Source organism: Stutzerimonas stutzeri (assembly GCF_013522825.1).
Lineage (GTDB): Bacteria > Pseudomonadota > Gammaproteobacteria > Pseudomonadales > Pseudomonadaceae > Stutzerimonas > Stutzerimonas stutzeri_AK.
Genome location: NZ_JAAMQZ010000013.1, coordinates 56,545 through 112,709, shown reverse-complemented (window position 1 = coordinate 112,709; position 56,165 = coordinate 56,545). Strand labels below are relative to the sequence as shown.

General features: G+C 62.6%; 58 protein-coding genes (2 of these 58 only partly in view). 16 read left to right on the top strand and 42 right to left on the bottom strand.

Annotated features, from left to right (window positions below; all coding sequences use genetic code 11):
- Together G7020_RS24040 and G7020_RS10535 are read right to left on the bottom strand one after the other, a co-directional pair.
- Window positions 1-32, bottom strand: partial view of an AlbA family DNA-binding domain-containing protein gene (locus G7020_RS24040; RefSeq protein WP_258189300.1) — the start only. It extends 370 nt beyond the left edge of the window; 32 of the gene's 402 nt are visible here — the first part of the coding sequence; the start codon lies at window positions 30-32; its stop codon lies off the left edge, out of view.
- Window positions 33-135: 103 nt separating this feature from the next.
- Window positions 136-399, bottom strand: coding sequence for a hypothetical protein (locus tag G7020_RS10535; protein WP_181084142.1), 264 nt, complete (start codon window positions 397-399; stop codon window positions 136-138).
- Here G7020_RS10535 and G7020_RS10530 point away from each other — a divergent pair.
- On the top strand, window positions 392-2,830 hold the full coding sequence (locus tag G7020_RS10530; RefSeq protein WP_181084140.1) for a helicase-related protein: 2,439 nt from the start codon (window positions 392-394) through the stop codon (window positions 2,828-2,830). The two genes, G7020_RS10535 and G7020_RS10530, sit on opposite strands and share 8 nt — an antisense overlap.
- A 23-nt stretch (window positions 2,831-2,853) precedes the next feature.
- On the opposite strand, the gene G7020_RS10525 is transcribed toward G7020_RS10530, so the two are convergent.
- Window positions 2,854-3,162, bottom strand: coding sequence for a hypothetical protein (locus G7020_RS10525; protein WP_181084138.1), 309 nt, complete (start codon window positions 3,160-3,162; stop codon window positions 2,854-2,856).
- A 192-nt stretch (window positions 3,163-3,354) separates the two neighbouring features.
- Between G7020_RS10525 and G7020_RS10520 the strand changes: the two genes are divergently transcribed.
- The 6 genes from G7020_RS10520 to G7020_RS10495 all read left to right on the top strand — a co-directional run bounded on the left by G7020_RS10520 (window position 3,355) and on the right by G7020_RS10495 (window position 8,787).
- Window positions 3,355-3,780, top strand: coding sequence for a DUF1810 domain-containing protein (locus G7020_RS10520; RefSeq protein ID WP_181084136.1), 426 nt, complete (start codon window positions 3,355-3,357; stop codon window positions 3,778-3,780).
- A gap of 118 nt (window positions 3,781-3,898) precedes the next feature.
- Window positions 3,899-5,410 (top strand): glycerol kinase GlpK, encoded by a 1,512-nt coding sequence (glpK, locus tag G7020_RS10515; protein WP_181084134.1) that lies wholly within the window; start codon window positions 3,899-3,901, stop codon window positions 5,408-5,410.
- Between the two features lie 14 nt (window positions 5,411-5,424).
- Window positions 5,425-6,966, top strand: a complete 1,542-nt coding sequence (glpD, locus tag G7020_RS10510; protein WP_219852643.1) for a glycerol-3-phosphate dehydrogenase — start codon at window positions 5,425-5,427, stop codon at window positions 6,964-6,966.
- Window positions 6,967-7,185: 219 nt separating this feature from the next.
- Window positions 7,186-7,467, top strand: a complete 282-nt coding sequence (locus G7020_RS10505) for a peptidylprolyl isomerase (RefSeq protein WP_181084130.1) — start codon at window positions 7,186-7,188, stop codon at window positions 7,465-7,467.
- A 253-nt stretch (window positions 7,468-7,720) separates the two neighbouring features.
- On the top strand, window positions 7,721-8,092 hold the full coding sequence (locus G7020_RS10500; protein WP_181084128.1) for an STAS/SEC14 domain-containing protein: 372 nt from the start codon (window positions 7,721-7,723) through the stop codon (window positions 8,090-8,092).
- 239 nt (window positions 8,093-8,331) lie between these two features.
- A complete protein-coding gene (locus G7020_RS10495; RefSeq protein WP_181084126.1) occupies window positions 8,332-8,787 on the top strand; it encodes a DUF3597 domain-containing protein in 456 nt (151 codons plus the stop codon).
- Window positions 8,788-8,814: 27 nt separating this feature from the next.
- On the opposite strand, the gene G7020_RS10490 is transcribed toward G7020_RS10495, so the two are convergent.
- The 11 genes from G7020_RS10490 to ppc all read right to left on the bottom strand — a co-directional run bounded on the left by G7020_RS10490 (window position 8,815) and on the right by ppc (window position 19,221).
- Window positions 8,815-9,765, bottom strand: a complete 951-nt coding sequence (locus tag G7020_RS10490) for an IS110 family transposase (RefSeq protein WP_181084124.1) — start codon at window positions 9,763-9,765, stop codon at window positions 8,815-8,817.
- 339 nt (window positions 9,766-10,104) lie between these two features.
- Entirely contained in the window at window positions 10,105-10,920 is an 816-nt protein-coding gene (locus G7020_RS10485; RefSeq protein ID WP_181084122.1) for an inositol monophosphatase family protein, read from the bottom strand.
- A 79-nt stretch (window positions 10,921-10,999) separates the two neighbouring features.
- Window positions 11,000-11,257: a DUF2789 domain-containing protein gene (locus G7020_RS10480; RefSeq protein ID WP_181084119.1), complete on the bottom strand. Its 258-nt coding sequence runs from the start codon at window positions 11,255-11,257 to the stop codon at window positions 11,000-11,002.
- Between the two features lie 179 nt (window positions 11,258-11,436).
- Window positions 11,437-11,856 carry an HPF/RaiA family ribosome-associated protein gene (locus G7020_RS10475; protein WP_181084118.1) on the bottom strand — a complete coding sequence of 140 codons (420 nt, stop codon included), beginning with the start codon at window positions 11,854-11,856 and terminating at the stop codon, window positions 11,437-11,439.
- A 153-nt stretch (window positions 11,857-12,009) separates the two neighbouring features.
- On the bottom strand, window positions 12,010-12,792 hold the full coding sequence (locus G7020_RS10470; protein WP_181084116.1) for a class I SAM-dependent methyltransferase: 783 nt from the start codon (window positions 12,790-12,792) through the stop codon (window positions 12,010-12,012).
- A 43-nt stretch (window positions 12,793-12,835) separates the two neighbouring features.
- Window positions 12,836-13,528: an extensin family protein gene (locus G7020_RS10465; RefSeq protein WP_181084114.1), complete on the bottom strand. Its 693-nt coding sequence runs from the start codon at window positions 13,526-13,528 to the stop codon at window positions 12,836-12,838.
- Window positions 13,529-13,583: 55 nt separating this feature from the next.
- Window positions 13,584-14,381, bottom strand: coding sequence for a DUF72 domain-containing protein (locus tag G7020_RS10460; protein ID WP_423835651.1), 798 nt, complete (start codon window positions 14,379-14,381; stop codon window positions 13,584-13,586).
- Window positions 14,382-14,455: 74 nt separating this feature from the next.
- The gene (locus G7020_RS10455; RefSeq protein ID WP_181084110.1) at window positions 14,456-14,806 is read right to left on the bottom strand and encodes a hypothetical protein; all 351 of its coding nucleotides are present in this window, start codon (window positions 14,804-14,806) and stop codon (window positions 14,456-14,458) included.
- A gap of 63 nt (window positions 14,807-14,869) precedes the next feature.
- Entirely contained in the window at window positions 14,870-15,541 is a 672-nt protein-coding gene (gene tsaB, locus G7020_RS10450) for a tRNA (adenosine(37)-N6)-threonylcarbamoyltransferase complex dimerization subunit type 1 TsaB (protein WP_181084108.1), read from the bottom strand.
- Between the two features lie 129 nt (window positions 15,542-15,670).
- On the bottom strand, window positions 15,671-16,318 hold the full coding sequence (gene adk, locus G7020_RS10445) for an adenylate kinase (RefSeq protein ID WP_181084106.1): 648 nt from the start codon (window positions 16,316-16,318) through the stop codon (window positions 15,671-15,673).
- Between the two features lie 266 nt (window positions 16,319-16,584).
- On the bottom strand, window positions 16,585-19,221 hold the full coding sequence (gene ppc, locus G7020_RS10440; protein WP_181084104.1) for a phosphoenolpyruvate carboxylase: 2,637 nt from the start codon (window positions 19,219-19,221) through the stop codon (window positions 16,585-16,587).
- Between the two features lie 268 nt (window positions 19,222-19,489).
- Between ppc and G7020_RS10435 the strand changes: the two genes are divergently transcribed.
- Window positions 19,490-19,876, top strand: a complete 387-nt coding sequence (locus G7020_RS10435; protein WP_181084103.1) for a DUF4398 domain-containing protein — start codon at window positions 19,490-19,492, stop codon at window positions 19,874-19,876.
- A 42-nt stretch (window positions 19,877-19,918) separates the two neighbouring features.
- Window positions 19,919-20,722: an OmpA family protein gene (locus G7020_RS10430; protein ID WP_181084101.1), complete on the top strand. Its 804-nt coding sequence runs from the start codon at window positions 19,919-19,921 to the stop codon at window positions 20,720-20,722.
- A gap of 145 nt (window positions 20,723-20,867) precedes the next feature.
- Here the strand turns inward: G7020_RS10430 and G7020_RS10425 are convergent, their stop codons facing one another.
- Window positions 20,868-21,338, bottom strand: a complete 471-nt coding sequence (locus G7020_RS10425; protein ID WP_181084099.1) for an XRE family transcriptional regulator — start codon at window positions 21,336-21,338, stop codon at window positions 20,868-20,870.
- A gap of 126 nt (window positions 21,339-21,464) precedes the next feature.
- On the opposite strand from G7020_RS10425, the gene G7020_RS10420 reads away from it, so the two are divergent.
- Both G7020_RS10420 and G7020_RS10415 read left to right on the top strand, forming a co-directional pair.
- Window positions 21,465-23,069 (top strand): methyl-accepting chemotaxis protein, encoded by a 1,605-nt coding sequence (locus G7020_RS10420; protein WP_181084097.1) that lies wholly within the window; start codon window positions 21,465-21,467, stop codon window positions 23,067-23,069.
- Complete coding sequence (locus G7020_RS10415) at window positions 23,066-24,829, top strand: putative bifunctional diguanylate cyclase/phosphodiesterase (protein WP_181084095.1); 1,764 nt, start codon at window positions 23,066-23,068, stop codon at window positions 24,827-24,829. Before G7020_RS10420 ends, G7020_RS10415 begins: the two co-directional genes overlap by 4 nt.
- A gap of 226 nt (window positions 24,830-25,055) precedes the next feature.
- Here the strand turns inward: G7020_RS10415 and G7020_RS10410 are convergent, their stop codons facing one another.
- The 9 genes from G7020_RS10410 to G7020_RS10370 all read right to left on the bottom strand — a co-directional run bounded on the left by G7020_RS10410 (window position 25,056) and on the right by G7020_RS10370 (window position 35,086).
- Window positions 25,056-25,370 carry a hypothetical protein gene (locus G7020_RS10410; protein WP_181084093.1) on the bottom strand — a complete coding sequence of 105 codons (315 nt, stop codon included), beginning with the start codon at window positions 25,368-25,370 and terminating at the stop codon, window positions 25,056-25,058.
- 36 nt (window positions 25,371-25,406) lie between these two features.
- Window positions 25,407-26,702 (bottom strand): flavohemoglobin expression-modulating QEGLA motif protein, encoded by a 1,296-nt coding sequence (locus tag G7020_RS10405; RefSeq protein ID WP_181084091.1) that lies wholly within the window; start codon window positions 26,700-26,702, stop codon window positions 25,407-25,409.
- Window positions 26,703-26,770: 68 nt separating this feature from the next.
- Window positions 26,771-28,273, bottom strand: coding sequence for a lysine--tRNA ligase (lysS, locus tag G7020_RS10400; RefSeq protein WP_181084089.1), 1,503 nt, complete (start codon window positions 28,271-28,273; stop codon window positions 26,771-26,773).
- 115 nt (window positions 28,274-28,388) lie between these two features.
- Window positions 28,389-29,484, bottom strand: a protein-coding gene (prfB, locus tag G7020_RS10395; RefSeq protein ID WP_181084087.1) for a peptide chain release factor 2 whose coding sequence is annotated in 2 segments (ribosomal slippage) — window positions 28,389-29,411 and window positions 29,413-29,484 — 1,095 coding nt in all. Because the reading frame shifts where the segments join, the coding sequence is not laid out codon by codon here.
- 119 nt (window positions 29,485-29,603) lie between these two features.
- On the bottom strand, window positions 29,604-30,332 hold the full coding sequence (locus G7020_RS10390; protein ID WP_181084085.1) for a tellurite resistance TerB family protein: 729 nt from the start codon (window positions 30,330-30,332) through the stop codon (window positions 29,604-29,606).
- Between the two features lie 28 nt (window positions 30,333-30,360).
- On the bottom strand, window positions 30,361-31,470 hold the full coding sequence (locus G7020_RS10385; RefSeq protein ID WP_181084083.1) for an NADH:flavin oxidoreductase/NADH oxidase: 1,110 nt from the start codon (window positions 31,468-31,470) through the stop codon (window positions 30,361-30,363).
- 102 nt (window positions 31,471-31,572) lie between these two features.
- The gene (recJ, locus tag G7020_RS10380) at window positions 31,573-33,288 is read right to left on the bottom strand and encodes a single-stranded-DNA-specific exonuclease RecJ (RefSeq protein ID WP_181084081.1); all 1,716 of its coding nucleotides are present in this window, start codon (window positions 33,286-33,288) and stop codon (window positions 31,573-31,575) included.
- Window positions 33,289-33,347: 59 nt separating this feature from the next.
- Complete coding sequence (locus G7020_RS10375; RefSeq protein ID WP_181084079.1) at window positions 33,348-33,887, bottom strand: YaeQ family protein; 540 nt, start codon at window positions 33,885-33,887, stop codon at window positions 33,348-33,350.
- A 59-nt stretch (window positions 33,888-33,946) separates the two neighbouring features.
- The gene (locus tag G7020_RS10370; protein WP_181084077.1) at window positions 33,947-35,086 is read right to left on the bottom strand and encodes a GGDEF domain-containing protein; all 1,140 of its coding nucleotides are present in this window, start codon (window positions 35,084-35,086) and stop codon (window positions 33,947-33,949) included.
- A 215-nt stretch (window positions 35,087-35,301) separates the two neighbouring features.
- Here G7020_RS10370 and G7020_RS10365 point away from each other — a divergent pair, with 215 nt between their 5' ends.
- Window positions 35,302-35,520, top strand: a complete 219-nt coding sequence (locus G7020_RS10365) for a bacterioferritin-associated ferredoxin (RefSeq protein ID WP_181084075.1) — start codon at window positions 35,302-35,304, stop codon at window positions 35,518-35,520.
- Window positions 35,521-35,714: 194 nt separating this feature from the next.
- Window positions 35,715-36,185: a bacterioferritin gene (bfr, locus tag G7020_RS10360; protein ID WP_181084073.1), complete on the top strand. Its 471-nt coding sequence runs from the start codon at window positions 35,715-35,717 to the stop codon at window positions 36,183-36,185.
- A gap of 110 nt (window positions 36,186-36,295) precedes the next feature.
- Here the strand turns inward: bfr and grxD are convergent, their stop codons facing one another.
- Complete coding sequence (grxD, locus tag G7020_RS10355; RefSeq protein ID WP_181084071.1) at window positions 36,296-36,622, bottom strand: Grx4 family monothiol glutaredoxin; 327 nt, start codon at window positions 36,620-36,622, stop codon at window positions 36,296-36,298.
- A 274-nt stretch (window positions 36,623-36,896) separates the two neighbouring features.
- Here grxD and argF point away from each other — a divergent pair, with 274 nt between their 5' ends.
- Window positions 36,897-37,817, top strand: coding sequence for an ornithine carbamoyltransferase (gene argF, locus G7020_RS10350; protein WP_181084069.1), 921 nt, complete (start codon window positions 36,897-36,899; stop codon window positions 37,815-37,817).
- Complete coding sequence (locus tag G7020_RS10345) at window positions 37,814-38,923, top strand: ABC transporter ATP-binding protein (protein WP_181084067.1); 1,110 nt, start codon at window positions 37,814-37,816, stop codon at window positions 38,921-38,923. Before argF ends, G7020_RS10345 begins: the two co-directional genes overlap by 4 nt.
- Window positions 38,924-38,933: 10 nt before the next feature.
- Here the strand turns inward: G7020_RS10345 and tadA are convergent, their stop codons facing one another.
- From tadA to G7020_RS10310, 7 genes are all read right to left on the bottom strand, one after another.
- Window positions 38,934-39,437, bottom strand: a complete 504-nt coding sequence (tadA, locus tag G7020_RS10340) for a tRNA adenosine(34) deaminase TadA (RefSeq protein ID WP_181084065.1) — start codon at window positions 39,435-39,437, stop codon at window positions 38,934-38,936.
- A 13-nt stretch (window positions 39,438-39,450) separates the two neighbouring features.
- A complete protein-coding gene (locus G7020_RS10335) occupies window positions 39,451-40,821 on the bottom strand; it encodes a multicopper oxidase family protein (RefSeq protein ID WP_181084063.1) in 1,371 nt (456 codons plus the stop codon).
- A 129-nt stretch (window positions 40,822-40,950) separates the two neighbouring features.
- The gene (locus G7020_RS10330) at window positions 40,951-43,137 is read right to left on the bottom strand and encodes a xanthine dehydrogenase family protein molybdopterin-binding subunit (protein ID WP_181084061.1); all 2,187 of its coding nucleotides are present in this window, start codon (window positions 43,135-43,137) and stop codon (window positions 40,951-40,953) included.
- Window position 43,138: 1 nt separating this feature from the next.
- The gene (locus G7020_RS10325; RefSeq protein WP_181084059.1) at window positions 43,139-43,618 is read right to left on the bottom strand and encodes a (2Fe-2S)-binding protein; all 480 of its coding nucleotides are present in this window, start codon (window positions 43,616-43,618) and stop codon (window positions 43,139-43,141) included.
- Between the two features lie 56 nt (window positions 43,619-43,674).
- The gene (locus G7020_RS10320; protein ID WP_181084057.1) at window positions 43,675-44,694 is read right to left on the bottom strand and encodes an XdhC family protein; all 1,020 of its coding nucleotides are present in this window, start codon (window positions 44,692-44,694) and stop codon (window positions 43,675-43,677) included.
- 12 nt (window positions 44,695-44,706) lie between these two features.
- Window positions 44,707-45,282 (bottom strand): nucleotidyltransferase family protein, encoded by a 576-nt coding sequence (locus tag G7020_RS10315; protein ID WP_181084055.1) that lies wholly within the window; start codon window positions 45,280-45,282, stop codon window positions 44,707-44,709.
- A 445-nt stretch (window positions 45,283-45,727) separates the two neighbouring features.
- Window positions 45,728-46,960: an MFS transporter gene (locus G7020_RS10310; RefSeq protein ID WP_181084053.1), complete on the bottom strand. Its 1,233-nt coding sequence runs from the start codon at window positions 46,958-46,960 to the stop codon at window positions 45,728-45,730.
- A gap of 131 nt (window positions 46,961-47,091) precedes the next feature.
- On the opposite strand from G7020_RS10310, the gene G7020_RS10305 reads away from it, so the two are divergent.
- Window positions 47,092-48,006: a LysR family transcriptional regulator gene (locus G7020_RS10305; protein ID WP_181084051.1), complete on the top strand. Its 915-nt coding sequence runs from the start codon at window positions 47,092-47,094 to the stop codon at window positions 48,004-48,006.
- A gap of 275 nt (window positions 48,007-48,281) precedes the next feature.
- Here G7020_RS10305 and G7020_RS10300 read toward each other — a convergent pair whose 3' ends face one another.
- The 10 genes from G7020_RS10300 to trbE form a co-directional block, all read right to left on the bottom strand.
- Entirely contained in the window at window positions 48,282-48,584 is a 303-nt protein-coding gene (locus tag G7020_RS10300; protein WP_181084049.1) for a hypothetical protein, read from the bottom strand.
- On the bottom strand, window positions 48,581-49,243 hold the full coding sequence (locus G7020_RS10295; RefSeq protein WP_336509716.1) for an AzlC family ABC transporter permease: 663 nt from the start codon (window positions 49,241-49,243) through the stop codon (window positions 48,581-48,583). The genes G7020_RS10300 and G7020_RS10295 overlap by 4 nt, the downstream gene beginning before the upstream one ends.
- Before the next feature lie 397 nt (window positions 49,244-49,640).
- Window positions 49,641-50,432, bottom strand: a complete 792-nt coding sequence (locus G7020_RS10290) for an AraC family transcriptional regulator (protein WP_181084045.1) — start codon at window positions 50,430-50,432, stop codon at window positions 49,641-49,643.
- A gap of 504 nt (window positions 50,433-50,936) precedes the next feature.
- Window positions 50,937-51,182, bottom strand: coding sequence for a DUF2274 domain-containing protein (locus G7020_RS10285; protein ID WP_181084043.1), 246 nt, complete (start codon window positions 51,180-51,182; stop codon window positions 50,937-50,939).
- Entirely contained in the window at window positions 51,179-52,456 is a 1,278-nt protein-coding gene (locus tag G7020_RS10280; protein WP_181084041.1) for a TrbI/VirB10 family protein, read from the bottom strand. Before G7020_RS10280 ends, G7020_RS10285 begins: the two co-directional genes overlap by 4 nt.
- A gap of 2 nt (window positions 52,457-52,458) precedes the next feature.
- Window positions 52,459-53,445 carry a P-type conjugative transfer protein TrbG gene (gene trbG / locus G7020_RS10275; protein ID WP_181084039.1) on the bottom strand — a complete coding sequence of 329 codons (987 nt, stop codon included), beginning with the start codon at window positions 53,443-53,445 and terminating at the stop codon, window positions 52,459-52,461.
- Window positions 53,442-54,146 carry a conjugal transfer protein TrbF gene (gene trbF / locus G7020_RS10270; protein WP_181084037.1) on the bottom strand — a complete coding sequence of 235 codons (705 nt, stop codon included), beginning with the start codon at window positions 54,144-54,146 and terminating at the stop codon, window positions 53,442-53,444. Before trbF ends, trbG begins: the two co-directional genes overlap by 4 nt.
- Before the next feature lie 12 nt (window positions 54,147-54,158).
- A complete protein-coding gene (gene trbL, locus G7020_RS10265) occupies window positions 54,159-55,340 on the bottom strand; it encodes a P-type conjugative transfer protein TrbL (protein ID WP_181084035.1) in 1,182 nt (393 codons plus the stop codon).
- Between the two features lie 13 nt (window positions 55,341-55,353).
- Window positions 55,354-56,091 (bottom strand): P-type conjugative transfer protein TrbJ, encoded by a 738-nt coding sequence (trbJ, locus tag G7020_RS10260; RefSeq protein WP_181084033.1) that lies wholly within the window; start codon window positions 56,089-56,091, stop codon window positions 55,354-55,356.
- Window positions 56,088-56,165, bottom strand: partial view of a conjugal transfer protein TrbE gene (gene trbE / locus G7020_RS10255; RefSeq protein ID WP_181084031.1) — the 3' portion only. It continues 2,361 nt past the right edge of the window; 78 of the gene's 2,439 nt are visible here — the last part of the coding sequence; its start codon lies beyond the right edge, outside the window; its stop codon occupies window positions 56,088-56,090. Before trbE ends, trbJ begins: the two co-directional genes overlap by 4 nt.

Genomic DNA, 56,165 nt, shown 5'->3' with positions numbered 1-56,165 from the left:
GTCCCACCACCACTGTTGGCAAAAGCGGCCAACTCCGCCGCCAGTGCATCTGCGTTGCTGGCATCACGCTTGAACTACTGGCGGCTGTCTTCGCCACGGACGAGAGTTTGCAAGAGGTCGGCTTCGGTCATGGGCTTATTGCTCATCCGCTGAGTCGGTATTGTCGGTCAGTTCCACTCGATGATCTGTTCGATGCTCGGCAGGCTGGTCTGCAATTCCTTCTGCCGCGCCGCGCGTCGCAGGATTCCACCGGGATACATAGAGTTCGGATTTCTTGATGGCTATCGCCGCCGAGATTACCAGAAACGCCCCCCGCCCCCCTGCTCCTGTTGACTTTGCACAAACAGGCAGGCTGTATTCGCCGCACCACTGATCAGGAAAGGCGTCGATCATGCGCAAGGGTGAAGTCAGGCATCGCAACACCATCGGTCTGGAGCGGCTGCAACGCTTTCTCGGCTGGGCTGCCGAGCGCCATCCCGGGTTCGTGCCGAAGAAGAAGCATCAGGATGCATGGTTCGCCACCTATATCGGTCATCAGCCGCCGGAGATTGGTCGCGCCGCCCGGCTGTTCTGGCTGGGGCTGGATGAAACGGCGGTCGAGTCCGCCCTGCAAGCGGTCGATCCGGCCAGTCTGATCGGTCGCCTGCTCAATCGCGATCTCAACGATTTCAGTTGCAGCGTCGATATCCACGGGATCGAAAAACACTTCGACTGTGGCCCGGTGCAGAACCTGCTGGAGCCCGATATCGCCCTGCGCATCGACACCAGCAGCTCCAGCGACGAATTCGAAACCCATGTGCGCAGCGCCATTCAGGATCTGGTGCTGAGTCGGCTGCGCGTGCTGGAAAAGCCCTTCGCCAGCATGACCGATGAGCAGAAGACGCAAAGCCTGGAGCGGCTGCAGCCGAAACTCTCGCGCCTCGACGAATTCGCCAACAAGGCCGTGGATATCCTCAACGAGGTGAAGCACGAGCTGCGCTACGTGGTCGAACTCCGTCACGGCGACGTCGCGCTGGACATGCAGCGGCGCATCCCTGCTGGCCAGGGCCATGTGCTGAGTGAGCGCGAAGTGGCCGAGCGCAAGGAGGAAGATCGCCAGGCGCTGATCGCCAAGTTCGAAATGATGATCGAGGAAGCCGGCGACTTCGACCTGCAGGTGCTGGGCGAGAAGCGTCTGACCGAAGTCTTCATGATGGAGCCGAAGAAGCTGCGCCGCACCATCCGCTTCGCCCGCCAGGACCACAAGGAAAAAATGACTTTCGCGGTGCTGCTGGAAAGCGATCCGCGCTTCATGCACTACCACAAGCTCTACGCGGCGCGGCGCATCACCCGTACCTGGACCGCCCTCCTCGGCCCTACCAACAGCGGCAAGACGCACCGGGCCATCGAGGCGATGACCAGCGTCGAGCGCGCCATCTACCTCTCGCCACTGCGGCTGATGGCGCTGGAGAACCAGGAACGCATCGAGTCCATGGGCGTGCCCTGCTCGCTGGTCACCGGTGAGGAAGAGATCATTCGCGAGGGCGCCACCCATTTCTGCTGCACCGTCGAGGAGTTCGCCCGTTTTCGCCACCAGCACTGGGACGTGGTGGTGGTCGACGAAGTGCAGATGATGGCCGACTCGCAGCGCGGCTGGGCCTGGGTCGATGCGCTGGTGAGCGCCTACACGCCGGAGCTGATCATGACCGGGCCGATGCTGATCCAGCCCTCGCTGAAGACGTTGTGCGATCTCTGTGAAGACCAGTTGCTGGTCAAACGCACCAAGCGCCTGTCGCCGGTGGAAGTGGCTCGCCGCGCCACCTCGCTCAAGCAACTGGACGAAGGCTCGATGCTGGTGGCCTTCAGCCGCAAGACCGTGCTGGAACTTAAGGCGCTGCTGGAGATGACTGGCAAGAGCGTCTCGGTGGTCTACGGCGCGTTGTCGCCGGAAGTGCGCCGCGAACAGGCCCGGCGTTTTCGCGAAGGCGAAGCGGACCTGATGGTGGCCACCGATGCGGTGGGCATGGGCCTCAACCTGCCGGCGCATACCCTGTGTTTCTACACGGATGAAAAATACGACGGCATCCAGAATCGCCAGCTCAGGGTGCAGGAGGTCAAGCAGATCGGCGGGCGCGCCGGGCGCTTCGGTCATCACGACAGCGGCACCATCACCGCCCTGGACGGCCAGACGCTGCAAGCGATCCGCCAGCTGTTCTACAGCGCCGACCAGCCGGTGGACCTTACGCAGTTCCAGGTGCGGCCCTCCATCGAACACCTGCGCGCCATTGCCGAACTGATGGAAGATTCCAGCCTGCTGCGTGCCTGGCTGACCTTCAACCGCAACATCAACTACGGTGCGGAATTTATCTCCATCCTGCCGGACGAACTGGCCGAGTGGATCAAACTGATCGACGACCCGCAGATAGACCTGTCGCTGCGCTGGATCTTCGCCTGCACCCCGATTCGCGGCGGGCTGGACAGCCCCGCCGCCACCCACGCCCAGCAGTGGCTGAAAAAGGTCGCGCAGAACAAACAAGTCGAACTGCCGCGCCTGTTTATCGAAGCCGACCTGGCCACGCTGGAAAGCACCCTGCACATCATCGAAACCTACCTGCACCTGGCCCGCACCCTACCCGCCCACTTCCCCGCCCTGGAACAGGCCGAAGGCCACCGCAGCCTGCTTAACGAAGCCATCACCCGCGAACTGTCGCGACGGCGAAAACCGCGCAACTCCGATCGCCGCCGCGTCTCGGGGGAAACGAGCAAGTGCCAGCAATGCGGCAAGGCGATGCCGGTGCTTAGCCGCCAGTTTCGCCTGTGCCAGAGCTGTTTTCGTAATCAACGTCCGTAGGCTGGCAATGCTCAGTGGCGCCCTCACCGACGCCCATGGCGCTCGACCGGAACCAGGATGTATTGCTTGCCGTGATAGCCGTGCCTTACCGCGCGCGGGGCGTGTCGCGGGTAATGTCTGTAGTACTTGGGGGCTGGTGGTCGATGATGATGGCGCGCCGAGTGATGCCGGTGCCGATCATCCGGCGAATCCGCAAGCACCGCGACCAGCACCGCACCCACCGCCGCGCCGGCCAGCACCGGAACCACGACATTGCGATCGGCGGCCGAGGCGTTGCCGGCAGCGACCAGGCAACCGGTCAGCAGACCGACCTTGAGTATGCGACTGAACATGGAGCTCTCCTTTCGTGACAGGGCACATTCCCCGCCTCCATGAAACGCCGCCGCTGCGTCAGTTGCCGTCAGGCAGATGTAAACAGAGGGTAAACGAACCTTCGCATTATTCTGGAAACCGGAGCTGGTCGACGAATCATTGCTGGCAGTGCCGTTCTCATGGAAACAGTCCGTTATTTGCGCGGAGGCTCCATGCCCGACAGCTACGATCTGAGACGGTTCGTCGATGCCCAACATTCCATCTACGACCGCGCCCTGGCGGAGTTGCACGCCGGGCACAAACAGAGCCACTGGATGTGGTTCGTTTTTCCGCAGATTGTGGGCCTGGGTCGTAGCGCCATGGCCCAGCGCTATGCCATCGCCGACCTCAACGAGGCTATCGCCTACCTGCAGCACCCACTGCTGGGGCCGCGACTGGAGGAATGCGCACAAGCGCTGCTGCAGCACAGCGACCGGACGGCGCGGCAGATGCTCGGCTCGCCCGACGATCTGAAGCTGCACTCGAGCATGACGCTGTTCGCGGCAGCCGCCCCTGAGCACGTGGCCTTTCAGCAAGTGCTGAATGCCTTCTATGACGGCGAAGCCGATCGGGAAACGCTGAAAAGGCTGCGAAGCTGATGCCGACCTGAAGCGCCGTGTGCATCACTTCCTTTCGCCAGGCGCTCATGGTGCAGGTGGCAATACCGCTATCCTGCTGAAGATCAGGCAGCCAAATAGCTCGCTAAGGACTCGTCACATGAGCGACCAGAACGACAAGCCATTCATCGTCGCCCTCGACCAGGGCACCACCAGTTCTCGTGCCATCGTCCTGGACCACGATGCCCATGTGGTGAGCATCGCCCAGCGCGAGTTCGCGCAGATCTATCCGCAACCGGGCTGGGTCGAACATGACCCCATGGAAATCTGGGCCACCCAGAGCGCCGTGTTCGTCGAGGCGCTGGCACAGGTCGGCATCACCAACGAGCAAGTGGCCGCCATCGGGATCACCAACCAGCGCGAAACCACCATCGTCTGGGACAAAGCCAGCGGACGACCAATCTACAACGCCATCGTCTGGCAGAGCCGCCAGAGCATGCCGATCTGCGATCAGCTCGAGCGCGACGGCATGCAGGAGCATATCCGCAGCACCACCGGCCTGGTCATCGACCCCTATTTCTCGGGCACCAAGATCAAGTGGATTCTCGATCACGTCGAAGGCAGCCGCGAACGCGCGCGCCGGGGCGAACTGCTGTTCGGCACCGTCGATTGCTGGCTGGTCTGGAAGATGACCCAGGGCAAGGCACACGTCACCGACTACACCAACGCCTCGCGCACCCTGCTCTACGACATCCATAAACTGGACTGGGACCCGGCGCTGTTGGAGGCGCTGGATATCCCGCGCCAGATGCTGCCTGAGGTTCGCTCTTCGTCCGAGGTCTACGGCCATGCCTATCTGGGCACGGGCCAGAGCACCGGCATTCCCATCGCCGGGATCGCCGGCGACCAGCAGGCCGCGCTGTTCGGGCAGATGTGCGTCGAACCGGGCCAGGCCAAGAACACCTATGGCACGGGCTGCTTCCTGCTGATGAACACGGGCACCCAAGCCGTGCAATCCGGGCATGGCCTGCTCACCACCCTCGCCTGCGGTCCGCGCGGTGAGGTCAGCTATGCGCTGGAAGGGGCGATCTTCAATGGCGGTTCGACCGTGCAATGGCTGCGCGACGAGCTGAAGGTGATCAACGATTCGCTGGATTCCGAATACTTCGCGACCAAAGTTCAGGACAGTAACGGCGTCTATCTGGTGCCGGCATTCACCGGGCTCGGCGCGCCCTACTGGGACCCGCGTGCCCGAGGCGCGCTGTTCGGCCTGACGCGCGGGGTGAAGATGGACCACATCATTCGCGCCGCGCTGGAGTCCATCGCCTACCAGACCCGTGATGTACTCGACGCCATGCAGAAGGACGCCGGCGCGCCCCTGCGTTCGCTGCGGGTGGATGGCGGCGCAGTCGCCAACAACTTCCTCATGCAGTTCCAGGCCGACCTGCTCGGCACTCCGGTCGAGCGCCCCGGGATGAAGGAAACCACCGCCCTCGGCGCCGCTTATCTGGCGGGGCTGGCGAGCGATTTCTGGTGCAGTCTGGATGAATTGCGCAGCAAGGCCAGCGTCGAGCGCATATTCGAGCCGGCCCTTGATGAGGGGCGGCGTGAAGCGCTGTACAGCGGCTGGCGGAAGGCGGTCAGCCGCACCCGCGACTGGGATGAGGGCTGATCCAGGGTGATACGATGCGCGCCTGTTCATTCGACGAGAGCACCGTGACTGACCCTGCCCGCATCGTCTCCGAGATTTACGACATCGCCGTGATCGGCGGAGGCATCAATGGCGTGGGTATCGCCGCCGATGCGGCAGGTCGCGGGCTATCGGTGTTTCTCTGCGAGCGCGACGATCTCGCCAGCCATACGTCTTCGGCGAGCAGCAAGCTGATCCACGGTGGCCTGCGTTATCTCGAACACTACGAGTTCCGTCTGGTGCGCGAATCACTGGCGGAACGCGAAGTGCTGCTCGCCAAGGCGCCGCATATCATCAGGCCGTTGCGTTTCGTGCTGCCGCACCGCCCGCATCTGCGCCCGGCCTGGGTGATCCGTGCCGGCCTGTTTCTTTACGATCATCTCGGCAGACGCAAACGGCTCCCCGCCTCGCGCAGCCTGCATTTCGGCGCCGACAGCCCGCTCAAGCCGGACATCCGGCGTGGCTTCGAATACGCGGATTGCCAGGTGGACGATGCGCGTCTGGTCGTGCTCAATGCCATGGCGGCACGGGAAAAAGGCGCGCACATCCATACCCGCACCCGCTGCCTGAGCGCCCGGCGGGACGATGGCCTCTGGCATCTCGAGTTGCAGCAGGCGGACGGCACTCGTCTTTCCCTTTGCGCCAAGGCGCTGGTGAATGCCACCGGCCCCTGGGGGGCGCAATTTCTCGGGGAAAACCTGCAGCAGCGTTCGCCCTATCGCATCCGGCTCGTGCAGGGCAGCCACCTCATCGTACCCAGGCTATATGAGGGCGAGCAGGCGTATATCCTGCAGAGCGAGGATCAGCGCATTGTCTTCGTGATTCCCTATCTGGAGCACTACACCCTGATCGGCACCACGGATCGTGAATACCGGGGCGATCCGGCGAAGGTCGCTATCAGCGAGGACGAGATCCGCTACCTGCTGGAAGTCAGCAACGCCCATTTTCGCCGGCAACTGACGGCCCGGGACATCCTGCACAGCTTCGCTGGCGTCCGTCCGTTGCGCGATGATCAGTCCAACAACCCCGCCGTGGTCACGCGCGACTACAGCCTGTCCCTGACGACCGCGCAGCAGGCGCCCCTGCTCTCGGTATTCGGCGGCAAGCTGACCACCTATCGCCGGCTGGCCGAGGCGGTACTGACGCAACTAGGCCCCTATTTCGTGGGCATGGGCGCGCCCTGGACGGCCAGCGAAAGCCTGCCCGGCGGCGAAGACATGAGCACGCCGCAGGCCCTGGCCGAAGAGCTGAAAGCAAAGGTCCAGGGTATCGATGAGTCGCTGGCGCAGCGCTGGGCAAGCCTTTATGGCAATCGCGTCTGGCGCATGCTGGGTGAGGCTCGTGCGATTGCCGACCTGCGTGAATGCCTCGGCCAGGACCTGTATGCACAGGAAGTGGATTATCTGTGCCGAGAAGAATGGGCGACCCAGGCCGAAGACATTCTCTGGCGGCGAACCAAACTCGGCCTGACCTTCACGCCGCGGGAGCAGGAGCGTTTGCGGCGTTATCTGAAGCTGGCTGCTCCGGCTCCTTCCTGAAAGCACACGCCCGTGTATTTGAAACAGCTGGCAACTACAGGCTGTGTGAAAACGTAGCGAGCGAAGGTCAGGCAAGGCAAAAACAGGCGAAAAAGCGCAGTTTACGAGCTGTAAATGAGCATTTTGAGCCTGTTTTTAACGCAGCATGGCCGAGCGCAGTAGTTTTCACACAGTCTGAACTAGGCTAGTCTCAGCGTCTTCTCAAGACGGAGTACCCCCATGGCCCGAGCCACTGCCCGCCACATCCTGGTCCCCACTGAAGACAAGTGCAACGAACTGAAAGCAGCCATCGAAGGCGGCGCCGATTTCGCTCAGGTTGCCAAGGACAACTCCACCTGCCCGTCCAGCCGTCAGGGCGGAGACCTGGGCTCGTTCGGCCCCGGCCAGATGGTGAGGGAATTCGATACCGTGGTATTCAGCGCGCCGCTCAACGTCGTGCAAGGCCCGGTCAAGACCCAGTTCGGTTACCACCTGCTGGAAGTGACCAGCCGCCAGGACTGATCGCTCGCCCCCGCACCTGAGCGTGCGGGGATTTCTCGCGTTAGCCCCCCGCCTCTCTCCGCCAGTCGCAGGTCGAATCAGCCGAAGGCGTGATCCGACGGACGGATTCACAGACAATTATTGGTCTCTTGTGGCGTTCGATTGTCTGCTTGTCGGGTTGGTGAAGCGCAATGTCGAACAACCCCATCGCGCCATACGGGCTATCGTCAAGGGAACAGGACCACTCAACTCCAAGCATCGAGAGGGTATCCACATGTTCCATGTAACCCGCATTGGCGACACACGCATCGACGTGGACTTTTCCGGCAAGCTCGACAGCAGCGAAATGCGCTTCGCCCTCGACGAGCTGATGAGAAAATCCGAAGGCATCGAGCACGGGCAGATGCTCTACCGGGTCGGCGACTTCGACTGGCCGACACTGGGCGCGGTAGCCGTCGAACTGTCACGCATTCCCGAGGTGTTTCGCTTTATCCGCCGCTTCGACCGCTGCGCAGTGGTCTGCTCACGTGAATGGGTGCGCAAGGCCAGCACGCTGGAAGGCGCCCTGATACCGGGTCTGGCGGTCAAGGCATTCGATACGCACCAGGTGACCGAAGCGCACAACTGGCTGGAAGGCAAAGGGTAACCCAGCGGTTTTTGGGAACGATCAGGGACGGTGCCAGTCGGAAATAGTGAACCCACTGCAACAGGAGTCCTCCTCATGCTGAAGTTTCTGGGCAGCACTGTCGGCATCATTTTCCTGATCGGTCTGTTGGTGGTTATCGGCCTGTTCATGCTGATTTTCTGACGCGAACACCCTCGAACGGGATCGCAGCGCTTCGCTGTCCCCGTTCGTTATCATTCGAATCAAGCGAGGAACCTTCAATGAGCCTGTTCGACAGGATAAAGGACAAACTGGGCTTGGGCGTGAGCAACGAGGCGCACAAGTCTGCGGCTCCCGACTCGGGCATCGGCCAGCACCCCACTGATACGGTTGTCGATTCCGAACGACCGGATACAGTCAGCAACGCCACCAGCACTCCATCAACGACTACCAATGCTTCAGCGGCTCCTGTCACCGCTGTGGATGTATCGGCGAAGCTCGATGGCATGGCCACGACCCATCCTGAACAGTTGAACTGGCGCACCTCCATCGTCGATCTGCTCAAGCTGCTCGGTCTGGACAGCAGCCTGCAGGCACGCAAGGAGCTGGCCAGCGAACTGGGGTGTCCTGCGGAGATAATGGCTGATTCGGCGCAGATGAATATCTGGCTGCATCGCACCGTGATGCACAAGCTGGCCGAGCATGGTGGCAACGTACCGCCAGAGCTGCGTAACTGAAGCCTGAAAAGCCTTCTGTGGGAGATTCTATGTCAACGACGGCCTCACCTCCTGTGGTTGGTAGGCCGTCTGCGTCTGCATGAGGGCAAAGGCAATTCGGGCGAGTTTACGGGCCAGGATGGTCAAAGCTTCGGTTTTCTTCAGTCCGCGTGCTAGATAGCCCAGATAGATTTCCTTCCATCGTTTGGTCCGGGCTGCAGACATGGCGGCGTTGTGCAGTAGCCGGCGGATCTCCGGATCACCTTGCTTGGTCAGCTTCCGTCGACCGCTGTAACGACCAGACTCCTTGAGCCGCACGTCCAGTCCCAGAAATGCGATGAAGGCGTCGCTGTTGCGAAAGTACCCTCGCAGAAACGCCAGGTTCAGCGCTGCAGCAGTCAGAGGCCCAATACCCTCGATGGCTTGGCAGCGCTTGCTCTGTTCCTTCAAGCCGGCCTCGTCCAGAGTTGTCTGAATCGCCTTCTCCAAGCGCCGCTCCAGGACGGCCATACGCTTGAGGACCGGCTTCAGTGCATTGGCCAGTGTACGGTCCTGAGAGAAGCTCTGACGCAGCGATGTCGCGCTACGAACGAGCGTTGCCCGACGATGTAACAACGTCTGCAAGCGGCAGTACGCCTTGCTCGGCGGTTGCCAGGGCTCCAGTTGAGTCTGCTCATGAGACAGGTAACGGGCCAACAGTTGGGCGTCGCTACGGTCGTCCTTGTTTCGCCCACCGATGCCCTTGCGATAGTTGCTCAGGCGCAAGCCGTTAATGACGTAAATCCGGTGCCCCTTGGCATGAGCCAGGGTCGCAACATCCATGTGGTAGATGCCCGTGGCTTCGATAGCGATGGCGCAGCACCCAGGTAGGGTCTTGAGCCAGGCCTTGATCGTGCGACGGTCATTAGCCAGCTCGAACACCTCACCAGACCGCGTATCGCAGACGCTCAGCGTCTCCTCGGCCACATCGATTCCGATAACTGCAACTTGGCTTGTCATGGCGCTCTCCGACGGGGAAGATGAAGATCACCTGTCGGGGCTCACAATGGCGCAGGCTTGCCGGTATTGTCGGTATGAGCGGCCACTCAATCCGATGGATTCCTTATCGGCGCTTGTCGTGAGCGCGTGGATGGGGGAAGTCTCCCACCGTCTGGCTTGCAGAAGCGGACTTTGTCCCTCCACCCCCGACAGGTTCCTACCCTAACGCCATACAAGCGGCCTTGCCTTGGCCGCGATTGGAGCCGTACCGATGCTCGGGCATCGATTCGCGGGCATGGCCCGCTCCCACGGCGGGCAAGAGTTGCCGGAGTGCCTCGCCAATAGCTGACGCCGTGCCGGTCAGCCGTCCAGCGACGGGCCAATCATGGCGGCCAATTGCCCATAGACACCCGGACAGGCCACCAGATAGGGATTGCCACGCAACAACCCGTCGTCACGGAAAAAGTCGTTCACCTGCCCGCCCGCCTCCTTCAGCAGCACCAGCCCCGCCAGACAATCCCAGCTCTTGAGTTCGGTTTCGTAGTAGCCGAGCAAGCGTCCTGCCGCGACGTAAGCCGTCATCAGCGCGCCGGAACCATTGCGAAAGAACATTCCACCTTCGGCCAGCAGCTTTTCCAGAAACGGGATGAAGTGCTCCTTGCCGCGCGGATGAAAGGTGCCGGTGCCGGTCAGGCCCTGCGCTACATGCGTGGCTGCGCTGACCTGCAGTGGCGTGTCGTTGACAAAGGCCCCCTGCCCCAGACAGCCATGGAAGAGCTCATCGTGATTGGGATCGGCAATCGCGCCCAGGTACGGCTCACCATCGATCAGCAGACCGATGGACACACACCAGTTGTGCAGGCCGTTGACGAAGCAGGCCGTACCATCGATAGGATCAATCACCCACACGCAGCGGGCGGCGAGATCGGAGCTGCCGCTTTCTTCGCCGAGAAAGCCATCTTCCGGAAAGCGCCCGGCAAGCCGTGCGCGAATGAAGTCTTCGATCTGCCTGTCGGCGATGCTGACGACATCCTGCAGATCATTGCCCTTGTGCTCGACAAGCAGTTTGTTGCGCTGGCGGTAATGACCCATTCCCAGTTGCGCCGCCTCCAGCGCGAGATTTCTGGCACAGGTGTAACGCGCCTCGACATCGAGGGCCGGAGGTACGGAATTCATGGTTTCCCTTACGAAGCGGCGCGCTGCAGGTGCGCTGGAGTGCGGATTCTAACAGCCAGGTCCGGCGGCCTGAATGTATTCAATCCTGCGGAGCGTCGTCGACCTGCTCATGCAGGCGCACGTTGAGCTCATCGACCACAGGCGCCCATTCGGCATCATCCAGCAGTTGTTCCTTGAGAAATGAGCCCTGAGCTTCATTCCAGAACGGTGCCTCGGACACCTTTATGTGATTGGGCAGCGGTCGATGGGTGGCGATGAATTCATCGATGCTGGCTGGATCTGAGGGCAAACCGAGTTGTGCGAACAGGGTGCCAAGGTCTTTGTTGGGCAATTCCATGGTGCAGGCTCCAGAACTATCGGGACGGTTCATTCAGTAGAGGGAGCCCGCCGCGTACAGTTCAACCGCAGGCGAATCGAGACGATGACAGGGCGTTGCGAGGGGCAGGCATCGTCTGCCGATGCCTGCCTGTTTCGGGGGTTGTTCAACCAGCGCACTGGCTGGTGTTACGTATCGAGTCAGGACGAGCGCAGTTGCTCATCGGCAAGAAAATCTTCCTCCAGTAGTGCGTCCCGACCTTCGACTTCAAGGGTCTCGCCTTCCAGCGGCACCGGTGCCGCCGCGCGCTTGCTGCGCAGTTTGCCGAACTGATGTTGCAGGGCGTTGTTCAGCTTGATGATGGCGCCATCGACCGCCAATTCCAGCGATTCGGCCTTGTGTGTGACCGAGATGGGTTGCAGCCCCTTGGGTCGTGCTTCGATCTGGCAACGCTTGTCCTGTGCGCCAGCCTTGACCCCGTTCTCGTCGTTCAGATGGACCACTACCCGAGTGACTTCGTCGTCGAACCGATCCAGCTTGTCGGCAACGCTGGCACTGACCCACTCAGCAAGGCGGGCGCTTCCGTCGATGTGGTTATCGCTGTGAACTTGGATCTGCATACGCTATTCCTTCTAAACGCTCTAGGTAACCACCGCTCAGCCTCGAACGGCCTGACCTAGAAATGCCATTGTTGGCGGTATTAAGCAAGGGCATCACGGAAACAAAGACCGCCAGAGCGCTGTAACTTGCTCGCCGTCAAGAGAACGATCCGCTCAGCCGTCGGGCTGCAGCTTCTTCCTGGGATAAATGTCGTAGCGGCTGGATTTGCCCTCCAGGCTATAGCCCGGTTTGACACCCTCGATGGCCGGCGCCTTGCGCGGGCGCTTCACCACCACGCGATGACTGGCCAGCGTCAGTGCCTGGGCCAGCAGAGAGGCCGCATCCAGATCGTCACCCACGAAAGGCCGGAACAGACGCATTTCCTTTTTCACCAGCGCGCTCTTTTCCCGGTGCGGAAACATCGGGTCCAGGTAGATGACCTGTGGTGGCTCGCCCTGCCACTGGCGCATCAGTTCGATGGCATCACCCTGCCGCAGTTGCATGCGGGCAACGATGGGCGCAACTTCAGAGTCCTGCCGGGCACGCGCCAAGCCGTCTTCCAGCAGTGCAGCAATCAGCGGTTGCCGCTCGCACAACTTCATCTCGCAGCCCAGAGACGCCAGCACGAAAGCATCCCGCCCCAGGCCTGCCGTGGCGTCCAGCACGCTGGGGCGAATACCCGGCTGAATGCCCACGGCCTTGGCGATCATCTGCCCGCTACCGCCGCCAAACTGGCGCCTGTGAGCCGCACCGCCCTCGACGAAATCCACCCGCACTGGCCCCGGCGCCTGATCACCGAGCTGCTGCAGTTGCAGGCCGTTTTCGCCCAACTGCAGCACGAATTCGGCCTCGTCCGCTTGTAAGGGCAGTTCCAGGCGCAGCGCCCAGGCTTGTGCCTGCTCGGTGAATGCCGATGCCAGCGCTTCTACGCGAACCTGGGGAATGGAGGTGGACATGGGTGAACCTGCGCTGGAAAAACCGGCATTTTGCCAGAGCCTGTCAGCGGCACATACCGAAACCACCCATATCCACATGGAAGTGATCATGATGTGCGGCGTTGTATTCCGGACTCAGGGTCACCCCGAAGACATCGCAGGCCGCCGCCTTTACCTGGCGCAGAAAGCGCGCCTTGTCGTTATCGCCTGCCCAGTCACGCGCTACGGTGATGCGAGTGCCGTCCTGAAGATAAAAGCCGGCCAGGTCCAGCGCATTGGCCGAAGCATGCTGGCTGCGTCTGTTGCTGCGGGCGATGTTGCGACAGGCGAAACTGCCGAAATGGTCGATGCGTACCACTGGCTGACCGAACACCTGCTGCGCCGCCGGTTGCAGCCCATGCCGCTCGAACAGAGCATAAGCCGCCGCCAGCGGGCAGGTGGCCAGAAAGGCGCCATTGAAATGCACTGCCGAACCGTTCACCCGCACCGCGTTTTTCACCGGGCAGCCTGCTTGCGGCGTGCTGTCCGGCACCGCCACATAAGTCAGGTCGGAGGTTGCCAGCGCCTGCTCGCATAGCTCGCGGTCTTCCTGCAGGCGACGCAGCTTGAAGGCTGTCAGTACGTTGGGTGTCGCCTGGATATCCAGCGGCGCCCAGGGGTTCCATTGCGGAGGCACGTCGATATGGCCGCGCCAGACGCCATAAGCGAAGCCTGTCAGTAATAGAAGCAACAGTAGAAAAAAGCGTCCGAAAGTCATGCCTTATAGGCAACACAGCGAGACGGAAGTTGGATTCGATGTTTTACAAGGCTGGTCAGTCGCCCAGCAGGGACAACTGCGGCGCGCGGTAAAAAGATGGCAGCGGCAGCAACCCTGGCAGGCGCTCAGCCAACTGTAAATGGAAGCGCTGGGCCAGCTCTGGCGCGCGGTGATTGTCCGGTGTGTGCAGGTAGACATGGGGCTTCTTGCCGGCTTCGATCCAGCCCGCCACCTTGTCCAGCCAGGGCGCCATGAAGTTGTCGTTCGCCTCCAGCTCCGGATGGCCGATAAAGCGCAGCTGCGGGGATTCGCTGAACGCGGTCGGGCGCACCGGAAGGCGTGGTTTCTTGCTCTGCGCGTGCAGTACGGTTGGGTCCTGCGAGCGACAACTGAACAAGGCACGGGAATCCAGGCAGATGCGCTCGACACCGCGGTCGAGCAGCAGGCGGTTCAGTGCGCGCTCCTCCTCGCCACGCTCGAAGAACGCCCGATGCCGCACCTCCACTGCCAGTGGCGCGCCAAAGCTGTCGATCAGCCCGGCCAGTTCACCGAGACGGCCTGGGCCGAAGCTCGCCGGCAATTGCAACCAGAACGGCGTGACCCGCGCGCCCAAAGGTGCCAGTAGCTGCCGAAAAGCCAGCGCCAGCTCCAGCACACCATGCAGGTTGTCCGCCTGGCTGATTTCGCGCGGCAACTTGGCACAGAAGCGGAATCCTTCGGGCATCAGACTGGCCCAACGCTCGACCTTCGCTTGCGAGGGCCAGGCGTAAAGCGTGGTGTTGCCTTCGACGCTATTGAACATCGCGCAGTAGCGGGCAAGGAACTCGGAGGCAGGCGTAGCCGCCGGGTACAGTGAATCCAGCCAGGCGCTTTCGCTCCAGGACGGACAGCCAAGAAAATAAGGAAGGTTCAACGCAAGTGCCCGTCTCAGACGTAGAGATCGAGGCCCAGCACCTCATAGCCACCGAAATCGCTGTTGTTGAAGCTGGCAGTGCTGACGTAACTGGCCAACGCCTGGGCGACATGGGTTGGAAGAGTGCGATCCGCCTGAGGCGGTGCGTCGCGGAATGCCGCATAGCGTTCGATCAGCGCGCTTTCGTTGACCCGCTGCTGGGGCCGCGCAGCCTGCGGCTGATAATCCTGCCCTGCCGCTCGGCTGTCGATCTGGCGATCAGCCTCGGCGGCGCGCTGGGTTTCGCCATAACCATCCCTCGCGCTGCCGATACGGGCAGTACGATCCGTGGAATAAGGGACAGGAAAGGAACCTTCGACGCGCATCTTTCAACTCGATCGGGAGTGCGGCGACTTTAACGGCCCATCACAACTTTGGCAACGGTCGCGTCAGCTCTTGGGCGTGGCGACATTATCGCGCAGATAGACCGGCTGGGCCTGATCGGCCTCCACCGCCTCACCCCGGTGCCAGGCATGGCTGGCCAGCAGCAGCAGGTCTTCGGCGTGGGGCAGCAGTGTGGCATCGAGGGCTGCCGGCTTGACTGCAAGGCGTTCGCCATAGCCCCAGCCGGTGCCTGCACCAAACCATTGGCCGGCGCTGTCACGCGGCAGGCTTGCCTGCTCTGGTGGCAATACCGCCTCAAGACCTGCCAGGCGCATCTCGCCCTGCTGCAGGCGATAGCAGCCCCAGTAGACCTCGTCCATACGTGCATCGATGGCCGCCGCCACCTGCTCCACGCCGTGTTCGCGATGCGCACGCTGGGCGATGGTCGCCAGGGTCGAAACCGGCAGAACCGGGCGTTCGAGCGCGAAGGCCAGTCCCTGCACCACGCCAACGGCAATCCGCACGCCGGTAAAGGCGCCTGGGCCGCGACCGAAGGCCAGCGCATCGACCGCCGACAAGGCGATACCGGCCTCGGCCAGCAGCGCCTGGATCATCGGCAACAGTCGTTGCGCATGCAGCCGTGGAATCACCTCGTACTGGCTCAGCACCCGGCCTTCATGCAGCAGCGCAACGGAACAGGCTTCAGTGGCGGTATCGAGGGCCAGCAGGGTGGTCATTGCATCGTCCGGTGAAAAAAGGGGGGCCGGCATTATAAGCCCGTCCGCCGATGACCGGGCACGGGAATTACCGAACCGCAGAAATGACAACGACCCGCAAGCGGGCCGTAGTTTGCAGCCAAAAGCCAATCAGCTGAGGGCAGCGAATACCTTGGCGGTGATCTCGTCCACCGAGCCGATACCTGCAACCAGGCTGTATTTCGGCGTGCCTTCGACAGCGGACAGCTTCTGATAGAAATCCACCAGCGGCTTGGTCTGCGAATGATAGACGGACAGGCGATGACGCACGGTTTCTTCCTTGTCGTCTTCACGCTGAACCAGTTCGTCACCGGTCTCGTTGTCCTTGCCGGCCACTTTCGGCGGATTGTACTCGACGTGGTAGGTGCGACCGGAAGCCTGGTGGAAACGACGACCCGCTATGCGCTTGACGATTTCTTCGTCTTCCACTGCGATTTCCACCACATGGTCGATGGTCACGCCGGCGGCTTTCAGTGCTTCTGCCTGGGGAATGGTGCGTGGGAAACCGTCGAACAGGAAGCCGTTGGCGCAATCGGACTGGGTGATGCGCTCCTTGATCAGGTCGATGATGATTTCATCGGAGACCAGGCCACCGCTGGCCATCACGTCCTTGACCTTCAGGCCCAACGGGCTGCCAGCCCTGACTGCTGCACGCAACATGTCGCCGGTGGAAATTTGCGGGATGCCGAACTTCTCGGTAATGAAGGCTGCCTGTGTGCCTTTTCCGGCACCCGGTGCTCCCAGCAGAATCACGCGCATGGATGAGTCCTCAAGTTTTAGCAAGGGGGATACCGCCAGGAACGATTGCTGCAATCCCAACTCTGGCGATCAAAGAATCTGGTTTGCCGCCATGCGACAAAAGGTGGAACACGATACACAGCGCATGGAACCCAGACAAGCAGCATGCGCAACATCATCCCATGGGCATGATGGCCAATCGGCACGAGCGCAAAACGACGCTGAAAGACTGTGCGGTGACGGCTGCGACAGCCACCCCGGCCTGCCGCAGCCCTCCTTGAAAAGGCCTAGCCGGTATTGCGCAGACCGGCGGCGATTCCCGCGACGCTGACCAGCAGAGCCTGTTCCAGCGGGCTTTCTGCCGGGTTTTCCTGATGTCGCGAGCGGGCCAGCAACTCGACCTGCATCAGGTGCAAGGGATCAAGGTAGGTGTTGCGCAAGCTGAACGCCTCAAGCGTTTCCGGGCTGTGGGCAAGCAATTCGGACTGCCCGGTCAGCCCGAGCACAGCGTCTATCGCCTGCGACAATCGGTCACGCAAATCGCCGCCCAGTGGTTGCAGCGGTGCAGCGACCAGACGCTCGTCGTAGCGTGCGGCGATCTGCGCATCGGCCTTGGCCAGGACCATTTCCAGCATATCGATGCGCGTACTGAAGAACGGCCAGCGCTGACGCATGGTTCTCAGTCGCTCGCCTTCGCCACCCTCCAGTGCAACCTGCAACGCCCGCTCCCAGCCGAGCCAGGCGGGCAGCATCAGGCGGGTCTGGGTCCAGGCGAAGATCCAGGGAATCGCCCGCAGGCTCTCCACGCCGCCTTCGCGGCGCTTGGAAGGCCGGCTGCCCAAGGGCAGACGACCAAGCTCCTGCTCAGGCGTGGCCTGGCGAAAATACTCGACAAACCCCGGATGGTCGCGCACCACGCCCCGGTAGGCTTCGACGCCCTCCCCGGCCAGTCGCTCCATCAGCGCACGCCAGTCAGGCTCCGGCATCGGCGGCGGCAACAGGGTGGCTTCCAGCACCGCGGCCAGATAGAGGTTGAGGTTCTGCTCGGCAATGTCCGGCAGGCCGAACTTGAAGCGGATCATTTCGCCCTGCTCGGTGGTGCGGAAGCGCCCCGCGACCGATCCGGGCGGTTGCGAAAGAATGGCCGCATGGGCCGGGCCGCCACCACGACCCACGGTGCCACCGCGACCGTGAAACAACAGCAGTTCGACCTCATGCGCGCGGCAGATTTCGACCAGGCTTTCCTGGGCGCGATACTGCGCCCAGGCTGCCGCCGTGGTGCCGGCATCCTTGGCCGAATCGGAATAGCCGATCATCACTTCCTGCGGGCCGTTCAGGCGCTGGCGATAGCCGGGCAAGCCCAGCAGCCGCTCGATGCTGGGACCGGCGTTGTTCAGATCGTCGAGCGTCTCGAACAGCGGCACCACGCGCATCGAGCGTTGCAGGCCGGACTCTTTGAGCAGCAGCTGCACCGCCAGCACATCGGATGCCTGCCTGGCCATGGAGATGACATAGGAGCCCAGCGACTCCGCCGCCGCCTGGGCGGCGACACGGCAGGTAGCCAGCACCTCGGCAGTCTCGGCTGAAGGCTGGACATGCGGCGGCAGCAAGGGACGCCGGCTATCCAGCTCGCGCTGGAGGAAATCCAGGCGCTGTCCTTCGTCCCATTGTTCATACTGGCCGAGGCCCAGGTAGTCGGTGATTTCCGACAGGGCCGCGCTGTGCCTGGCCGAATCCTGGCGAATATCAAGACGCACCAGGAACAGCCCAAAGGCTGCGGCACGCCGCAACGTATCGAGCAGGGCGCCATCGGCGATCACGCCCATGCCGCAGGCGTGCAGCGAGCGGTAGCAGAGTTCCAGCGGCTGGCGCAACTCGCGGTTGTCCCGCAGCACCGCCGCAGGCTCGGGAGTGCCCCGTTCGCGCGCGCTACTCGCCCAGTCCCGCGTGGCCTGCAGACGCTCGCGCAAACCCTTGAGCAGAACGCGATAGGGTTCGGCGGATTCCCCACTGTGTTGCAGCAGTTCGTCGCTGGCGGTCTGCATGGACAGCGCCGTGATCAGGCCCTCGACATCGCGCAGAAACAGATCCGCCGCCATCCAGCGCGCCAACAGCAGCACCTCGCGGGTCACCGCCGCCGTCACATTGGGATTGCCATCGCGGTCACCGCCCATCCATGAAGCGAAGCGGATCGGTGCGGCATCGAGCGGCAGGTGCAGGCCGCTGCTGCCTGCGAGCACCTTGTCGGTATGCCGCAACACGTTCGGCAGCGCCTGCCAGAGCGAATTCTCGATGACGGCAAAGCCCCATTTGGCCTCTTCCACCGGCGTGGGCCGGATGCGCCGGATTTCTTCGGTGTGCCAGGCCTCGGCGATCAACCGCTGCAGGTTCAGCTCGATATCGGCCAGTTCCGCCGCACTGAGATCGGCATGGTCACGCGCGGCGAGCTGGGCGGCGATGGCATCGTATTTCTGGATCAGGGTACGCCGTGAAACCTCGGTCGGGTGCGCAGTCAGCACCAGTTCGATATCCAGTTGCGCCACTTGGCGGGCAATGAACGCCTGATCGAATCCTTCGACCTTCAGCCGTTCGAGCAACTCCGCCAAAACGCCAGCCTCGAAAGGCGGCGACTCCTCGGGGCGACGGCGGCGCATGCGATGATGCTGCTCGGCGATATTGGCCAGATTGAGGAAGTGATTGAAGGCACGGGTCATCGGCAAAAGCTCGTCGTCGGTCAGCCCGCCAAGGGTTTCCTCCAGTTGCCTGGCCCCCTCCACCGAACCGCGCCGCGCCCCCTTGGCCCCCTTGCGGATTCGCTCGATCTTCTCGAAGAAGACATCGCCGTGCTGCGCGCGGATGGTGTCGCCCAGCAACTCTCCGAGCAGATGAACATTCTCGCGCAATCGCGCATCGATTTTCGCCATGAACCCTTCCCCACCAGCCGCATCGTTGATCACTGGCAACCGCTCTGCAGCAGGTGCTGAGCGGTGCCTGGAAGAAACACTTCGAACAGAGTGCCCACCACACTCGCCAATGACAAGGTTACGGCCATTCCTTTAGCCATTCATCGGAACGATTACGGTTCTGCGGCCTCACAAAAACATACCCCACCCCATCCGGCCCCACAGGAGCGGGACAGGGATTGCGGGCACTTCGCGAAATCCTCAGGTAAACACGCACTGGAGACTGGCCATGAAAACAAACACCCTCGAACGATTCCAGCTGCCCAAGCTGGCGGCTGTTGCATTGGGAGGGCTATTGCTGGCTGGCTGCGCCGGCAATCCACCCACCGAACAGTTTGCCGTTACCGAATCCGCAGTACGTAGCGCGGTCAGTGCCGGCGGCACCGAATATGCGGCGGTGGAAATGCGCAACGCACAGGAAAAGTGGAAGCAGGCCGAGTTGGCCATGCAGAAGGAAAAGTACGATGAAGCCCGTCTGCTGGCCGAGCAGGCCGAGTGGGACGCACGTGTCGCCGAACGCAAGGCTCAGGCAGCCAAGGCACAGAAGGCCGTGGAAGACGCCAAGCAGGGTATCGATGAGCTGCGCGAAGAAAGCATGCGCAGCGTCGTTCAATAACCCCCTTCCGCCTCTCAAGCCTGCAACAAAGGATGATTTGCCATGAATAAACTACTGACACTGCCCACCGTTCTAGCCATGACCATCGGCCTGGCGGCATGCTCCTCGCAACCCAATCAGAACCTCGAACAGGCTCGTGGCCAGTTCGCCCTGTTGCAGAGCGATGCTCGCTCCAGCCAGCTTGCGGCTCTGGAAACCGAAGATGCGGCGCGGATGCTGGAGAAGGCCAATAAAGCCTATCTGGATGATGCGGACAAAGAGAAGGTCGACCAACTGGCCTATCTGACCCAGCGTCGAGTTGAGCTCGCCGAACAGACCATCGCCCTGCGCACCGCCGAACAGGATATCGAGAAGGCTTCGGCCAAACGTGCCGAGGCGCGCCTGGAATCACGCGAAGCGCAGTTACAGCGACAGCAGGATGAAATTCGCCGCCTGCAACAGGACCTTCAGGCCAAGCAGACCGAACGGGGAACCCTCGTGACCTTCGGTGATGTTCTGTTCGACCTGGACAAGTCCGACCTGAAACCCTCCGGCATGCGCGGCATTCAGAAGCTGGCCGATTTCCTCAACGAGAATCCGGAGCGCAAGGTAGTCGTCGAGGGCTATACCGACAGCACTGGCTCCGACGCCTATAACCAGCAGCTGTCAGAACGCCGTGCCGAATCCGTGCGCCGCGCCCTGACCCGCGCCGGTGTCGACATGCAACGGATCCAGGCCGTCGGCTACGGCGAGCAGTATCCAGTCGCGAGCAACGACTCGACCTCGGGCCGCGCAATGAACCGCCGCGTGGAAGTCACGATTTCCAACGACAACCAGCGCGTCGCGCCGCGTTCGTCGATGCGCTAGACAAGCCGGAACGAAACGAGAGGTTGAGATACAGGCTGGGACCGCTCCCAGCCTCGCTCGCCGGGCTACACTTCTGATCGACGGATGACGCCTTCAGCTAATTCTGACTTACGGAAAACGATGACACGGAGTCACGCTGGAAACATCAAGCCTGGGTGGGGTTGGAGCGTGTTTGATCGACTGCACGCTCCGTCCTTTTCTTGCGGACAGTTTCCGAAGCCTGATCCTGCTGCTCGGCGTGCGCACAGGTCATGATCACCTCGCGCACCAGACGCCGGCGAGCCGGCGAAAGTCCGAGAAATATCTCGATTGCTTCCCGCTCCTGACGGGCAGCGGATTCATACAACGTCTTTTCCTGTTCTATCTGATGGGCAGCTTCTTCCCCGAATCGCAGCGTGCGGGGGTCGACCCGCAGCCACTGCGCCAGCACCAGCATCTTGTCGTCCGTTGGCAGTACTTCACCTCTGAGCCAACGGCGAACGCCGTGCAAAGTCATGGGTTTCCCCCAATAACGCAAATTGAACTCACGCTCCAGAATGGCCGGCTTTGCCTCATAGCCAGCCTCTTGCAGAGCGTGACACAAGCGTTTGGCGAATTTTTCGCGAGTGTTTTCCATGCCCGCACACTACGGAGAGTGCGGCAGGCGCGGCGTAACACGATAGAAAATGCTAATTAAGCCAGTTACGTAACTTTTAGTTAACATAGCCAGTGCAATCCATTTCAGCGTCAAGTAATCAAGCCCATGCGCCCCCATACCCCAGCTAGCCGGCAGGAACGCCTTCTCCCGACGGGAATTCGACTGATTACCGTCACCGACCCCCAAGGCACCATTACCTACTGCAACGACGAGTTCGCCGCTATCAGTGGTTTCGACCGCGAGACACTGCTGGGCAGCCCGCATAACATCGTGCGCCACCCGGATATGCCGGGAGCGGTGTTCGCTCAAATGTGGCATTACCTCAAGGCTGGCAAACCCTGGATGGGCATCGTCAAGAACCGTTGCCAGAACGGTGACTTCTACTGGGTCGATGCCTATGTGACACCGATATTTGCCGATGGTCGCATCAGTGGTTACGAATCGGTACGCGTAAAGCCGCAGGCCGAGCAGGTGCGCCGCGCCAGCCAGCTCTATGCGCAGATGAACAAGGGGGGCGCGAAGGATGCTTCGGCGCTGTCTCCGTGGCGCATTGCTTCGCTTTGTGCCTGGCCCCTCGTAGCCGCCCTGCTGGCGCTGGCCGCCTACCACTACGCTTCGCCCCTGGCCGGAGTCGGCTGCGCGCTGGCGGCGCTGCCCGCCCTGCAGGGCTGGAACAACTGGCGTCAGACACGACTGCTGCAGCACGTGCAGAGCAGCCTGGAAGGCGCTTTCGACGATACGCTCAGCGCTCGCGCCTATACCGATGCCAGAGGCAGGCAGGCACGCTTGCAGATGAGTCTGATCAGCGAGCGAGCCCGCTTGCGCACCCTGCTCGGTCGCCTGACCGATTTCGCCAGGCAGAGCATGGCGCTGGCCCAGCGCAGCGCCCGGCTGACCAGCCAGTCGGAAACCTCCCTGCAGGAGCAGCGCAAGGAAGCGGACATGACGGCGACCGCCATCCATGAAATGGCTGCATCGATATCCGAAGTGGCGACCCATGTGCAGCAAACCGCCGACGAAGCCAGCCGGATCGGCACGCTGGCCCACAACGGCTCGGCGGAAGCCGGCAAGACCCGCGAGGTGATCGAGCGGCTGGCGAACAGCGTGGCGGGAATCAGCGCCTCGGTGGAAGAGCTGGCGCAGGATACCCAGTCCATCCAGCAGGCCGCCGACATGATCCGCGCGATCGCCGAGCAGACCAACCTGCTGGCGCTGAACGCCGCCATCGAGGCCGCGCGGGCCGGCGACCAAGGTCGCGGCTTCGCCGTGGTTGCCGATGAGGTGCGAGCACTGGCCTCGAAAACCCGCGATTCCACCGCCATCATCCAACAGATCATCGAAACACTGCAGGAACGTGCAGCGAATGCAGTGGAAATTGCCCGCACCGGCACGCAGGAAGCCGACGATGGCGTTCGTCAGGTCATTACCACCCAGCAGGCCTTGCAGGAGGTCGGTGACGCCATCGAGCTGATCCACGACATGAGTCAGCAAATGGCGGTCGCATCCGAACAGCAGGCACATGTGGCCGAAGACATCTCCCGGCAGATCACCCGCATCGCCGAAGCCTCGGACGTCAATGCCGGCTTGGCCGAAGAGTCCGCCCAGGCCGGTGAGGAACTTGAACAGACCGCACACGACATGTACGCCCTGGTCGAGCGCTTCAGCAGTCAGCAAGCCCGCAAGACAGAGCCTGGCGGTGAAAGATCATGACCCCTGGGCAGAGCGCGGTATCAGTCATCGCTAACGGCAAGCCGATAGATTCAGCACTGGCCACGGCCATCTTCGCGGCGGCGGTGGACGGCATTCTGGTCATCGATGCACAAGGCATCGTCCAGGCGGTCAACCGTGCGATGCTGGAACAATTCGGCTTCAGCGAAGATGAGTTGATCGGCAGCAACGTCTCGCTGCTGATGCCCGAATCCCATGCGCGGACCCACAACGGGTACATGGAAAGTTACCGCCGCAGCGGCAGGTCCGAGATCATCGGCAAGGGGCGGGAGGTCATGGGTCGGCGCAAGAATGGCAGCTGTTTTCCGCTGCATCTGAGCGTAAACGAGTTCGATCAGGACGGACGGCGGCTGTTCGTCGGCATCTGCCACGACATCAGCGCGCGGCGGCGCCTCACCGAACGCATCACATTTCTGGCGACCTACGACGCCCTGACCGAATGCGTCAGCCGAAACCCCTTCATCCAGGCACTCGGCCAGGCTATACGCACCTGCAGTGCCAACGGTCGACAGCTGGCAGTACTGTTCATCGACCTGGATGGTTTCAAGCTGATCAACGACAACCATGGTCACCCGCTCGGCGACCGGTTGCTCAAGGCAGTGGCCGGGCGTCTGCGCAATTGCCTGCGCGAAACCGATGTACTGGGGCGCATGGGCGGCGACGAGTTCGTCGCCATCGTTACGCTCGACGGTGAGCCGGCAATGGCTGAGCAGATCTGTACGCGCCTGCTCGAAAGCCTTGCGGAGCCCTTCGACATGGGAGTCATCATGCTTTCGGTGCGCGCCAGTATCGGCATCGCCCTGTTCCCCGAGCATGGCCAGGCTGCCGACGAGCTGATCAATGCCGCGGACCTCGCCATGTACCAAGCCAAGCTGATTGGCGGCAACCGGATGCAACTATTCGACCGGGAACAGCGCGAGAAGGACGAGCAGACCTACCAAATGCTCAAGCGCCTGCGCGAAGCCATCTCTCTCGGTCGGTTCGAATTGCATTACCAGCTGCAGTTCGACATGCAGACCCTGCAGCCCTCTGCTCTGGAAGCCCTGTTGCGCTGGCCCGACGACGAACATGGACTGATTCAGCCAGACCAGTTCATTCCACTTGCGGCGAAATACGGGCTGATGCCCGATATCAGCCGCTGGGTCATCCGCCAGGCCTGTGCTGACAATGCGAGATTGATCGAACGAGGACTGTTGGATGTAGTGGTGGCGGTCAATGTCTGCGCGCCTTTTTTCGGCCAGACGGAATTTGTCGGGCAGGTTCTGCAGGTCCTTGACGACACCGGCTTGCCACCCAACCGGCTGGAACTGGAGATCACCGAGGAAACCGCCATGAGCCATTCAGACTCGGTCCTGCAGAACGCCCGCGAGCTGAAAAAGACCGGCATCGGCCTGGTCATGGACGATTTCGGTATCGGTTTCTCTTCACTGGGGCGCCTGAAGCAGCTTCAATTCGATAAATTGAAGATAGATCGCTCCTTCATCGCCGGGCTCCCGGACAATGACGACGACCGCGCCATTGTTTGCATGGTTCTCGCTCTCGCTCGCAGCCTGAACATGCAGACTGTCGCCGAAGGCATCGAGAAGCGGATGCAACTGGCCTGCCTGCAGGAAAGCGGCTGCGATCAGGGCCAAGGATTCTGGTTCGCCAGGCCGATACCGCTGGATGAGTTGATCGACAGGCTCGACGCTGAGCAGACCAATGCCCGCCGAAGCTCCGTATGCCGGCTCAGTGAGGCCTGACCAAGGGCGCGCGCTTGTAGGAGGGGCCTTGGCCGCGACTTTCGTGGGAACGGGCCATGCCCGTGAAGGGGGCCGCAGCGAGGATGTGGTCTTGTTCGCGGCCAAGGCCCCTCCTACAACAGCCGCGCCTCCTGCCCACAGACCGTAGCCTGGATTAGCCGAAGGCGTAATCCGGGTTTCCGAAGGCGTAATCCAACATGACCTGGCGCTTGCTGCGCCAGGTTCGTTAGCGGCCTACGCCTTCCTCCATGCAGCGCACGGCACGCTTCTTGTTATCCACCAGCACGCCGGTCAGGCCTTTCTGCTCGGTATCGAACAACACCAGTACGCCGTCGATGCACTGTGCGACCTGGGTGGCCGGTTTCAGCGATACCCGATAATCCTCGCCAGGCACGGTCTTGAGCATGGTGTAGTCGGCCAGCAGCAGCGCATCCTCGGGTTTGGCGATATGCACGTAGCCGTAATAGCTCAGCACGGCGATGGTGCCGAAGACGCTGCCAATGGCGGTGAGAATCAGTGGGATGGGGTTGCGTTCGGACATCTGTAGTCTCGTCTGGAAAGGGCGTTGTGCGGGCACTCAGAGAATATTGGCGTAATCGGCTTCGATACGATCCAGGCTCAGGTGGTTGAGGAAGTTGGAGAAGCACATCCAGGCTGACAGCGCATTGAGGTCCTGGAACTGCTGCGGCAGATAGCGCGGCGGTGCCACCATGCCCTCGTCTACCAGTTGGCGCAGGGTGCGCATGTCTTCCAGGGTGGTCTTGCCGCAGAACAGCAGCGGGATCTGCTCCAGCTTGCCCTTGCGCACCGCCAGCTGAATGTAGTTGTAGACCATGATGAAACCCTTCAGATAGGACAGGTCCTTGGTGAAGGGCAAGCCATTGGGCAGCGAGCCACGGAACACGCGGTTGGCGTTGCTGTAGCACTCGTCCTCGTCGTAACCCTGCTCGCGGAAGAAGGCGAACACATCGAGGAAATCCGCGCCCTCCTCGGCCATGTGGATGGCGCGGGTACGGTTGGTCAGCTTGCGCAGGCGTGTTGGATAGGAGGCGAAAGCGATCACCTCCATCAGGATCGCCAGGCCTTCCTGAGTCACCGTCGAGGACGGCGGCCCCTTGGCGAGGAAGGTGCAGATCGGCTGGTTCTGGCCGTTGAGCGTGGTGCCCACGTGTACCAGCCCCTCATGCACTTCCAGGGCACGCACGTCGCGCGCGTTGAACATGGCGTCACTGCGGATCTTGATGTAGTCGGCGCCGGCTGCCGCATCGGCGAGGATGCCGTCGGACTCGAACACCCGGATCACGCCCTCGCCTTCACCGAATACCAGGTCCAGCCTTCGCTGCAGCATGTCCACGGCCTGCTGGGCATTGAGTGTCTTGGCTTCGTCCTTGAGGTCGCCCCGGTCGGCGATGTTGTTCAGGTAGTCGGAGAGCATCAGGCCGAGATCGGACAACGTCGGATCGCCGGCATGGAAGGCGTCCGAGGCCGCGCCGTAGAGTTCCTGGGAGATCAACCCGAAGTCGGCGGTGCCACGCGCTTCAAGCATGCGGATCACCATGCGATATTCGCGGCACATGCGCCGCATGATCTGCCCGACCGGGTTGAACTGGCCCAGCTGGCGGGTGATGTCGCGTTCGATGTTCTGGAATTCTTCCTTCTTGGCGCTGGAGTCGAAGGCCAGCGGTCGGCCTTCGTACCAGGCGCGATCGATCCTGGGCAGCTCGCGACAGCCGGAGGCGAAGAAACCCTGACGGATGCTGTCGTCCCACTTCACCGCATCGAGCACCCGCACCGGGGCCTGCGCCTCGACGATACGGTCGGACAGCGCGCGCACCGTGAGCTGATAGTCGTCCAGTGTGTGGGAAGTGTTCATCGCTACCTCTCTGGATCGCAGGGGTCTCCTGTGCCGGGCCGGCTGGGCCTGACCCGGCACGGGGTTCGTCAGACTTCCGGACGCATGTGCGGGAACAGGATCACGTCGCGAATCGACGGCGAGTTGGTCAGCAGCATCACCAGACGGTCGATACCAATGCCCTCGCCGGCGGTGGGCGGCATGCCGTATTCCAGCGCGCGGACGAAATCGGCGTCGAAGTGCATGGCCTCGTCGTCGCCGGCGTCCTTTTCCGCTACTTGAGCGTGGAAACGCTCGGCCTGATCCTCGGCGTCGTTGAGTTCGGAATAGGCGTTGGCGATCTCGCGGCCACCGATGAACAGCTCGAAGCGGTCGGTGACGTTCGGGTTCTTGTCGTTGCGGCGCGCCAGCGGCGAGACCTCGAAGGGGTACTCGGTGATGAAGGTCGGCTGCTCCAGGCGATGCTCGACCAGTTCTTCGAAGATCATCACCTGCAGCTTGCCCAGACCTTCATGGCCCAGCAGCTTGGCGCCGGCCTTTTTGGCGATGGCGCGGGCTTTTTCCAGATCGTTGAGATCGTCGGCGCTGATGTCCGGGTTGTACTTGAGGATCGAGTCGAACACCGACAGCCGCGCGAACGGCTCGCCGAAGTGGAACACCTTGTCGCCGTAGGGCACGTCGGTGCTGCCGAGCACGGCCTGGGCCAGCTCGCGGAACAGCTCCTCGGTCAGGTCCATGTTGTCTTCGTAATCGGCGTAGGCCTGGTAGAACTCCAGCATGGTGAACTCGGGGTTGTGCCGGGTCGAGACACCTTCGTTGCGGAAGTTGCGGTTGATCTCGAACACACGCTCGAAACCGCCCACTACCAGGCGCTTGAGATACAGCTCCGGCGCGATGCGCAGGAACATCGGCAGGTCCAGCGCGTTGTGGTGCGTCTCGAACGGCTTGGCCGCGGCACCACCGGGGATGGTCTGCAGCATCGGCGTTTCCACTTCGAGGAAGTCGCGCTCTGCGAGGAACTTGCGGATATGCGCGATGACCTGAGAGCGCACGCGGAAGGTGTGGCGGGTTTCCTCGTTGACGATCAGGTCGACGTAGCGCTGGCGGTAGCGCTGCTCGGTGTCGGTCAGACCGTGGTGCTTGTCCGGCAGCGGACGCAGGGATTTGGTCAACAGGCGCACGGCGCTCATATTGACGTACAGGTCGCCCTTGCCCGAACGCGCCAGGGTGCCTTCAGCGGCTACGATGTCGCCCAGGTCCCAGGTCTTGATCGCTTCCAGGGTTTCGGCTGGCAGGCCCTTGCGGTCGACATAGACCTGCAGGCGTCCGGTCATGTCCTGCAGCACCATGAAGGCGCCCCGGTTGAGCATGATGCGCCCGGCGACCTTTACCGGAATGGCCGCTGCTTCCAGCTCTTCCTTGCTCTTGTCGGCGTATTTCTGCTGCAGGTCGTTGCAGTAGCTGTCGCGACGGAAGTCGTTGGGGAAGACATTGCCCCTGGCGCGCTCGGCGGCCAGTTTTTCCTTGCGCTGAAGGATCAGGCTGTTTTCTTCTTCTTGAAGGGCGTGCTGGTTCAGCGGTTGTTCGCTCATGTCGGCGGATCGTTCCGGTCAAAGATGAAATTAAGTTGCAAGCCTCAAGCCTCAAGCCTCAAGCCGGAGAGGTCGCGCCAGGCTTGTCGCTTGAGGCTTGCAGCTTGCCGCTGCTCTAGAGGCCTTGTTTGAGGCTGGCTTCGAGGTACTCGTCAATATCCCCATCCAGCACCTTGTCGCAATCGCTGCGCTCGACGCCGGTACGCAGATCCTTGATGCGCGAGGCATCGAGTACGTAGGAGCGGATCTGGTGGCCCCAGCCGATATCCGACTTGGTATCTTCCAGCGCCTGCGAGGCCGCGTTGCGCTTCTGCATCTCCTGCTCGTACAACTTGGCCCGCAGCATCTTCATGGCGGTGTCCTTGTTGGCGTGCTGGGAGCGCTCGTTCTGGCAGCTGACCACGGTGTTGGTCGGTACGTGGGTGATACGCACCGCCGAGTCGGTGGTGTTGACGTGCTGACCACCGGCACCGGAGGAGCGGTAGGTGTCGATACGCAGGTCCGCCGGGTTGATCTCGATCTCGATGTTGTCGTCGATTTCCGGCGAAACGAATACAGCCGTGAACGAGGTGTGGCGGCGGTTGCCGGAGTCATATGGACTCTTGCGTACCAGGCGATGCACACCGATCTCGGTGCGCAGCCAACCGAAAGCGTACTCGCCCTTGATGTGCAGGGTTGCGCCCTTGATGCCAGCCACTTCGCCTTCGGACAGTTCCATGATGGTCGCGTCGAAACCGTGCTTGTCGGCCCAGCGCAGATACATGCGCAGCAGCATGTTGGCCCAGTCCTGGGCTTCGGTGCCGCCGGAACCGGCCTGGATATCGAGGTAGGCGTTGTTGGGGTCCATCTCGCCGCTGAACATGCGGCGGAACTCCAGCCCTTCGAGAATTGCGCGCAGGCGATCCAGTTCGACAGCCACATCATCTACTGCGCCCTGGTCGTCCTCTTCGACCGCCATGTCGAGCAGGTCGCGGGAATCAGCCAGACCGCCTTCGAGTTCGTCAAGGGTTTCGACGATCTGCGCCAGGGTGGCGCGCTCACGCCCCAGGTTCTGGGCGTACTCGGGATTGTTCCAGACGTTGGGGTCTTCGAGTTCGCGGTTTACTTCGACGAGACGATCATGCTTCTGATCGTAGTCAAAGATACCCCCGAATCGACAGGGTGCGCTCGGACAGGTCCTTGATGCTGTTGAGGATCGGGTTGATTTCCATAGGTAGGCAGCTCTCAAACGGACGTTTTGAAAAGCCGACGATTATAAACCCAGCGGGCCATCACTGACAGCCCGGACTGGATCGATGGCGCGAATGAGCGAAGTGGATAAACAGGCGCTTCAGGCCGATATGCCGCGAACCTGATGCTCAAGCTCCGCCTTGAGCGCCTCGTCGAGCTTGAGCTGGCGGGCCAGCTCGTCCAGGTAGGCGCGCTCCATGAAATGCTCTTCGTCCACCATCAGCACGCTGGCCAGATACATTTCCGCCGCCATCTCGGGCGAGGTGGCGGCTGCGGCCACTTCGACCGGATCCAGCGGCTTGTTCAACTCCGCGTCGCACCAGCGCTGCAAGTCCACATCGGTGGTCAGCTTAGCCAGTTCCGCATCGATCATCTGACGCTCCTGATCATCCACATGGCCGTCGGCCTTGGCCGCTGCAATCAGCGCCCTGAGGATGGCCTGGCTGTGCTCTTCGGCCTGCGCCGGAGGCAGGCGGTCAATCGTCATGGGCGTCCGCGTGGCTTGCGGTGATGCGCCGTTCTGCTGCGCCTGCCAGTTGCCATAAGCCTTGTAGGCCAGCACGCCAAGCGCTGTCAGGCCGCCATACGTGATGACCTTGCCACCCAGTTTGCGCGCCTTGCGATTACCCAGCAGCAATCCCATGGCACCCGCTGCCAATGCGCCACCGCCAGCGCCCGACAGCAGACTGCCGAGGCCTCCGTCACCGCGACCGGAAAGCAGATCGCCCAAGCCACCACCAGCGCCGGGAGCGGGATTTGATGTTTGTTTCTTCTGCAGCAATTCCTGGCCGGATTTCAGAAGCTGATTGAGCAAACCACTGGTTTTCATAAACAACCCTCGAAAAGGAACAGATGGATCAATCGGGGATACCGGAAGCCGACCGAAGCGGCGTGTCCCGATGCGCAGCACGTACATATTGTGGCGGCCAGGCGACCGAACTCTCACGCAAGTCTTCTGCCGCGTGCAGCGGCCAATAGGGATCACGCAACAGCTCGCGCGCCAGCAGGATGAGATCGGCCTGGCCGGTGCGCAGGATGTGCTCGGCCTGCACGGCCTCGGTAATCATGCCCACGGTGCCGGTGGCGATTCCGGCTTCACGGCGTACCCGCTCGGCGAATTGCGTCTGGTAGCCCGGTCCGACAGGGATCTCCGCATTGGCGGCGGTACCGCCGGAGGACACATCGATCAGATCGACCCCCAGCGCTTTCAGGCGCCGCGCCAGCTCGACGGTTTCGTCGGAGTTCCAGCCATCCTCGACCCAGTCGGTGGCCGACAGGCGGACGAACAACGGCAGCTCATCCGGCCACACGGCCCGCACGGCCTGGGTCACCTCCAGCAGCAGGCGGATGCGATTCTCGAACGAGCCGCCATAAGCGTCCTGACGCTGATTGGACAGCGGCGAGAGGAACTGATGCAGCAGATAACCATGTGCGGCATGCACTTCAGCCACTTTGAAGCCCGCCGCCAGCGCACGTTCGGCTGCGCGCACGAAAGCCTTCACCACGGCAGCGATACCGGCTTCGTCCAGCATTTCGGGAATGGCGTGCTGTGGATCGAAGGCAATGCTCGACGGCCCCACCGGTATCCAGCCGCCTTCGGCGACGGGCACGCTGCCATGCTTGCCGAGCCAGGGTTTCCAGGTGCTGGCCTTGCGTCCGGCATGGGCCAGCTGGATACCAGCCACCGAGCCCTGGGCCTCGATGAAGTTAGTGATGCGGCGCAATGGCTCGATCTGCTCATCGTTCCAGAGCCCCAGATCCTGAGGCGAGATCCGTCCGTTGGCGGCCACGGCAGTGGCTTCGATGATGACCAGCCCGGCGCCGCCTACGGCGCGACTGCCCAGGTGGACCAGGTGCCAGTCGTTGGCCATGCCTTCCCTGGCCGAGTACTGGCACATGGGCGAGACGGCGATACGGTTGGGCAAGGTCAGCTGGCGCAAGGTCAGCGATGCGAACAGTTGGGTCATGGTCGGCCTCTTCTACTGCAACGAATGCGATATGGACACCTTGCAGTAAAGACCATTCGCACGCCAGAGAGGCTGGGCAGTAATCACCCGTGCATCACCGCTTCAGCGTGCCTCGATATGGGCAACCAGCAACTGCACACTTTCGCGACCACGAAATTCGTTGACGTCCAGTTTGTAGGCCAGGTTGGCCCAGCGCACACCGGCATTGGGCCAGAGCCCGCGGTCGATATTGAAGGCGATGCCGTCAAGTGTCAGCGAGCCGCACTCGCTCCTGACCACCATCTTCAGGTGCTTCTCGCCGACCAGACGCTGCTGCACCAGCTGGAACACGCCGTGGAACATGGGTTCTGGAAAGTGCTGGCCCCACGGGCCGGCATTACGCAGCGCCTTGGCCAGCTCCAGATGAAACTCCTCGATGCTGAGCTGGCCGTCAGTCAACAGGCGTCCGGTGAGATCGTCCTCGCACAGCTGGCGGCGAACCTCGGCGTCGAACGCCGCGGCGAAGGCACCGAAGTTTTCCTGCGGCAGCGACAGCCCCGCAGCCATGGCATGACCACCGAACTTGCTGATCAAGCCCGGATGACGGGCGGCCACGGCGTCCAGCGCATCGCGTACATGAAAGCCCGGCACCGAACGCGCCGAGCCCTTCAGCACGCCATCACCGGCGTCGGCAAAGGCGATGGTGGGTCGGTGATAGCGTTCCTTCAGGCGCGAAGCGAGGATACCGATAACGCCCTGATGCCAATCCGGCTCGAACAGGCAGAGGCCGAACGGCAGATCGTCCAGCGGCAGCTCCTTGAGTTGCGCCAGGGCCTCGCGCTGCATGCCCTGCTCGATGCCCTTGCGGTCCTGATTGAGCTGATCGAGCTGTACTGCCATGTCGCGTGCCAGCGCTTCGTCTTCGCAGAGCAGGCATTCGATGCCCAGCGCCATGTCGTCCAGGCGTCCCGCCGCGTTCAGGCGCGGCCCGAGGATGAAGCCCAGGTCGGTTGAGGTGATGCGCTTATGGTCGCGCCCGGCCACTTCGAGGATCGCCCGCAGACCCGGTCGCGCCCGCCCCGCACGAATCCGCGCCAGCCCCTGATGCACCAGGATGCGGTTGTTGGCATCCAGCGGCACCACGTCGGCAACACTGCCCAGCGCCACCAGATCCAGCAGCTCGGCCAGGTTCGGCTCGCTCCAGCCATTGCGGACAAACCAGCCCGACTCGCGCAGCCGCGCCCGCAGCGCCAGCAGTACGTAGAAAATCACCCCAACGCCGGCGATGCACTTGCTCGGGAAAGCGCATTCGGGCTGATTGGGATTGACGATGGCATCGGCTGCCGGCAGATCATGACCGGGCAGATGGTGATCGGTCACCAGCACCATCAATCCGGCAGCCTTGGCCGCAGCGACACCGTCCACGCTGGAGATGCCGTTATCCACGGTGATCAATAGGTCTGGCTGGCGTTCGAGCGCCACAGCGACGATTTCAGGCGTCAGGCCATAACCATATTCAAAGCGGTTGGGCACCAGATAATCGACATGCGCCGCGCCGAGCTGGCGCAGGCCCAGCACGCCGACCGCGCTGGCGGTGGCGCCATCGGCGTCGAAATCGCCGACGAAGAGAATGCGCTGGCGTTTTTCCAGCGCCTCCACCAGCAGCTCCACAGCCGCCTCGATGCCCTTGAGCTGGCCGTAGGGAATCAGCCGCGCCAGCCCCTTGTCCAGCTCGGCCACGGACTGCACGCCACGCGCGGCATACAGGCGCGTCAGCAAGGGTGGCAGGTCGCCCAGATCGGGCAGCTGTGCGGGAAGAGGACGGGGTTCGATACGCATGAAGTTCGACAGTCTCGGGATTTGCTTGCTGCTCGGAAAGCGGGAAATAGATCGGCCTGCTAGCGCTCGCCCATCAGCCAGCTCAGCGCCACCTCGAACTGCCCTCGCTCGTCGGTGATGAACAGGGTGCCATCGCTGATCATCACGCCCCACTGGATGCTGCGTGGCAGGTCCGTGACCAGGTCGGCCAACGTCTCCGACTCGATGACTGCAATGGACAGATTCTTCAGACCCTTGACCGCATCGGGTACCTTGCCCTGCCAGACGCGCAGATTACCGTAAGCAACCAGGCTGGTGCGCTCGGCACGTCGGGAGCACCAGGTCAGACGCTCGGCATCCGGTTGTCCGACCTCGATCCAGTGCAACACGCGACCGTCCAGGCTCTTCTCCCACAGGGCCGGCTCGTCGATATCCGACAGCCCGCGACCGAAGGCCAGTTGTTCGCTGTACCACAGCGCATAGGCGATCAGGCGGATACCCAGGCGCTCTTCGGTTTCGGACGGATGGCGCGCCACAGTGAAACGGACGTTTTCATAAACGCCGCGATCGAGGTCGGTGAGATTGAGTTCGACTTTATAGGGAGTCGCTTGCAAGGCCATGGGAGCGTCGCCTGGAAAAAGGGGCGCAGTCTAGCAAATCAGTGCAGCGGGTCGCTGGCTTATCCAGCCACCCGAACGCAATTGCGCCCCGCTGCCTTCGCTTCGTAGAGTGCCCGATCAGCCTCGCCCATCAGGCGGTCGAGGTCATAGCCGGCGCACGCCGTATCACTCACACCAATGCTGACGCTGAGCATTCCGGACGGACGGAACGGCAAGTTGGCAAACTCAGCGCGAATGCGCTCGGCCACATCGCGGGCGACCCCCGCGTCGGCATCGGCCAGCAGGCAGGCGAACTCTTCGCCACCGATGCGTCCGAAAACATCCTGCCGCCGCATGCGCGACTTCATCACCTGGCAAAAACTGATCAACGCATGGTCGCCGGCCTTGTGGCCAAGGGTGTCATTGAGGCGCTTGAACTGATCCAGGTCACAGAGCAGCAGTGTCGCCTGCTGCCCGGCGGCGCGACAGCGCAGCAACAGCCGCTCGCCATATTCGATGAAGGCCCGGCGGTTGCCGATGCCGGTCAACGGATCGCTGAGCGACGCCTGGCGGTACTCCAACTCGGCTCGCTCGCGCACCATCGCCAACGTCACGAAGGCGATGCCAACCGCGTAGAGCATGGTTTCGAAGATCACCAGGGCGAAGAAGTCGAACTGCCCGGACACCTCGAAGGGCCGACCGTGGTCGAAGGGAATGCGCAAGACATAGACCGTGACATGCACCGCCATCAGCACCAGTGCAGGGCGCAGGGATACCCGAATCACCTGGCGGCTACGCCATAGTTCCGCCATGGCCATGCCGATATAGATGATGGTGAGCAGCGACAGCGTGGCGATACGCACCCGCAACGCATCCGCATCGAAAAAGGCCGGAAACAAACAGAGACCCGTCCAGATCAGCGGAGCGGCAACGATCCCTCGCCAGTGCGGCTGACGCCCGGCGAATACGCGCATCGCCGTCCAGTTGAAGGCCAGCGCCAGCGCCAGCAACGAGTTGCCCAGGATAATCGGTACCCAGTCGATACCCATGTTGCGCAGCGCGCCCAGGGCCGTGGCCACGACACCGAGAAAAAGCCCCAGACAGAGATAGCCGAGCGTCGGCTCCCGACGCCCGCTACGCCAGGACAGGAACATCAGAAGCGCCACCAGCAGCATCACATAGATGTCGGTGACGATGAGGGTGGGGACGCTTAATTGCATAGAGGCACCGACCCGCGCGCCCATCCGGTCGATCGACCCGGATTCTCAAAGCGCCAAGAGCATCACAACTTTAGCGATTCGCCATCGCAATGTCCTGCGTTCCGAGAGGTAAAAGCTGACCGTTCGGAAAAAGACCATTCGATCAGAATGTTTTGACAATCATTCTCATTCTGTTTAGCATCGCCGTCATCAAACAGGCTCAACGGGTAGTTCTTATGTACGTCTGTCTTTGCCAGGGTGTTACCGACGGTCAGATTCGCGAAGCCATCTATGAAGGCTGCTGCAGTTATGGGGAAGTACGCGCGACGACCGGTGTCGGCACCCAGTGCGGAAAATGCGCCTGTGTCGCCAAGCAAGTGGTGCGTGAAACCTTGGGCGATATCCAATCGGCCCAGGCCGCTCTCGCCTATCCCGCCGCTTACACCATCGCCTGAGCGCATCAGACTTTCCGAAAGCCGGGCATTGCCCGGCTTTTTTATGTCCGCAAATCAAGGCTTTGGCCACAACCGTGGAACGGAAGCATTCTTATTGCGTTTTACCTTTTGCATTCAATGACTTAGGTTTGACAGTCCCGCGCTTCGTGGCCAGACTTCTCAGTCACCACGGTTGATCGAGACAGGACACAGACATGAAAGGCGACAAGTTGGTCATTCAGCATCTCAACAAGATCCTTGGCAATGAGCTGGTCGCCATCAACCAGTACTTCCTGCATGCGCGCATGTACGAAGACTGGGGTCTGAGCAAGCTCGGCAAGCACGAGTACGAGGAATCCATCGACGAGATGAAGCATGCGGACAAGCTGATCAAGCGCATCCTCTTTCTCGAAGGCCTGCCCAACCTGCAGGACCTGGGCAAGCTGCAGATCGGCGAAAACACCCGCGAGATGCTCGATTGCGATCTCAGGCTGGAACACAGCGGCGTGCAGGATCTCAAGGTCGCCATCGCCTACTGCGAAAGCGTCGGCGACTATGGCAGCCGCGAATTACTGGAAGATATCCTCGAAGCCGAGGAAGAACACATCGACTGGCTGGAGACCCAACTGGGGCTGATCGACAAGGTAGGGCTGGAAAACTACCTGCAGTCGCAGATGGACGAATAACCTCTTCCGCAATGCAAAAAAACGCCATGGCCCGAAAGGAACATGGCGTTTTTTATGGCTCAATGGGCGGCAAAGCCTGGAGACCTTAGCGCTTGCCGCTTATGGCTGCCTCAGGCGTCAGTCGTGCCGACCGCCGACTTGATCAACGTCTGCAGCTCACCCTTTTCGAACATTTCCAGAATGATGTCGCTGCCGCCGACCAGCTCGCCGGCAACCCACAGCTGTGGGAAAGTTGGCCAGTTGGCGTACTTCGGCAGCTCCGAACGGATTTCCGGATTCTGCAGGATGTCGACGTAGGCGAATTTTTCGCCACAGCCCATCACGGCCTGGCTGGCGCGGGAGGAAAACCCGCACTGCGGCGCGTTGGGCGAGCCTTTCATGTACAGCAGCACCGGGTTCTTTTCGATCTGCTCTTTGATGGTTTCGATAATTTCCACGGGGCACCTCGGCTAGTCACGGATGGCGCGCATTGTACAGAACGACGACCTAAAAGCCGAGTCGCGGAGTCGGCTTTTGTCGCCGATCATCGAGCTACCGCCTTGTCCGACCATGTAAGGCAGGTGCATTGAGGCCGATTTGCGCCTGTGAAGCCTTTCTGGATAAGATCGCGCCTTTCCCGTTTCGTCGCTTTCCGTGCGACCCCCTGTCGTAAGGCCCTCTTTTTCCTGTAAAACCTCTGGCCTTCGACTGCGGCAACACAAGGTAGTTGATATGAGCGCAAGGCATTTTCTCTCACTGATGGACTGCACGCCCAAGGAACTCAACAGCCTGGTTCGTCGCGGCATCGAGCTGAAGGATCTGCGCAAGCGCGGCATTCTGTTCGAGCCGCTGAAAAGCCGCGTACTGGGGATGATCTTCGAGAAGGCTTCGACCCGTACCCGGCTGTCCTTCGAGGCGGGAATGATCCAGCTCGGCGGCCAGGCGATCTTTCTCTCGCCACGCGACACCCAACTGGGACGCGGCGAGCCCATCGGGGATTCGGCCATCGTCATGTCGCGCATGCTCGATGCCGTGATGATCCGCACCTTCGCTCACTCCACGCTGACCGAGTTCGCCGCCCACTCATCGGTGCCGTTGATCAATGGCCTGTCGGACGACCTGCATCCCTGTCAGTTGCTGGCCGACATGCAGACCTTCCACGAACATCGCGGCAGCATCGCCGGCAAGACGGTCGCCTGGATCGGTGACGGTAACAACATGTGCAACACCTATATGGAAGCCGCCGTCCAGTTCGACTTCCAATTGCGCATCGCCTGCCCCGAAGGTTACGAACCCAAGGCAGAGCTGCTGGCCCAGGCCGGTGATCGCGTACAGATTTTCCGTGATCCACGCGAAGCGGTCGCCGGGGCGCATCTGGTCAGCACCGACGTCTGGGCTTCCATGGGCCAGGAAGATGAAACGGCGGCACGCCTTGCGACTTTCCGCCCCTATCAGGTCGATCGCGCCCTGCTCGATGCCGCGGCGGATGACGTCCTGTTCATGCACTGCCTGCCAGCACACCGCGGCGAGGAGATCAGCCAGGACCTGCTCGACGACCCGCGCTCGGTTGCCTGGGATCAGGCCGAGAATCGCCTGCATGCGCAGAAGGCCCTGCTGGAATTCCTGGTCGAACCGGCGTTCAATCACGCATGAGCGACCAGCCTCTGCTGAACCTGCGCGGCCTGGATTGCGGCTATGCGGAGCAACTCATCGTGCAGCACCTCAGTCTGCACCTCAATCGTGGCGACATAGGCTGCCTGCTGGGTCCCTCCGGCTGCGGCAAGACCACAACCCTGCGGGCCATCGCCGGTTTCGAGCATCTCAGTGCCGGCGAGATCCAACTGGGCGATACCGTACTGTCACGCGCCGGCTTCACCCTCGCCCCCGAAAAGCGCCGTATCGGCATGGTATTCCAGGATTACGCACTGTTCCCCCATCTGACCGTGGCGGACAACATTGCCTTCGGAATCCGCAAGCATCCCCAGGCGCCGCGCATCGTCGGCGAGATGCTGGAGTTGGTGAACCTGACACAGCTGGGCAAACGCTACCCTCATGAATTGTCAGGCGGCCAGCAGCAACGCGTCGCCCTCGCCCGCGCCCTCGCGCCGGAACCGGAGCTGCTGCTACTCGACGAGCCCTTTTCCAATCTCGACGTCGATCTGCGCCGGCGCCTCAGTCATGAAGTGCGGGACATCCTCAAGGCACGCGGCACCAGCGCAATTCTGGTCACTCACGATCAGGAGGAAGCCTTTGCCGTCAGCGATCAGATCGGGGTATTGAAGGATGGCTGCCTGGAGCAGTGGGACACGCCCTTCAACCTCTATCACGAACCACTGACGCCCTTCGTCGCGAGCTTCATCGGCCAGGGCTATTTCATTCGTGGCCAACTCATCGACCCTGAAACGGTGCAGACCGAGCTGGGCGTGATTCACGGCGACCGCGCCTACATCATGCCCGATGGCAGTTCGGTGGACGTCCTGCTGCGCCCGGACGATATCGTTTACGCGCCGCAAAGCGAACTCAAGGCACTGATCGTCGGCAAGACCTTCCTCGGGGCTTCGACGTTGTACCGTCTGCAACTGCCCACCGGCAACCAGCTGGAAGGCATCTTCCCCAGCCATACCGACTACCCCACCGGGCAGCAGATCGGCATCGCCATCGCCGCCGATCATCTGGTGGTGTTCCCCGCCCAAGGCAGCGTCGCTGCCCATGAAACCCTGCCCAAAGCCGGCGTGCGCCGCTACAGCGGCAGCCTCTGATCATTCCGTCTCAAGACTGCCCCGACCCACGCGAAGCCTGCTGACGTCGCTGACGAAAGAAATCGCTCAGCACTGCGCCGCACTCATCCGCCAGCACACCGCCTTCGACGAGTACGCGGTGGTTGAGAAAATCCTGGGCAAAGAACTGCCCGCGACTGAGCGCAACGCCGGCCTTGGGTTCTGTCGCACCATACACCACGCGCCGAATGCGTGAATGCACGATCAGCCCGGCGCACATGCTGCAAGGCTCCAGCGTGACGTACAGGGTGCTGCCGGGCAGGCGATAGTTTTCCAGCTGCGATGCGGCATCGCGGATCGCCACCATTTCCGCATGGGCGCTGGGGTCATGGCGGGAAATCGGGCAATTGTAGCCGCGCCCGATGATGCGCCCATCCTGCACCAGCACGGCGCCCACGGGCACTTCCCCCAGCACCGCCCCTTCGGCGGCCAGTGCCAGCGCTTCACGCATGAAATACTCGTCGTGACTGCGATCGATGATCTGTGGTTTTTTCATGATTCAGCTTCGCCTATACCACCTCGATCGCCGCCATCAGCCCGGTTTCCATATGGTCGATGACGTGGCAGTGGAACATCCAGACACCGGGATTATCCGCCACCAGCGCGATGCGGGCGGTTTCGTTCTTGCCCAGCAGATAGGTGTCGGTGAACCAGGGCTCGATCTGGCGGCGGTTGGACGAGATGACCTTGAAGGTCATGCCGTGCAGATGGATCGGATGCTGGTATTGGCTGAGGTTGCGCAACTCGAAGATGTAGTGCCCGTCCTTTTTCAGGGTGGCAATGGGCCGATCCGCACAGGTCTTGTCATTGATATCCCAGGCCTGGCCGTTGACCTGCCAGAAGCTGTACGCACCGCCCTGTTCAATGTTCTGCGACAGCGCGCCCGCCCATTCGAAATTGAAACGCAGCGTCTCAGCACGCTGCAGATCGGGCTCGGCAATGGGGTTGGCCGGCAAAGCCGCAGGCCAACTGCCCTCGGCCTCACTGCTCGCCACCGAATGAAGGGTTGCCAGCCGCAGCGGCCCGTTGCGCAGTGACAGCTGCTCGCCGGCAGCCGGCACTTTCAGCGCCAGATCGATACGCATGCCCGGCCCCAGCCAGTACTCCTTGCCCATTGACCGGGGCGTCACCGGATTGCCGTCCAGGGCATAGATACGCGCCTCGCCACTGGACAGGTTGAGGCGGTAGGTCAGGGTATTGTCGAGATTGAGAATGCGCAGCCGCACGACCTGCCCGGCCGGCAATTCCAGCGTCGGCGCATGCTCACCATTGACTGTCGACAACACGCCCGGCGTACCGCCACGCGCCGCTTCACGGGGCACGCTGAAATCGGTGAAGGCGCCCTGTTTGTCGACGTGCCAGCTTTTCAGGCTCAGGGTGCGCTCATGCTGGAAGCCGCTGGGCCCGCGTTCCTCGACGATCAACGGTCCCACCAGCCCACGCCCGAGCTGCTCGGCGCTGGCGGTATGCGGGTGATACCAGAAGCTGCCGGCATCGTGCACGATGAAGTCGTAATCGAAATACTCACCCGGCAAGACCGGCAGCTGCGACACATAGGGCACACCATCCATCGCCAACGGCAGGCGGATGCCATGCCAGTGGATGGTGGTCGGCACCTCCAGATGATTGATGAAACGCACCCGCAAGCGTTCGCCCTGACGCGCTCGCAACTCCAGGCCGGGCGCCTGCCCGCCATAGGCCCAGGCGGGTGTCTTGTGTCCCGCCACCAGTTCGACATCGAGCGGCGCGGCAATCAGCTCGTAGTCATGGCTGGCCACGTCCTGCGGTCGCCCCAGCCAGTAGCGTATGCCGGTCGCACCGAAACCGGCCACGCCAAGGCCGGCCAGGCCGGCAAGAATTTGTCTGCGGGTAAACGCCATGAGATACCAGTTCGCCAGCCAAAAAGATGAGAGATTTTCTCACTTGCTGGCCGGTTCCGCGAGCCGGCTTTGACCTCACCGGCCCTCGGATGCGCGACATGATGTCTCGCCAGGCACCGAGCCTCGCCGTCATGCCAGTCCGATACCGCTTGAGGCGAGAGGCAGCTCACGGATGCGCTGGCCTGTAGCGTCGTGCACGGCATTGAGCAACGCCGGAGTGATGAGCACCGTGGCAATCTCGCCGATACCGGTAGGCGCTTCGCTACTGGGCAGGATATACGTCTCCATCACCGGCGTTTCGTTCATGCGCAGCACGCGGTAATCATGGAAGTTGGATTGCTCGATGCGCCCGCCCTCGATCGTGATATTGCCGAACAGCGCTGCAGACAGGCCGAACAGGGTTCCACCCTGCACCTGTGCTTCCACGGTCGCCGGCGATACCACCCGACCACAGTCGACCACCGTGACCACGCGCTCCGTGCGCACCTTGCCCGCCGCATCGAGGCTGACTTCCACGACCTGGGCGGCATAGGTCTGGAACGCGAAGGTCAGCGCGATGCCACGTCCGCGCCCTTCCGGCAGAGGATTGTTCCAACCGGCCTTCTCGGCCACCGCCTCCAGCACCCGCAGCGCGCGGGGATGGGCCTGGAGCAACGGTTTGCGGAAGGCAATCGCATCCTGCCCCGCCGCCTGCGCCAGTTCGTCGATAAAGCACTCCACTGGAATGGCGTTCTGCATATGCCCCACGCCGCGCCACCAACTGGTCAGCAGCCCCTCGGGCGGCTCCTGGCGCACGAACTGAACCAGCAGGTTGGGGAATTCATAAGGGCCTGCCGCATCACGGATGGCGTCGACATCGATGCCATCGGTAAACGCTCCAGGCGCAAAGCGAGCCATGATCGACGAGCCGGTAACGCGGTGATGCCAGGCCAGTGGGCGCCCCTGTTCGTCGAGCGTGGCGCTCAGACGATTGTAGTGATAGGGCCGATAGGAGCTGTGCTGCATATCTTCCTCGCGGCTCCAGACCACCTTGATCGGACCCTCGACTTCACGGGCGATACGCACTGCCTGTATCACATAGTCGACTTCGAGCCGCCGCCCGAAACCACCGCCCAGATACTGGTTATGAACCTGCACCTTCTCCGTGGGCAGGCCCGCCACCTGCGCAGCCGCCGCCTGCGCGCGCGTCGGCACCTGGGTGCCCAGCCAGATTTCGCAGCTTTCAGGGCTCAGACGCACGGTGCAGTTCATCGGCTCCATCGTGGCGTGGGCCAGCAAGGGCTGCTGGTAGACCGCCTCGAAGGTACGGTGCCCCTTGGCCTCAGCGGCGGCGCGCACCTGCGCCACATCCCCCTCCTGGCGGGCCGTCACCCCTTCGCGCAGCGATGCCGCCGCCAGCTCATCCAGCATGGTCCGGGTCGAATAACCACTGGCTGGCCCTTCTTCCCATTGCACCTGGGCCGCAGCCAGGCCTTTTTGCGCAGCGCCCATGTGATCGGCCACGATGGCGACCACATCGTCGAGCTGCACCACCTGGCGCACACCACGCACGGCCAGCGCCTTGTCCTGCGCCAGGCTTTTCACCCGTCCGCCGAAGAATGGGCTGGCGGCCACCGTGACCACGCGCAGCCCCGGCAGTTTGACGTCTATGCCGAATTGCACACTGCCATCGACCTTGGCCGGGCCGTCCAGCCGCTTCAGGTCGCTGCCGATCAGGCGGAACTGCTTCGGGTCTTTAAGGGCAATCTGTTCGGGCACGGACAACCTGGCTGCTTCTGCGGCCAGCGCGCCGTAACGCAGTTGCCTGCCGGAGGGTTCATGCACGACGCTGCCGTCTCGGGCAATGCAGGCCTCCACCGGCACGCTCCAGGCGTTTGCCGCAGCGGCCACCAGCATCATGCGGGCGGCGGCGCCGGCCTCGCGCATCGGCAACCAGGCCATACGCACCGAATCGGAGCCGCCGGTGATCTGCTGCCCGCCTGGAGCGGAGGCATAGAGCAGATCGTCAGCCGGCGCATGCTCCAGATGCACACTGGCCGGGTCGACTTCCAGTTCTTCAGCAATCAGCATCGATAATGATGTGTAGGTGCCCTGCCCCATCTCGACGCGGGGCATCACCAGGGTCACGGTGTTATCGGTGTCGATGCGCACAAAGGCGTTGAAGGTGGCGTTGGCCGGGCTGGTTGTCTCCAGCGCCTTGGCAATCGCCAGCGGCACCTCGACGCTCAGCAGCAACGCGCCACCCACGCCCGCCGCCTTGAGAAAGGCGCGTCGTGACAGGCCTGCCGGGCTGGAAAGAGAATTATCCGTACGCATCTCACGCCTCCTTTGCATTGGCTTGCACGAGGCGTGACGCCTGCTTGACCGCCGTATGGATTCGCTCATAGGTCCCGCAGCGGCAGATATTGCCGGCCATGCCGTCGCGAATCTGCTCGTCGCTTGGCACGGGCGTTTGCCTCAGCAACGCAGCAGCCGACATGATCTGCCCCGGTTGGCAATAACCGCACTGCACCACGTCCACTTCCAGCCAGGCCTGTTGGAGCGCCCGTCCCTCGTCCGATGCGGTCACGCCCTCGATCGTCGTGATGGCTTTGCCTGCGGCCTCTGCCACCGGGGTGACGCAGGAGCGAATGGCCGCGCCATCAACATGCACGGTACAGGCCCCACACAACGCCGCGCCGCAGCCGTATTTGGTGCCTGTCAGGCCCAGCACGTCACGCAGCACCCACAACAAGGGCGTATCGCTGTCGACGTCAGCACTATGCTGCTTTCCATTGATCGTGAGAGTGAAGCTCATGGTCTGTCCCTACAAAATGAAAGTCGAATCGAGGCCGGGCTGCCGCCATGCGCCGTTTATGTCTCCAGCTGGGCATCAAACCGTAATTTTGCATTGGCCACGGAGAGCGTCCGAGGCAGTTCGACGCCATTCTTGACCGCCAGCACCTCGGCCATCACGCTCACCGCGATCTCGGCAGGCGTCTTGCTAGCGATGTAGATGCCGACGGGTGCGTGAAGATGTGCCAGAGATTGTTCGGTCTCGCCGAAGTGCTCGATGAAGCGCTGCCTGCGGCTGTCGGTATTGCGCCGCGAACCAATGGCCCCGACATAGAAGGCCGGGCTGTGCAGCGCCGCCAGCAGGGCCAGGTCGTCGAGCCTGGGGTCGTGGCTCAGCGCCACGATGCAGGTGCGCGTATCCGGCTGCAGCGCCTGCACCGCATCGTCGGGCATTTGCCTGTCGAGCGTTACTCCCGGCACGGACCAGCCGCCCAGGTATTCCTGGCGCGGATCGCAAACCGTTACCGCGAAATCATTGAACAGCGCCATCGTGGCCAGGTATTCGGCCAGCGCGCCGGCGCCGATCAGCAGCATGCGGTATTGCGGTCCCAGGGTGCAGATCAGGCTTGTGCCATCGAAGTGCAGCGTCTCGGGCTGCGTCACTGGCGTCAGCGTCACCGCGCCGGTCGCACAATCGACCTTGCGCTGGACGAGGACTCCGGTCTCCAGCTGCCGCACCAGCGCATCGAGAGTGGTCAAGTCAGGATCACTCTCCAGCAACAACTCCAGGGTGCCGCCACAGGGCAGTCCGAAACGATGGGCCTCGTCCGCCGTGACGCCATAGCGCTCCAGCATAGGCGTGCCCCGTGGAATTTCCCCCTCGCCGAAAGCGCGGGTATAGCGGTGGATCAGGTCGTCTTCGATGCAGCCGCCGGAAACCGAGCCTGCGCAACGACCGTCCTCGCGCAGGGCCATCATCGAGCCCACCGGGCGCGGCGACGAACCCCAGGTTCGGACAACCGTCACCAGCATCACTCGCTGCCCGGCGGCACACCAGTCGCGAGCGGCGCGCAGCACCTGGACATCAACGCTTTCCATACAGGTTTCCCATCAATGATTGCCCGTGGCGAGCAGTTTTTCGGCCCGCGCCAGATCGTCCAGTGTGTCGATATCCGTCACGATGCCCGGATCGTTCAGATGCAGCACCCGCACCGTACCGGCCTGCCGATGCGCACGTACCACGGCAGCTGCGCCCCTGTCGCCGCCGAGCATGCTCAGCGCAGCGAAACAGCCTGGACCAAACCCGACCGGATGCCCCTGTTGCTGCCGATACAACGGCAACACCAGCGCATGCGTCGCCAGTTCCCGAGCCACCTTGAGCAGGCTGTCCACGCCGATCAGCGGCAGGTCACCGGGCAGAATGAGCCAGCCGGCGGCGTCGGCTGTCGCCCTGACTCCGCGCGCGATGGAATCGCCCATCCCCGCAGCCTCTGCGGCTGCGCCCTCCTCGGGCCGCACCAGATGCCAGGGCAGTCCCGACGAAGCCACGGTGCGCAGTACCCGCTGCAATACCGGCACGCCACCCAGCGGCGCATCGAGCTTGTGCGTCGCCCCGCCGGACTGCGCGAAACGCTCGCCTCGCCCGGCAGCCAGGACGATCACGGAGGGGTGTTGCTGTACAGACATACGCTCTATCCCACCCAATGCAGGCGCATCGGTGAGGCATTAGAAAACCCGCGCCTGCGCCTTGGCTGAAGCCATGTCATGGGCAGCGCCTCACGTGCAAAGACATAGCCCATGTCTGCACTGCCTATATTCATGAATGATCTACGCATCCTACTACACACTATCCAAACGATTGATTAGCCTAGCTAATAGGCGCAATAAGCTCATACTTTCGCTCCAGTCTCGACACTCCTCTGATTCGGATAGGGACTGACCGTGCAAATTCCCACCGCGCGCCAACTATTTCTCCCGGCCATCGTGCAGTGCTGGCAGCGTGTTCAACAGCGCTTTATCTCAGTCGGCAACAGGCTCATCGGAAAGAATCACCCGCACCCCGCCACGCCCCAGCGCCTGGGCCAACACGGCGGGCTCATCGACATGGCCGATGCGCGTGTAGGAGCCTGTCTCAGGCGGTCTTTGCCGCTTGCGAACGCGCGGTCAGCAGCGTCAGGAACGCTGCGATCAACAGCAGCACGGCACTCGCCACGAAGGCGCTCTGGTAGCCGCTCATGTCGAACAGCAGACCGCCCACGGTCGAACCCAGCGCAATGGACAGTTGAATCACCGCGACCATCAGGCCACCACCGGCTTCGGCATTCCTGGGGAAGGTCATGGGCACCCAGGCCCACCAGCCCACCGGCGCTGCCGTGGCGATCAGCCCCCAGAAGCCCAGCAGCGCCACGACGGCGGCTGTCGCGCTGCCAAAGACGACCAGGGCCACGGCGATGGCGGCCATCAACAGCGGTATGCCGATCAGCGTCTGGTAAAAACCGCGCCTGAGTACCGCGCTGACAAGGGTTGTGCCGATAAAGCCTGCGATGCCGATCACCAGCAGAACCAGTGACAGCGTGCCCACGTCCACCTGCGTCACTGTTTCCAGAAACGGTCTTACATAGGTGAACAGGGTGAACTGCCCCATGAAGAAGCAGCCGATTGCCAACATGCCGATGACCACGACCCGCCTGCGCAGCAGTGTGAGTGCACTGAAGGCACTGGCCGAACCGGCGGCGCGCGCCTCAACCGGCATGGAGGGCAGGCTGAACCATTGCCAGACCAGGGCAATCAGCGCCACCGGTACCAGACAGAAAAAGGCGCCACGCCAGCCGATGATCGCGCCCAGATAAGCACCCAGCGGCGCGGCCAGCACCATCGCCAACGCATTGCCGCCGTTGAAGATGGCCAGCGCGCGAGGCACCTGACTGGCTGGAACCAGGCGCATGGCGGTGGCCGCCGACATCGACCAGAACCCGCCGACGACGATACCGATCAGCGCACGCCCCGCCATATAGATGAAATAATTCGGCGCCAGCCCGATGACCGCGCCGGACAACCCCATCACTCCGGTCAGACCCAGCAGCACTACCTTGCGGTTCAGGCCGCCGGCCAGCACGGAAATGAACAGGCTGGTCACCACGGCAAAGGCACCGGAAATCGCGATACCCTGCCCGGCCATGCCCTCGGTGACGCGCAGTTCGCCAGCGATGGGCGTCAGCAGACTGACGGGCATGAACTCCGAGGCGATCAGCGCGAACACGCACAGGGTCATGGCGAATACACAGCCCCAGCAGGCCGGTTGATTTTCCGAACTGCATTGACGTTGCGTGTCGCCTGCCGGGGCGTCGGATGCGGTAGAAGTCATGCCGGTCTCTAGGTGACGGAGAGGTTTTTCTGGTGGCAAATTCTCACGCAAGCCGGGCACCCTCACTATCTAATGAATGCTTAATGAGTATGTAAGCATTACTAATCAATGCTTCATGGGAAACTGCTGCCATGATTAAGCGAAACCTCAATGATCTGCTGTCGTTCGTGACCGTGGCCCGCGAAGGCAGTTTCACCCGTGCCGCTGCGGTGCTCGGCGTCACCCAGTCGGCACTGAGCCAGGCCATCAGTGGTCTCGAAAAACGGCTGGAGATACGCCTGCTCACCCGCACCACGCGCAGCGTTTCGCCTACCGCAGCCGGAGAGCGCCTGTTGCAGGCCATCGGTCATCGCTTCGACGAGATCGAGACGGAACTCGATGCGCTGACGGAATTGCGCGACAAGCCCGCCGGCACGGTGCGCATCACCTGTGGCGATCACGTCCTGCGCACCACACTGCTACCCAAGCTAGCGCCCGTGCTGCTCGACTATCCCGATATCAAGGTGGAGTTCGATGTGAGCTATGGCTTGCGCGACATTGCCGCGGATCGTTTCGATGCCGGGGTGCGCCTGGGCGAGGCCATCGACAAGGACATGATCGCCGTTCCCATCGGGCCAAAGCTGCGCATGGCCGCCGTGGCTTCACCGGCTTATTTCACCACTCACCCCAGCCCCGGGAACCCGCGTGATCTGGTGAATCACAACTGCATCAACATGCGCATGCAGTCCTCGGGCGGGCTGTACGTCTGGGAATTCGAGCGGCGCGGCCAACAGCTGAACGTGCGTGTGGACGGGCAGCTGGTTTTCAACACCTCGCCCAATATCGTGGATGCCGCCGTGGCGGGACTGGGCATCGCCTTTCTGCCCGAGGAAGAATTCACCCCTCACCTCGAAGAAGGCCGGCTCATGCGGGTACTGGAAGACTGGTGCGAACCGTTCGACGGCTACTACCTCTACTACCCCAGCCGTCGGCAGCCATCGCCGGCCTTTTCCCTGGTTGTCGATGCGTTGCGCATCACCCGAGCTGACGACCTGAAGCGCCACTGAGGAAGCTGCCACCCATTGCAGCCGCCACCGCCAAAACAACTGAACATCCACGTTCAAACGCAACGGCCTGCAGCCTGACAGGGCTGCTGTAGTCAGCCATACGGCTTCCCACAAGAAGCCGTATGGCCCAAGCTTTCCCGGGAGAAATTTGTCGTACGATGCCAGCCCAACAGCTCTTGCCTAGACAGCTGAGCCAGGCGGCATGTCGTTTGCCGAACTCGGACTGCTCTAGCGCAAACCGGGGCTTCGGCCCCCTCCTTCAGTTCGGAAGGCACTCAAATCGTCAGATAAAAATAGAGCGCGGTCCCCATTGCTGCTGCACTGATCAGTCCGAGCGCATTCAGGAAAGCGATAGCAGCTACCACCGCCAGCGAGACTGACGCCGCCAAGGGTTCTCGCACCGCCTCGGAATAGGCGATATAGACGGCAAAGTTAATGAAGACTGCTGCTGGCAGGACTCGCTCCACGTAACGCCGACTCTCAGGCCCCATCCGAACCGATACGAACGCAGGAAGGATTCGGACCAGGCAACTGGTGAGGAACAATGCGCCGATCGCGACGGCCACCGACTGGCTCATATTCTGGTCCTTCCCAGGATTACGGTGGCGGCAAGAACACTCGGTATCCAGAAATAAAGCGGGCCAAGCAGATTGATCAGCAGGAGCGACACACCTGCGCACAACCCCGCTGCCGCAAGCAGCCCGGAACGATTGTTGCCATCATCCCGCGCCAGCCAGAGCCGGGCGCGCAGCTGCGACGCTGAAAGGTACATCAGCACCACGCTCGCCGGAAAACCAAGATTCACGCCCTCCCCGATCCAGGCAGCCGGAATGAATTGGCCAAGCACAGCCCCCAGCAGGCCCGCACCAACCCAGGCGCCGAATATCGTCCCGCGTATCAGAATGACGGTTCGCCTGCTGTCCGACTCATGCTCTGTGGCGTAGGCTTCGTCACCCAGCATGTGTGCGACGATGGCTCGCCGGGTGAACGATGCCGGCAGACGCCCCGACGAAGCATAGGCGATGGGCACATAGCGGCTATTGATCGATGCCGTGACCAACAGCATGGTGAAGAAGCCGGCGTCGACTTCTGCAAGAGGCAGCAAGGCAAACTGGCCACTACCGGAGAAGCCAAGCGCACCCACCGCCAGAATCTCGAGCAACGACCAGTCGGCTCGTGCGGCAAGTGCGCCAAACAGCACGCTGACGGGAACGATCGCAAGCGCAGTCGGCGCCACGCGACCAAGCGTGCGACGTATCGCACCGGTTTGCAGCAGAGTGGCGCCCTGGCCAAGGATTCGCGCGACGTTCCTCATTCAACCCTCGACCGTCATGACCAATCTTTCATGAGTGCGCCCATACGCCCGATTCTCCCAGCGGTTGATTTCGATCACCCGGATGTCCCGGTAGAACGTGGGGTCGAAATCGACGACAGCGCCAATCATTGTCTACGGGATCGATTGTTTCGAGCGCCCTGACGACGCACTCCGTGAGTGCATGCCCTGGCCTGGCCAGGCCATGAGGACATGCAGCGGCATGCGAAGAGACGAAGCTCTTCGGCAAGCGCAACGCAAACGAGTCTGGAGAGAAGTGTTTCGAAGGTCTTGAACGATCGTGCAGGTTTGCGGCTCAGCTTCAGCGCAACATCTGCAGCCACCGAGCCGGCGATATTCCATAGGTCTTCTTGAAATGCCGTGCCATGTGGCTCTGATCTGCAAAACCGGTATTCAGCGCAGCATCGATCAGCGACTGTCCCGACAGAAGCTGTAGTTTCACCTGGTCGAGCCGGCGCATCGTCAGATATCGATAGGGGCTGGTTCCATATAGCGCCCTGAAATCCCGGGAAAGACTCCACCGGTCCCGACCACTGGCTCCCTCAAGCTCTTCAAGCGTGATGGTGCTGTCCAGAGCACTATGGATGTACTGGCGCGCACGTTCGGCAGCTGCGTAGTTCAGGGTGCGGCGGCGTTTGCGGACACCGGTGACGGCGGCGAGCGCCTGTGCCAGATCGTAGATCGCATCCTCTTCCTCGAGCGGATCGATCTTACAATCCATTCCCTGCATGAGCGTTTGGGTCGCAGCGAACAGTCGTGGGTCGCGTGAAAGGCCATCCGGGACGAAGGGCAACGTGATGCCACCCAGCGCCTGCTGAAGCAGAGCGGGCTCTATGTACAGGATGCGGTAGTGGAATCCTTCGCTGCTTCCGGCTTCGCCATCATGCAGCTCATCCGGATGGATGACGATCGTCCCACCCGGAAGGCTGTGCTTCATGCCGTCGCGATAGCGAAAGCTGTGCACGCCGGCGAGTGTGCGACCCACAGCGTAGGTATCGTGCCTATGGGGCTCGAATCCAAAGCCGCCGAAGTACGCTTCCATGCGTTCCAGCTTCGTTTTTGGGGCGCGTACCGCCCAATCTTTGTGGGCCATGAACTTTTCTTCCCCGCTACAGCCCCAGCTTGCCTTCAGAAAGGACTTGCTGCCTTGTTGGGTTCAGCTTGATGCGGTAGCGCCAAAGCATTTGGCAGAACTCAATGCCGCTGCCCCTTACTGCCAGAGCTTTTTGCTGCCCGGCGAAAGCCGCCGATAGATGCCGCAACGTATTCCTTATCAATCAATACGTTACAGCATCTTATTGACAGGAAGCGACAGCTCCCGCAGGGACTGATTTCACTCCCACTCGATCATCAATAGGTCGCCTGAACCCACATGGATAAAGGGACTGGCTGTGACCGACATGGAGCCTTACCGTCGCTTTTACCGCCAACCGCGCAGAGCTTTTGCTGACGCGGGAGATAGGGCGATTTGCGGGGCGACGACTTTGGCGACACCATTATCAATCAGCTCTCATTTTAGCCCTCCGCTGCCCCCGGCGCGAGGCCTAAAGGTTCGGCATCTACTTGGTGACAGTAGCCTGCCCGCCGAAGCCTCCTATTAAATAGTGGGAAGCTGACGATCAGGATCGTTTCCTGCCCTCTTGAACCCCCTATCCCCGGTCATGAACGCCTCCAGCATGTGCGGGATCAGCGTTACAGCATCGACCGCCTCGCCGTAGGTCTGCGCGTGCAAGGCAGCGTAACGGTCGAGATCAGCCTTCAGGCTGGCCGGGCATGTAAAGGTCAGCTTGATGGTCTCGGTCTTGGGCAGCGGACCCAACCGCATCTTGCGTGTCGTATTCATCGTGAAGCTCCCCGATTGAAGAACAGCGGTTGGTAAGGCCGCAGCACCAGATCCCGGTTGACGATGATGCGCACCGGCAGTCCTGGGCGCTCAGTCAACGTTGGCTGGATGTTCATGTTGCGCCGGGTCATCTCCTGCCCGACCCGGTTCACGCTGTCCTGCAGGCCGTCACGGCCGGCAATGATGATGCGATCGCCATCCTGGCGGTTCTCAGGCTCGGCCAGCTCCGCGCCTATGCCCAGCAACGTCGTCAACGCAGCCCCGGCGAAGACGCGATCCCAGTGCCAATCGACACCGTCCTCCAGACCGGCATAGCCGGCCGGATCGGTGCCCATGAGGTTGTCCAGCGTCAGCGAGGATGTGTCCGGCAGGATGATGCGGTTCCATACCACCTGCACGCGGCTCTGCCCGTAGCTGACCTGGCTGTTATAGCGGCCGAGGATGCGCGAGCCCTGCGGGATCAGCAGGTGCTTGCCGGTCGCCGTGTCGTAGACCGGCTCCGTCACCGTGCCGATCACGTCACCCGGAAGATCCGACTTGATGCCCGTGACCAGCGCACCAGCGATCACCGTGCCGGCCATGACCTGGTACGGCGACGCCGGTAGCTGCAGGCTCCCGGAATTGCGGGTTTCCGTAGAGCCGGCTTGCAGGAACGCCTCTTTCTGCCCCTGCTGGTTCTGCACGGTTGTCGGGTCGAGGGGTTGCGCCGCCGTCGAGGCGGGACCGGCGGCCAGCGGATCGAAGCCCGCCAGTGTTGCTGCATCCGCGTCAGGTTGTGCAGGTGCAGCCATGGCTGGGCGCTGGCCGCCCGTGCGGAAAAAAATTGACGAAGCTGCCGCTTCCTCCGCCTCCTTCATCCGCGCCAGCCGCTCAGCCTCGGCGGGATCATGGCCAGGGGGCGTGTAGCTGGGCGCCGCCGGCCGCTGCGACTGCACGATGGCGGGGCCAAGGTCGCCTGGCAGCGGCGGCCCTAGCTCGGGTGGTTGCGGCGGCAGCTTGGAGTAGTCCGTAGGCAGTCGGTCGAGCCCTTCGGAACGCGAAACTCGGTCGACGTTATACAGCTCGGCCGGATCATTGCCACTCCGAGGCTTCGGCGGTTGCAGGGACCAGATGGTGGCTCCCAGCACTGCGGCGGAGAGCCCACCGGCAAGCACGGCCAGGGTACGCCGGTTCAACCGCGTGACCGGGCGCGGCTGAGCGCGCAGAGCGACTGTTTCGGGTGGGACCTTGCCGGCTGGCGGCGCGGCCAGGTCGGGGGTATCGTCCTGGCTCATGCTCAGTTCCCCCGCGCCACGCCATCCGTGCGTTCGATGCGCACCACGTCGCCCTTGTCGCCGCCCAGGCGCAGCTCGGCCGCGCCGAACAGCCGGTCCACGATGTAGTACGGCGAGCGGAAGCGGTAGTTGACCAGTTGCCCATCGCCCTGCGCGCCGATCACGAACAGCGGTGGCAGCTCACCTTGGGCGATGCCGGCGGGAAACTGGATATAGACCTTTTCGCCATCGTCGAAGGCGCGCAGCGGCTGCCACGGCGGATTGCGGCCGCTGATCGCATAGCGAAAGCGAATCTTCTCCAACGAGAGGCCGGTATCGACCGGCGCGCTCGCCTGCGCGGTCTGCGCCTGGCGCTGCAGGGCCAGCATTCGGTCCTTCGGGTAATCCCAGGACACCGAGGCCATCCACGCCTTCTCGGTCGAGGTCAGTTCGACCAGGTAGGTGCGCCGGCTGGTCGTGATCACCAGGTTGGTCTTGAGGTCCGAGCGGATCGGCTTGACCAGCACGTTGACGCGCAGCGCATCGCCGGCGCCACTGGAGGTGTCGCCGACGATCCAGCGTACCGTGTCGCCAGCGGCTACCGTCACCAGTTCCTCACCGGCCTGCAGCGTGATCACCGTCACCCGCCCCGGCGCGGCATAGACCTGGTACAGCGCGCCGTCGCTGTAGGGCCAGACCTGGATCGCATTGACGTAGCCCTCGCGCGTGGGCGCCACCCTCGCCTCCTGGTTCGCACGCGACACCCTCACCTTCTCGTCGGCCGGCTCCGGGGCAGGACTGACCTCGTCCGGCAATGGCTTCATCTGCCCCGGCATCGGCAGCACCTTCGGCACCGCCACCACTTCCACCGGCTTCGGCGGCTCGGGCAACGGCTGCGCCTGCACTGGCTCGTCGAGCGAGATACGCGGCGGCGGCTTGCCCTGGCTGGAGCAGCCGGCCAAGGCCAGCAGGACCAGGGGGAACGCGGATATACGAAAAGACAGGTTCATGGCTTGGCTCCTTCGGACGCATCGAGCTCGCGGCTCCACGACAGCCCGTTGACGTAGATGCCCAAGGGGTTCTTGCGCAAGCGCTGCTCGGTGCGCGGGGTTTGCAGGACGGTGGAGATCACCGCGTTCCAGCGCTCAGTGCCGGCGGGCGCGCCGTTGACGAAGCGCCGCTCCGTCCAGCGCACGTTGAAGGAGGCCTCGCTGGCCCGCACGACGCTGGTGACCTGCACCGTCACCGACTCCTTGCCGACACGGGCGAACGGATCGTTGGTGCGCGCGTAGTCGTTGAGCACGCCCGCGCCACGGTCGGTGGTGTAGTCGTAGGCGTCGAGCCAGTTCTGCCGCACCACGATCGGGTCGATGGACAACGAACGCACCAGCGTGACGAAGCGCGCCAGGTGATAGGCAACCTGTGCATCGGCCGGCCGGTAGGGTGTGGCGGCCTCGCCGACCGCGCGCACCTGGCCAGACCTGTCCACCTCCACCACGTAGGGCGTAACGATGGACTGCGCCGAGCGCCAGACCAGGCCACCCGCCATCAGTAGCGCAAGCGCCAGGCAGCCGAAGGCCATCAGGCGCCAGTTCTTCGCCTGCACGCGGGCCGAACCAATGCGCTCGTCCCATGCCTGGGCGGCGGCCTGATACGGGGTGGCGGGCTGCGGCGCCTCGGCGTAGCGCACCCATGGTCGTTTGAAGCGCATGGCTCGCCCTCCTTATGAGTCCGAATCCCGCAGGCTCGGGCCACTGCCCGATCCACCGCCGTCACCACCGCGCAGCGTGTGCGCGACGGTGGTGGCGGCATGGCCGATCCGCTGGCGTCGCTGCAGGCGCTTGGCCCACGCCGGTTGCGCCTTGGCATCGGCACCCTGGGCCGCATTGCCCAGGGCGGCCGCACTGCCAGCAGATGAAGCTCCGCCACCACCGGCAAACCGGCCCTTGAGCGAGCGCACCCCAGCAGCCAGCTTCGCCCCCGGCGCCATACGCGCGCCGGCCGCAACCGCAGCGCCAACACCGGTCGCGGCGGCGCCGACGGCGACGGCCGTGCCCGCCGCACCGAGCGCTGCGCCCGCCATCGCCCCGGCCCCCAGCTGCGGGCCGCCGGAAATCAGCCCGGTGGCGATGCCCGGGCTGAAGATGCCCAGGGCGAGCAACGCCAGCGAGGCCAGCATGACCACCAGCGCGTGGTCGATGGAGGGCTCGTCGGGATGCACCTGGAACTCGGCGAACAGCCCCGTGCCGATACCGACGATCACCGCCAGCACCAGCACCTTGACGCCCGAGGACACCACGTTGCCCAGCACCTTCTCGGCCAGGAACGCGGTCTTGTTCCACAGCGCGAAGGGCACCAGCACGAAACCCGCGAGCGTGGTGAGCTTGAACTCGATCAAGGTGATGAACAGCTGTATCGCCAGCACGAAGAAGCAGACGATGACCACCAGCCAGGCCAGGAACAGGATGACGATGGGGTCGAGGTTGACGAACACCTCGGGGAAGCCGGTCAGTTTGCCGATCTGCTCCAGGATCGGCGCGCCCGCGTCGATGCCGGCTTTCGCCAGCCGCCCTGGCTGCAAGAAGGCCTCCATGCTGAGCGCGCCGGTCGCCGTCAGGCCCAGACCGGCAAAGGAGCGGAAGACGATGCCGGCCAGCCAGTTGAAGTTGCCGATGATGTAGGCGAAGGCACCGACGTAGAGCACCTTGCGGATCAGCTTCGCCATCACGTCCTCGCCCTGGCCGGTGGCATGACCCAACGCCCAGTACAGCCCGGCGATCGTCATGTCGATGGCGATCAGCGTGGCGGTCAGGAAGGCGACCTCGCCTTGCAGCAGCCCGAAACCGGAATCGATATAGCGCGAGAACGTATCGAGGAAGCGGTCGATGACCGTCACGTCGTTCATGGCGAAGCCTCCATCAGTTCCCGTAGAAGCGGACCGCCTGCGGCGTGTACGGCGTGCCCTCGCCCAGGAAGCGCCGCCGAACCTCGCGGGCGCGCTCGGTCGCCGCCGCGTGCCGCGCCTGCTCCAGCGAGGTCGCGCGATCCTGGGTCAGCTGCAGTTGCTGCGCCTGGATGGACTGCTTGGCCTGCAGGGCCAGCAGTTGGTTGGTCGCCTGCATGGCCTGCAGGGCACCCGTGGCCGATTGGCTCTGCCCCACCAAATCGGCCAGGGCGCTTTCATCCTCGCCCAGGTTCCGCGACACCTGCGCCTGCATGAGCATCGCGGTGTGCAGGCCGTCGAGCGTGTGCGCCCAGCGCTCGCGGGCATCCCGGTACATCTGGTCGCCGCTGACGGTGGCGGCGTACTCCACCGGGTACAGCCGGGCGAACTCGCGGTCGAGGTTCCGCACGTCATACGCCAGCCCCTGCGCCTCGGCGATCAACTGTTCGCTCCTCGCCAGGGACGCGCGCAGCCGGTTGACGACGTTGAAGTCCAGGCTCGCCAGGTTGCGTGCCTGGTTGATGAGCATCTGCGATTCGTTCTGCAGCTGCTGTACCTGGTTGTTGATCTGCTCCAACGTGCGGATCGCGATCAACGTGTTCTGCACAAGATTGGTCGGGTCGATCACGGTGAGTGCCGACACGGGCTGCACGGCCAGCAACGACACCGACAGCGCGACGGCGAGTGACGTGGAAAGCGCACGGATTCTCATGGCGAAACCTCCAAGGCTTGGGCGGCGAGAAAGGGCGCGGACGGCAGCAGCTCGGCCGCCCAGTCGAGGCCGCG

Coding starts and splice junctions, on each gene's coding strand:
- tadA (WP_181084065.1), bottom strand. CDS start 39,437: ATGAAAAAACCACAGATCATCGATCGCAGTCACGACGAGTATTTCATG.
- trbG (WP_181084039.1), bottom strand. CDS start 53,445: ATGAACCTGTCTTTTCGTATATCCGCGTTCCCCCTGGTCCTGCTGGCC.
- G7020_RS10495 (WP_181084126.1), top strand. CDS start 8,332: ATGAGCCTGTTCGACAGGATAAAGGACAAACTGGGCTTGGGCGTGAGC.
- G7020_RS10465 (WP_181084114.1), bottom strand. CDS start 13,528: ATGACTTTCGGACGCTTTTTTCTACTGTTGCTTCTATTACTGACAGGC.
- G7020_RS10435 (WP_181084103.1), top strand. CDS start 19,490: ATGAAAACAAACACCCTCGAACGATTCCAGCTGCCCAAGCTGGCGGCT.
- G7020_RS10520 (WP_181084136.1), top strand. CDS start 3,355: ATGCCCGACAGCTACGATCTGAGACGGTTCGTCGATGCCCAACATTCC.
- G7020_RS10475 (WP_181084118.1), bottom strand. CDS start 11,856: ATGCAGATCCAAGTTCACAGCGATAACCACATCGACGGAAGCGCCCGC.
- G7020_RS10365 (WP_181084075.1), top strand. CDS start 35,302: ATGTACGTCTGTCTTTGCCAGGGTGTTACCGACGGTCAGATTCGCGAA.
- G7020_RS10385 (WP_181084083.1), bottom strand. CDS start 31,470: ATGACCCAACTGTTCGCATCGCTGACCTTGCGCCAGCTGACCTTGCCC.
- tsaB (WP_181084108.1), bottom strand. CDS start 15,541: ATGACCACCCTGCTGGCCCTCGATACCGCCACTGAAGCCTGTTCCGTT.
- G7020_RS10305 (WP_181084051.1), top strand. CDS start 47,092: ATGATTAAGCGAAACCTCAATGATCTGCTGTCGTTCGTGACCGTGGCC.
- G7020_RS10335 (WP_181084063.1), bottom strand. CDS start 40,821: ATGGCGTTTACCCGCAGACAAATTCTTGCCGGCCTGGCCGGCCTTGGC.
- recJ (WP_181084081.1), bottom strand. CDS start 33,288: ATGCGTATCGAACCCCGTCCTCTTCCCGCACAGCTGCCCGATCTGGGC.
- G7020_RS10420 (WP_181084097.1), top strand. CDS start 21,465: ATGCGCCCCCATACCCCAGCTAGCCGGCAGGAACGCCTTCTCCCGACG.
- G7020_RS10290 (WP_181084045.1), bottom strand. CDS start 50,432: ATGGCCCACAAAGATTGGGCGGTACGCGCCCCAAAAACGAAGCTGGAA.
- trbF (WP_181084037.1), bottom strand. CDS start 54,146: ATGCGCTTCAAACGACCATGGGTGCGCTACGCCGAGGCGCCGCAGCCC.
- G7020_RS10300 (WP_181084049.1), bottom strand. CDS start 48,584: ATGAGCCAGTCGGTGGCCGTCGCGATCGGCGCATTGTTCCTCACCAGT.
- G7020_RS10390 (WP_181084085.1), bottom strand. CDS start 30,332: ATGAAAACCAGTGGTTTGCTCAATCAGCTTCTGAAATCCGGCCAGGAA.
- bfr (WP_181084073.1), top strand. CDS start 35,715: ATGAAAGGCGACAAGTTGGTCATTCAGCATCTCAACAAGATCCTTGGC.
- G7020_RS10320 (WP_181084057.1), bottom strand. CDS start 44,694: ATGGAAAGCGTTGATGTCCAGGTGCTGCGCGCCGCTCGCGACTGGTGT.
- G7020_RS10415 (WP_181084095.1), top strand. CDS start 23,066: ATGACCCCTGGGCAGAGCGCGGTATCAGTCATCGCTAACGGCAAGCCG.
- glpK (WP_181084134.1), top strand. CDS start 3,899: ATGAGCGACCAGAACGACAAGCCATTCATCGTCGCCCTCGACCAGGGC.
- G7020_RS10285 (WP_181084043.1), bottom strand. CDS start 51,182: ATGAATACGACACGCAAGATGCGGTTGGGTCCGCTGCCCAAGACCGAG.
- G7020_RS10500 (WP_181084128.1), top strand. CDS start 7,721: ATGTTCCATGTAACCCGCATTGGCGACACACGCATCGACGTGGACTTT.
- adk (WP_181084106.1), bottom strand. CDS start 16,318: ATGCGCGTGATTCTGCTGGGAGCACCGGGTGCCGGAAAAGGCACACAG.
- G7020_RS10430 (WP_181084101.1), top strand. CDS start 19,919: ATGAATAAACTACTGACACTGCCCACCGTTCTAGCCATGACCATCGGC.
- G7020_RS10315 (WP_181084055.1), bottom strand. CDS start 45,282: ATGTCTGTACAGCAACACCCCTCCGTGATCGTCCTGGCTGCCGGGCGA.
- lysS (WP_181084089.1), bottom strand. CDS start 28,273: ATGAGCGAACAACCGCTGAACCAGCACGCCCTTCAAGAAGAAGAAAAC.
- G7020_RS10490 (WP_181084124.1), bottom strand. CDS start 9,765: ATGACAAGCCAAGTTGCAGTTATCGGAATCGATGTGGCCGAGGAGACG.
- glpD (WP_219852643.1), top strand. CDS start 5,425: ATGCGCGCCTGTTCATTCGACGAGAGCACCGTGACTGACCCTGCCCGC.
- G7020_RS10525 (WP_181084138.1), bottom strand. CDS start 3,162: ATGTTCAGTCGCATACTCAAGGTCGGTCTGCTGACCGGTTGCCTGGTC.
- G7020_RS10280 (WP_181084041.1), bottom strand. CDS start 52,456: ATGAGCCAGGACGATACCCCCGACCTGGCCGCGCCGCCAGCCGGCAAG.
- G7020_RS10410 (WP_181084093.1), bottom strand. CDS start 25,370: ATGTCCGAACGCAACCCCATCCCACTGATTCTCACCGCCATTGGCAGC.
- trbL (WP_181084035.1), bottom strand. CDS start 55,340: ATGAACGACGTGACGGTCATCGACCGCTTCCTCGATACGTTCTCGCGC.
- G7020_RS10455 (WP_181084110.1), bottom strand. CDS start 14,806: ATGCGCGTCGAAGGTTCCTTTCCTGTCCCTTATTCCACGGATCGTACT.
- G7020_RS10375 (WP_181084079.1), bottom strand. CDS start 33,887: ATGGCCTTGCAAGCGACTCCCTATAAAGTCGAACTCAATCTCACCGAC.
- trbJ (WP_181084033.1), bottom strand. CDS start 56,091: ATGAGAATCCGTGCGCTTTCCACGTCACTCGCCGTCGCGCTGTCGGTG.
- G7020_RS10485 (WP_181084122.1), bottom strand. CDS start 10,920: ATGAATTCCGTACCTCCGGCCCTCGATGTCGAGGCGCGTTACACCTGT.
- argF (WP_181084069.1), top strand. CDS start 36,897: ATGAGCGCAAGGCATTTTCTCTCACTGATGGACTGCACGCCCAAGGAA.
- G7020_RS10530 (WP_181084140.1), top strand. CDS start 392: ATGCGCAAGGGTGAAGTCAGGCATCGCAACACCATCGGTCTGGAGCGG.
- G7020_RS10425 (WP_181084099.1), bottom strand. CDS start 21,338: ATGGAAAACACTCGCGAAAAATTCGCCAAACGCTTGTGTCACGCTCTG.
- G7020_RS10405 (WP_181084091.1), bottom strand. CDS start 26,702: ATGAACACTTCCCACACACTGGACGACTATCAGCTCACGGTGCGCGCG.
- G7020_RS10330 (WP_181084061.1), bottom strand. CDS start 43,137: ATGCGTACGGATAATTCTCTTTCCAGCCCGGCAGGCCTGTCACGACGC.
- G7020_RS10470 (WP_181084116.1), bottom strand. CDS start 12,792: ATGTCCACCTCCATTCCCCAGGTTCGCGTAGAAGCGCTGGCATCGGCA.
- G7020_RS10480 (WP_181084119.1), bottom strand. CDS start 11,257: ATGGAATTGCCCAACAAAGACCTTGGCACCCTGTTCGCACAACTCGGT.
- ppc (WP_181084104.1), bottom strand. CDS start 19,221: ATGGCGAAAATCGATGCGCGATTGCGCGAGAATGTTCATCTGCTCGGA.
- G7020_RS10310 (WP_181084053.1), bottom strand. CDS start 46,960: ATGACTTCTACCGCATCCGACGCCCCGGCAGGCGACACGCAACGTCAA.
- G7020_RS10505 (WP_181084130.1), top strand. CDS start 7,186: ATGGCCCGAGCCACTGCCCGCCACATCCTGGTCCCCACTGAAGACAAG.
- G7020_RS10325 (WP_181084059.1), bottom strand. CDS start 43,618: ATGAGCTTCACTCTCACGATCAATGGAAAGCAGCATAGTGCTGACGTC.
- G7020_RS10345 (WP_181084067.1), top strand. CDS start 37,814: ATGAGCGACCAGCCTCTGCTGAACCTGCGCGGCCTGGATTGCGGCTAT.
- G7020_RS10370 (WP_181084077.1), bottom strand. CDS start 35,086: ATGCAATTAAGCGTCCCCACCCTCATCGTCACCGACATCTATGTGATG.